The following is a 56,383-nucleotide window of genomic DNA, read 5'->3' on the forward strand; positions in this document are numbered from 1 at the left end:
TCTCCGATCCGGTCATGCGCCGCATCGCGCAGGGCCTTTCGACACTGTCGGACGAGGACAAGCAGGCGATGTACGCCTTCCTCGCCGACCGCGAGGTGAAGGTGACGCCGGTCGAGACCAGCACCGCGCCCGTCTGCAGCGAGGCGACCGCCGAAAGCGCGCTTTCGGCCGGTGGCGGCAGCGCGGAATTCGCGTCTGCGGCCGATGCCTTCATCGGCAAATATTGCCGCAACTGCCATGGTCCGGGAGAAAGCTCGCAAGGCTCGTTCCCGTCTGGCGATCTCGCTTCGATTGCCGCCAACCCGGCTTTCGTAACACCAGGCGATGCCTCCAAGTCGCTGCTCTATACCAGCGTCACCAGCGGCCGCATGCCGCTCGGCAAGCGTCCCGATGATGCCGAAGTGCAGGGCCTTGCCAACTGGATCAACTCGCTCAGCCAGTCGGCCATTCCGACGGCGGTGTCGGCGACCCAGGTCAAGCGCTCGCGGCCGATGCTGAAATATCTCGATTTCGTCGATCTTGCGTTGCAAGACATCTCAAAGGTCGATGAACACGACCAGCCCTTCATGCGCTATTTCAGCTATCGCGACCAATATAACGGCATGATGAGCTGCGAGACGCATGACACCTTCCTGAAGCGTATGAAGGTTCTGGCCGGCGGCTTCAAGAAGCTCATCAACTCGCTGTCCTACGGCCCGGAACTCGTGCTTCCCGAGGAAGTCGAGGGTTCGGATGGCCTGCTCGTCCGCGTCGATCTGCGCGACCTCGAGTGGAGCCAGGAAGACTATGACTTCCTGATCAACGAGTATTTCTACGGCGTTGATCCGGCGAGCAACGCAACGCTGCACGCCCTTGCCAAGGCGACGCAGACGACGCTGCCAATCATGCGTGTCGACTGGTTCATGAGCAACGGCGCCCGGCCGAAGGTCTATAACCGCCTCATGAAGCTGCCGACCAATATCAGCGAGCTCGAACATCGCTTCGGGGTCAACGTCAACCAGAACATCGAACGCCGCCGCATCGTGCGCGCCGGTTTTGCCGATGGTTCCTCCGGCGTGTCCGACCACAACCGCATGCTGGAACGGCACGACATGCCCTTCGGCGGTTATTATTGGAAGTCCTACGACTTTGCCGGCGATCTCGGCCGCCAGGTGCTGAAACGCTTCCCGGCGGGTCCGGACGGCGTGCAGCTGAAAGCCGGTCTGCTGCCCTTCGAGCATGATGGCGGCGAGATGATCTTCTCTCTCCCCAACGGCCTGCAGGGCTACTATCTCTCGACCAACAAGGGCGACCAGCTCAATGTCGGCCCGACGACGATCGTCTCCTTCCGCAAGCGGCCGATCGGCAAGGGTGTCGAGATCATCAATGCCCGCTCGTGCTTCGACTGTCACTTCGACGGCATCCTGTCCAAGCGCGACCAGCTGCGCGAGCATATCGAGACCTCCACGCTGTTCTCCAAGGACCAGCAGGATGAGCTGCTCGCCATCTATGTGCCGCAGGAGGAGCTGAACGAGGTCTACAAGCGCGACACCGACCGCTTCGTCAGCGCGCTCGATCGCCTCGGCATTACCGAGCCGACCTCCGGTGGCGGCAAAACGGGTCTGAAGGCGCCTGGTGGTGCGGAGATCTTTACCTACTTCGCCGACCAGTACGAAGACGAGCTGAACTTCGAGCAGCTGGCGGCCGAGTTCGACATGACGCCGGAACAGTTCTCCTCCGACATCCGTCGCCTGACCGACGTCGATGCCCTGCGCATCGGTCTCGACTGGGTGGCGACGCTGGAGGCCGGCGCCACGATCCCGCGCAACGAGGTCGAGGAACAATATGCCTTCATGCTGCAGCCGCTCCTCCAGCTCGACCCGCTCAAGCGCGGTGTCAATCCGGAAGAGGGGGCCGCGAACACGACGAACAACACCCAGTATCAGCAGCCGCAATCGACCGAAGGGCAGGTGGCCAACACCGATCAATATGCCACCCAGACCAACACGACCTATGTCGCTCCCGCCTACAAGCAGGATGACAAGGCGCAGGAGGAGAAGGTGAAACTGGCGCTCAAGGTGCCCAGCACCTCCGCTAAGGTCGGCGATTATCTCAGCTTCGAGCTCAGCACCAACTATAGCTGCGAGCTCCAGGTGATGTATGTCGAGGATACCGGCAATGTCGAAATCATCCCCGACGTGATGATCGGCAACACGACGCTGAATGCCGGTGAAAGCCGTCTTATTCCGCAGCCGGGTTCTGGTAACCTGACTTTCGATTCGCCGTCGCCCGGCGAGACGATGATTGCTTTCTGCCGCATCGGCGGGCTTGGCGACCAGCGAATGACGGCGGAGAAGGCCAAGCAGCTGGCGGCCGCCTCCAAGCTGCCGACGACTAAGGGTATCGCCGTCAATCTGGCCAAGCAGGCCGAGCAGGACAACGGCGCGAGCGGTCTCCAGATGGTGACGTTCGAAATCAAGTGATGACAGGGGCAGGGGCCTTCCGGGCCCCTGTCTGTTCGTTTCAAGAGGACATGAGGACTGAACTGAAAATGCTGATGCGATCTCTGGCAGCGACACTCTTCGTACTGGCTGGTGCTGCTCCGGCCGCAGCGGCCTGCGATGCCTTTACCGGTGTCATCGAGGCGTTCAATGCCGGCGACGAGCAGAAGGCCGAGTCGATTGCCGAGACCGCCGGCACCGCCAATTGCAGCGCCAACGAGCGCACGCTCGTCGGCCGCGTCGCAGCCCTGACGTCATTCAATCGCATTGCCAGGGACGTCGGAAACGGCGGGCGGCTGGACGATCATCGTGGGGACCTGGAGGCGCTCCAGAAGAAGTATGGCGGCCCCTGGCAGGTGTTCGATGCGCTAGGCGATCTCGCCCGTGAGCGCAAGGACTACGAGGAGGCGGCCAAGCTCTATCAAATCGCGTTGGAAGACGGTTCCAACACGACGCTGACGCCCGACTGGATGGCGCCCGACGAGGACTATATTCGCCGCCTCGACCGGCTCGCCGGCGAAATGCGCCTTGCCGCGCCGCGCCCGGTGAAGCTTGCCATGCGCGGCGGCTGCAAGGTCTCCTTCCGCGGCGTGACGATCAAGAAGAAATCGACCCCGGTGCGCTATGTCTTCGGCACCGCCGATTTCACGCCCGAGGGCATCGAGGCCGCAAAGGATGTCGCGGAATGTCTGAAGGCCGTCAAGCCCGCCGCGATCCAGCTGATCGGCCATACCGACCCGGTCGGCTCGGCGGAGGCGAACTACAAGCTTTCGCTCGCCCGCGCCGATGCGCTGAAGACCTACCTCTACGATGCCGGCTATGCCGGCACGATCACCACGGTCGGCAAGGGCGAGGACGAGCCCTTCAAGCCTGACGATGCCAGCGCCTATGATACGGAGACGCTGAACCAGTTGAACCGCCGCGTGGAAGTGGATGTGCAATGAAAAGGCTGCTGCCCCGTCTGCTGGCGCTTTCCCTGACGGCGGCCCTGCCGCTGCCGGCTTTCGCGGCGCAAACCTATGCGCTCGTCGTCGGCGTCGACGAATATCCCTATGAGGTCAGCCTCGACGGCGCGGTGCGCGATGCGGAGGACGTCTATGCATCGATGAGCGCCGCCGGCTTCACCGTGAAGAAATTCACCAATGCCGAAGCGCGCAAGGACGATATCCGCAAGGCCTGGACCGACATGGTGGCCGAGGCGGCGGCGGGCGATACGATCATCTTCACCTATGCCGGCCACGGCGCGCAGATGCCGGAACTGATCCCCGGCGACGAGGCCGACGGGCTCGACGAATTCCTCCAGCTGCCGGGTTTCGACCGCAACCGTTTCCAGGAGACCTTCAAGGAAATCATCGTCGATAACGAAATGAACGAATGGTTCGGGGAAGCCGAAACCAAGGGCGTGCATGTGCTCTTCGTCTCCGACAGTTGCTTTTCCGGCGGCATGAGCCGTTCGATCAAGGGCAAGACGCGTCTCGCGCCGGCTGTGACCGTCAAGCTCGCGCCGCCATCGCAGGAGGCGATTGCCGGTGCGAACCTCAAGGAGGTCAATTTCAAGCAGGTGACGGTACTGGCCGCCTCGCTGGAAAGCCAGCCGACACCGGAGGTCATCATCGACGGCGAACCGCGCGGCGCGCTGAGCTGGAGCTTTGCCCGCGCCGTGGAAGGCAGTGCCGACCGTGACGGCAATGGGGTCATCACGCGCATTGAACTGGAAGACTACATCTTTAGCAATGTGAAGAACCGCTCCGAAGCCTTGCAGGTGCCGAACTTCATGCCGCAGGTCGCCCGCTCGGAGAACGAGGTCGTCGTGACGTTGACGCGTGGCATTCCCGTCGCCACGGCCGATACCACGACAACGACTGGTGATAGCGGTTCAACCCCGAAAACCATCAAGAGCGTCAAGGATCTGGGCTGGACGGGCAATATCGCGCTCCAGATCGATGGCGATGCCGAAAAGCCCAAGGGGGCTGACGGCACGGGCACGCCCTTCCGCTGGGATGTAGCAAGCGGTACTTTCTACACGCCGAACGGCGACGTCGCGGGTGAAAATGTCGGCGCGGACCGCATCCAGTCGGTGGTCGACAAATATATCCTGCTCGACTTTCTCAAGGCCATGGCGAGCCAGAACCCCGGCACGGTCTCGCTGACGCCGGTCAAGGACATCTATGCCGCCGGCCAGCGCCTGCGCTTCGACGCGCCTCCCGGCCGCTATCCGAATATGCTGGTCTTCAACCTCGCCAATACGGGCGAGGTGCAGTTCCTCGACATGCAGACGGCGGGCACCAACAGTTCCGAGTTCAAGCTGACGGATGTCGAGGTCGTCAAACCCTTCGGCGCCGATCACCTGATCACCATCTGGACCGCCGAACCGGTCGATGCCATCGGCGCGGTGCTGTCCGACAAGAACGTCACCGCCGCCGCCCTGTTGCAGGCGCTCCTGACGCGTCTCGACGGCAAGGAGGCAAGCGTGGCCATCCAACCTCTCTATACGCGGGAAACGCTCTGATGCTCCGTTACGCCGCAGCGCTCCTTCTTTCGCTCTGCCTGTTCTCTTCGGCGCAGGCTGCCGACCGCGCGCTTCTCGTCGGCATCGGGACCTATGCCTCGCTGCCGGAAAAGATGTTTCTGGAAGGGCCGAAGAACGACGTGCCGCTGATCGAGAAGCTCCTGAAAGAGAAGCAGGGCTATTCGGCCGATTCGATCCGCGTCCTGCTCGATAAGGATGCAAGCCGCGCCTCGATCCTCGCCAGTATCGACGAATGGCTGATCAAGGGCACGCAGCCGGGCGACCGCGTCTATTTCTATTTTTCCGGCCATGGTCTGCAGGTGAAGGATGTCAGCGGCGACGAGGAGGATGGGCTCGACGAAGCGCTCTCGACCTATGACATTGCCGCTGGCGACGGCGACTGGACGAATGTGATCCTCGACGACGAAATCGACGCAATGCTGGAAAAGCTGAAGGATCGCGCCGTCTCGATCGTCATCGACGCCTGCCATTCCGGCACGATTTCGCGTTCGCTCTCGACGCAGGTTTCCGACGTGATGGAAAGCGCGCGCTTCCTGCCGCGCCCGTTCGCCAAGCCGGTGGAGGCGGTGAAGACCCGCGGCCTGCGCATCGATGTCGCCGTGGTCGACAAGCCGGATATCGTCAAGCAGAACGGCGTGGAGGCCTGGAGCGCGGCCTCCTCCTATCAGGTGGCCTGGGACGACACGCGCCTGCCGCCGGAAGAGCGGCACGGCGTCTTCACGCTCTCCTATGTCAATGGCCACGAGACAGCCGCCGCCGACAGCAATGGTAATGGCATTGTCTCCAACGCCGAGCTTCTCGAATATGTGAAGAAGCAGTCGCAGGCCTATTGCGCAAGCCAGACCCAATGCCAGGGCCTCGACCCGCAGCTCGAGGTCAACTACGCGCTGCTGGGCGCGGCCGCGGTGACCCCGGCTGGCGGCGAAACGGCGGGCCAACAGACCCAGCAATATGAACAGCCGCAGACCGGCGGCGAGACGCAGCAGCAGACGACGGACTATTCGCAGCAACAGCAGAGTGCGGATTACGCCAAGGTCGAGCCGGTGAAGGTCGAGAACACCCAGCAGACGGCCTATGTCGCCGCAGATCCGGTCGATGCCGTCAGCGACATCCTCGGCAAACCGCCGGCCGGCGACGTTCAGCTCTCGCTGTCCTCAGACCACTTGAACACCGGCGATCCCTTCCGCATCACCGTGACGAGCAGCACCGGCGGCCATCTCATTCTCTACGACGTAGACAAGGACGGCAAGGCGACGCAGATCTTCCCGAACGAAGCCGCCAAGAAGATCACGCCGCTCACGCCTCACGCGCCGCTGACCATCCCGGACGACTATTACGGTTTCGATTTCGAGGCCGATGGCCCGAGCGAAAACGTTCTGGTCGCGATCGTGGTGGCCGACGATGTCGATCTCACCGCGGTCGCGCCGAACGATTACGGTCTGCAAAAGGAACTCGATGCCCGCACGACAATTGCCGACATCGCCGGGACGCTTCAGCAGACCTGGACGCGCGACACAGAAAACCGCAGCGTGAACTGGTCGCTTGGACTACTGAAATATAGGGTGTATTGACTCCGCATCGCACGCCCGGTTCCGCTGACTGCGGATCTAAATCCGCGGGCATTTCTACGCGGTGTCTCAGGAGCGCTGCTTCTCACCCGCGCTCTTGCCGTCCGAACTCTTTGAGCGCTCCTCGAAACGATCGGCGCCCTTTGCCAGCTCCGACCCTTTTTCGGCCTCGATCTTGCGCTCTTCGGCCCGCGTTGCCTTGTGCAATCCCCGGCCGCCTTGCTTGCCGGTTTCCGTAGGCGCGTTCTCAATCGCCATGATCTGTCCTCCATCGACTCATTGTAAACGGAGACGGGACCGATTGGTTCCCAGTTGGGACGCAGGCAATTACGCCACACTCTCGTTCTTCAGATATACGGCGGTTCAAACTGGAGAGATCGGCGAGCCAATGACTGGGTCGAGCACAGAGTCGAATACTTGCTGCTGACGAGTGGTGGTGAGCGCGCAGGGATTCGAACCCTGGACCTACTGATTAAAAGTCAGTTGCTCTACCGGCTGAGCTACGCGCTCCCGAGGGGGCATAAGGTGCCCCGCAGAAGTGCGCGGAACATAGGCAGGAGGGTTTGCCGGGTCAACCCGGAAAATGCGGCAGAAAACAGGTTTTGCTGCATTTCGCCGCGTTCTCCAAAAGGTGATTGGCAGGTGGGGGGCGGGAGGGCTATCAGGGGGCACTCGCGGCGGTGCGGGCGGGCGGGGTTTTCGCCTTGTCTCCCGTCCGCCTGATGTCTCGGAGCAGCCTCTTGTCGATTGCCGATATTTCCCTGTGGAGCGCGCTTCTGGCCGGAGCGCTGTCGTTCCTGTCGCCCTGCGTGCTGCCGCTCGTGCCGCCTTATCTCTGTTATATGGCGGGCATTTCCGTCGATCAGTTCCGTGGTGGCGAAGCGGCTGCGGTGCGGCGTGATACGCGGGGCGCGGTGCTGCTCGCGGCATTTTTCTTCACGCTGGGCTTTGCAACTGTTTTCGTTTCGCTTGGGGCAGGGGCTTCGACCATCGGCATGGTGCTCAGGCGCCATCTCGACCTGCTCGCGCAGATCGGCGGCGTCGTCATCATCCTGATGGGCCTGCATTTTCTCGGGCTGCTGCGCATCGGGCTTTTTGCCCGCGAGGCGCGATTCCAGGGCGGCGGCAAGCCCGCCACGGCGTCGGGCGCCTATATCATGGGGCTAGCCTTCGCCTTCGGCTGGACGCCCTGCATCGGGCCGGTGCTGGGGGCCATTCTCGGTATTGCAGCGGCGCGCGAGACCGTCGGCGATGGGGCGACGCTGCTGGCGGTTTACTCGCTCGGCCTTGCCATTCCATTCTGGATCGCGGCCGGCTTTTCCGGTGCCTTCATGCGCTTCCTCGCGCGCTTCCGCCGTCATCTTGGCACGGTGGAGAAGATCATGGGCGTGCTGCTGGTCCTGACCGGCCTTGCCTTCATCTTCGGTTATGTCAGCGCCGTCGCGATCTGGTTCCAGCAAACGTTTCCCATTCTCTCGCAAATCGGCTAGTCCGGAATACGGTCTTAGGAAGACAGCGGGAGCAGGCTTCGGCCCATGGCTGACATCATCGGATTGGTCCTGCCGTTTTTCGGCATGATCCTCTTGGGCTATGTGGTCGCAAAGATCACGAAGCAGCCGGTCGAGGCGCTCGGCTGGCTCAACACGTTCATCATCTACATCGCGCTGCCGGCGCTGTTCTACAAATTGGTGGCGAAGACGCCGATCGAACAGCTGACGCGCGTCGATTTCATCGTTGCCAATATCAGCGCCACATATCTGGTCTTCGCGCTGATTTTCGCAATCGGGCTGTTTCTGCGCCGGGCGACGGTCGGTGAGGCTACGATCCAGGGGCTGGCGGCGGCCTATGGCAATATCGGCTATATGGGGCCGGGTCTGGCGCTGCTCGCCTTCGGCGAGCCGGCGGCGGTGCCAGTGGCACTGGTCTTCTGCTTCGAAAACATGCTGCATTTCATGGTCGCGCCCGCGCTGATGGCGCTGGGCGGCGGGGAAAAGCAGGCGCCATTTCAGATCGTCGCCGGCGTCGTGAAGAAGATCGTCACGCATCCGTTTATCATCGCGACGGCGGCGGGTTTCGTCGCAGCCTTTGCCGGCTTCGAGGCGCCGACGCCCTTGCAGCGGCTGATCGATTATCTGGCACAGGCGGCGGCACCGTGTGCGCTCTTCGCTATGGGCGTGACGCTGGCGCTGCGTCCGTTGAAACGGGTGCCGGTCGAGATCGGCTATATCGTGCCGGCAAAGCTGCTGCTGCTGCCGGTGACGATGTATCTGGTGCTGGGGCTTGCCGGCAATTTCGATCCGGTCTGGGTGTTCACTGCCGTGCTGCTCGCCGCTCTGCCGACCGCGACCAATGTGTTCGTCATCGGCCAGCAATATGGCGTCTGGCAGGAGCGGGCCTCGGCGACCATCCTCATCACCACGGTTTTGTCCGTCGCGACGGTGACGATCCTGCTTTATCTGATCAAATCAGGCCTGCTTGCGGGCGACCCGTTCCCGTAGCGTGTCGCGAAATGCCTTGAGGGAGCCACCCGGCTCGATCCCTTCGCGCATGACGATGCTGCGCAGCGGGCCGAGCGCCGAGAGGAGATGCAGGCCGGCCGAGCGCAGGAACTGCACGGGCAGGAAATCCGACAGAAGTGAGCGGTTAAGCAGGTCGACGCTGACAGTGCGCGAGCGCACATCCGCCTGGCGCTTGCGGTCGAAACGTTCGCCGATGCCGTCATAGGCGGCGGGCTCGCTCGCCTGAACAAGCTCCTTCAAGGCCATGATGTCGCGCAGGCTGAGATTGAGGCCCTGCGCGCCGATGGGTGGGAAGGCATGTGCGGCCTCCCCGACGAGCGCGACGCGGCCCTTGCCGCAGCGATCCGCCGTCATGCCCGAGAGCGGGAAGCTCTGCGCGCCACCCTCGACGGTGACTTTGCCGAGCATGGACTGCATGCGCGCTTCGACGGCCTGGCTGAGCGCTGCGTCCGAGAGATCGCGAAGCCGCGCCGCTTCCTTCGGCGGCAGCACCCAGACGAGGCTGGAGCGACGGCCGGGCAGGGGAACCTGCGTGAAGGGGCCGCTCTCCGTGTGGAACTCGGTGGAGACGTTGCCATGCGGGCGGTCATGCGAAAAATTCAGCACGAGGGCAGCCTGCGGATAGGACCAACTGCGAACATCGATGCCGGCGCTCTCGCGGATCTTTGACTTGCGGCCATCGGCGCCGACAACGAGGCGGGCCAGCACGCGTTCGCCATCGTCGAGCGCCAGTTCCACGCCGTTTTCGAAGGCGGTGGCAGCGGTGACGCCATTCGGCAGGCGCACAATATTGCCATTCGCCGCAACGCGGGCGTTCAGCACGTCGATGAAGGGCGCATTCGGAATGTTGTAGCCGAAGGCGGCGAGGCCGACCTCGCCGGAGCGGAAGGCGACCGGCGGCGCGCGCAGCAGCCGTACAGTGCCGTCGAGAATCTGCATGGTCTCAAGGGCGGCAGCATGCGGCGCGATATCGTCCCACAGGCCGAGCACCTTCAGGAAGGCGATAGACTGGTCCATCAGCGCCGTCGTGCGACCGTCGCTGGCGCGGGCGGGTGGGGCGATCAGAGCGACGCTGCGGCCCGAATCGGAAAGCGCCAGTGCCGCAAGGCTGCCGGCGAGGCCTGCACCGACGATCGCAATATCGAATTCCTTCATGACCGACCTCCGAAGGGGCACGCGTTACCCACAGATTTGCAAGCGCTTCTACTCCACTGAAACTAGGCCGGCAAAGGGGCAATTTCCATGGGATGAATCCGCGCAGGCCACCGAAGCGCTTGACCGGCAACCGATTTTTGCTGGTGATACCGGGCAATCAATGCATATTACCGTCAAGAGGGCGTTTTCGGCGGATCGCGGCCGAGATCAAAGCCCGAAATGAAGCCCACAAGGGATGGACAGCGAACGGCAATGAAGTTCTTCAACTACAAGCGCGTGCCCTACGCGGAAATCCGCGCCTTTTCCGTGCATATCCTGACGGCATCCGGCTCGTTCCTCGCCTTTCTCGGCGTCGTGGCGGCGGCCGAGCATCGTTTCGTCGATATGTTCTGGTGGCTGGGCCTTGCGCTTCTGGTCGATGGTATCGACGGCCCGATCGCGCGAAAAGTGCGCGTCAAGGAAGTGCTGCCGAACTGGTCCGGCGATACGCTGGATAACGTCATCGATTATGTGACCTATGTGCTTCTGCCGGCCTTTGCGCTCTATCAGAGCGGCATGATCGGCGAACCCTGGTCCTTCGTCGCCGCTGGCGCCATCGTGGTGTCGAGCGCCATCTATTATGCCGATATGGGCATGAAGACGGACGAGTATTTCTTCTCCGGCTTCCCCGTCGTCTGGAACATGGTGGTGTTCACGCTCTTCGTTATCAAGGCGAGCGAACTGACGGCTTCGATCATCGTCTTCGTCTCGGTCTTCCTGACTTTCATGCCGATCAACTTCCTGCATCCGGTCCGCGTACAGCGGTTGCGGCCGCTCAATCTGCTGGTCTTCCTGCTCTGGGCGATCCTCAGCGGCTGCGCGTTACTTTGGCATTTCGATTCGCCGGACTGGGTGGTCTGGGGCGTGGTGGCGACCGGGCTCTATCTCTATTGCATCGGTGCCGTGCTGCAGGCCTTTCCAAGGCTCGGCCGGTAACACAGTCTCGGGAGGACCGACATGACCAAGGCGATCGTTATCCGCAATCTCGGCGGACCTGAAGTGCTGAAGCTCGAGGATGTCGCGCTCGCCGCGCCCGGTCCCGGCGAGGTGCAGATCAGGCAGGCGGCCATTGGCCTCAACTTCATCGACGTCTATTTCCGCACCGGCCTCTACAAGGCCGAGCCGCCGTTCATTCCGGGTAAGGAAGGTGCGGGGACGATCACCGCGCTCGGCGAAGGCGTCACAGATTTTTCCGTTGGCGACCGCGTTGCCTATGCCTCGGCGGACGGCGCCTATGCGGCCGAGCGCAATGTCGCGACGAAACATCTGGTGAAGGTGCCGGACGGCATTTCGCTGGAAACGGCGGCGGCTATGATGCTGAAAGGCATGACGGCGCAATATCTGCTGCTCCAGACCTATCCGGTGAAGCCGGGCAGCGTGATCCTGTTCCATGCCGCGGCCGGCGGCGTCGGCCTTATCGCTGGCCAGTGGGCGAAGGCGCTGGGCGCCACCGTCATCGGTACAGCGGGCTCGCAGGCGAAAATCGACCTCGCGCTGGCGCATGGCTATGACCATGTCATCGACTACGGGAAGGACGATTTCGTCGCGCGGGTGCGTGAACTGACCAACGGGGCGGGTGTCGATGTCGTTTATGACTCCGTCGGCAAGGACACGTTCCCGCAGTCACTGGATTGCCTCAAACCCCGCGGCCTGTTCGTCAGCTTCGGCAATTCCTCCGGCCCGGTCGATGCGTTCAACATGGGCCTGCTCGCGCAAAAGGGCTCGCTCTACGCCACCCGCCCGACGCTCTTCGCCTATATCGCCACACGCGCTGCGCTGGATGCATGTGCAAACTCGCTCTTTGATGTTGTGCAGAGCAACAAAGTGCGTATCAATATAAATCAGACTTATTCGTTGGCGGACGCTGGGCAGGCGCACACGGATCTGGAAGCAAGAAAAACAAGTGGAACGACATTGCTCATTCCCTGACAACGACCCGAACGGGCGCAGGGGATCGGGATCGCAGGAAAGAGGGGAAGCGTGTCAGCCGTTGGAGCATCCGAGGGCAGCCCGTTGCTGGCTGTCCGCAGCCTGACAAAACTGTTCGGGTCTTTCGCCGCCTGCAACGGCATCGATCTCGACATCAAATCCGGTGAAATCCACGCCCTGCTGGGTGAAAATGGCGCCGGCAAATCCACGCTCGTCAAGATGCTCTTCGGCGTTCTCGCGCCGAGCAGCGGCCAGATCCTGTGGAAGGGTGAACCGGTCCGCATCACGAGCCCCGGTGCCGCACGCCGCATCGGCATCGGCATGGTGTTCCAGCACTTTTCGCTCTTCGAGGCGCTGACGGTGGCGGAAAACATCGCGCTGTCACTCAGCCCCGGCATCTCGCTTTCCAAGGTCGCCGAAGAAGCCTCGCGCCTTTCCCATCTCTACGGCCTGCCGCTCGACCCGAACGCCCATGTCGCCGATCTCTCGGTCGGCGAGCGCCAGCGCATCGAGATCGTTCGCGCGCTGTTGCAGAACCCGGAACTCATCATCCTTGATGAGCCGACCTCGGTGCTGACGCCGCAGGAGGCCGATCGGCTGTTCGAGACGCTCGCCAAGCTGAAGGCGGAGGGCCGCTCGGTGCTCTATATCAGCCACCGGCTGGAGGAAGTGCAGCGCATCTGCGACCGCGCCACAGTTCTGCGGCATGGCAAGGTCACGGGCGCCTGCAATCCGCGACAGGAAACGCCGGCCTCGCTGGCGCGCATGATGGTCGGCCGCGACGTCGCCTCGGTGAGTGCGGCGGGCACCAACACCAAGGGCGATGTGCTGCTTGAGGCCAAGCATCTGACCGTGCCGTCGCGCACACCCTTTGCCGTCGCGCTGAAGAATGTTTGTCTCAAGGTGCGCAGCGGCGAGGTTCTCGCGATTGCGGGCGTGGCCGGCAATGGCCAGGGTGAGCTTTTCGATGCGCTTTCGGGCGAATATCCGGTCACGGACCCGGCGGCGGTTTCCATCCGCGGCAAGGCGGCCGGCAATCTCGGCATCACCGCGCGCCGCCTGATGGGCGCTGGTTTCGTACCGGAAGAGCGCCATGGCCACGCCGCCGTGACGACGCTGCCGCTCTCCGACAATCTGGTGCTCGCGCGCAGCCAGTCCGACCGCAAAACCTTTCTGGCCGGCGGCCTGCTGGGCATCATCCGGCAGGCCGTGGTGCGCATCGCCTCGAAGCGCATTTCCGAGACGATGGACGTGCGCAAGAGCGGCGAAAACCCGGCGGCCGGCTCGCTCTCCGGCGGCAATCTGCAGAAATACATCGTCGGTCGCGAGCTCGATCGCCAGCCGGCCGTGCTGATCGTCAACCAGCCGACCTGGGGCGTCGATGCGGGGGCGGCAAGCCGCATCCGCCAGGCGCTCGTCGATCTCGCGAAATCCGGCTCGGCGGTGTTGGTCATCAGCCAAGATCTCGATGAGATATTCGAGGTCGCCACGGAAATCGCCGTCATCAGTGAGGGGCGGCTGTCGGATGCCTATCCGGCGCATGACCTGACGCGGGAGAAGATCGGCCTTCTGATGGGCGGCATGTACGGCAAGACGGAAGGCGAGGTGGCCGATGCGCATTGAACTCGAAAAACGCGCCAATCCATCGACGCTCTATTCCATCCTGTCGCCGTTCCTCGCACTCGCGCTGACGGTCGTCGCCGGCGGCATCATGTTCGCGCTGCTTGGCAAGGATCCGGGCTCGGCGCTCTACAGCTTCTTCATCGAGCCGCTACTGGACGTCTGGTCGCTGCATGAAGTCGCGATCAAGGCTGCGCCGCTAATCCTGATCGGCGCGGGCCTGTCGGTCTGCTACCGCTCGAACAACTGGAATATCGGCGCCGAGGGCCAGTTCATCGCGGGCGCCATTGCCGGTGCCATCGTGCCTGTCGTCTTCCATGACTGGCATTCCCCGCTCGTCCTGCCGCTGATGTTGATTTTCGGCATGATCGGCGGCGCGCTTTATGCTGCCGTGCCCGCCTTTCTCAAGGCGCATATGAACACCAATGAGATTCTGACGAGCCTGATGCTGGTCTATATCGCGCAGCTCTTCCTCGACTGGCTGGTGCGCGGCCCCTGGCGCAGTCCGGATGCCTATAATTTCCCGGTCACCCGTGATTTCGCGCCGGAAGCGATCCTGCCGGAGCTGGTCTCGTCGGGGCGCGCCAATCTCGGTTTCGCGCTCGCCATCATCGCGGCCGTCGGCCTGTGGCTCATGCTGCGCTACACGCTCAAAGGTTTCGAGATAACCGTGCTCGGCCAGTCGGAGCGGGCAGGGCGCTTTGCCGGCTTCTCGTCGAAGCGCATGATCTGGTTCTCGATGCTGCTGTCCGGGGCGCTCGCCGGCCTTGCCGGCATTTCCGAGGTAAGCGGCACCATCGGCAAGCTGCAGCCGATCATCTCGCCCGGCTATGGCTTCACCGCCATCATCGTCGCCTTCCTTGGGCGCCTCAATCCGCTTGGCGTCATCGCCGCCGGCCTGTTTCTCGCGCTGACGTATGTCGGCGGCGAGGCCGTACAGCTGACGCTGAGCGTCTCCGACAAGGTCACGCGCGTTTTTCAGGGGCTGCTGCTGTTCTTCGTGCTCTCCTGCGACACGCTCATCCAATACAAGATCCGGCTGGTCTTCTCCCGCCTTGGCCAATCCACTGAGGGGGGAGCGCACTGATGGGCATGATCGAAGCAATCCTTCTCACCGTCATCACCGCGGCGACGCCGCTTGTGCTCGCCTCCATCGGCGAACTGGTGACCGAGCGCACCGGTGTGCTCAACCTCGGCGTCGAGGGCATGATGGTAATGGGCGCGGCCATCGCCTTCGCCGTCACGCAAATGACAGGCTCGCCTTACATCGGCATTCTCGCGGGCATTGCCGGTGGCGCGCTGTTTTCGCTACTCTTCGGCTTCCTGACGCTTACGCTCGTCGCCAACCAGGTTGCGACGGGCTTGGCGCTCACCATTCTCGGCCTCGGTATCTCCGGCCAGATCGGCGAGCCTTATGTCGGTATGTCAGGCACAAAGCTACAGCCGATCGTCATTCCGCTGCTGTCGGACATCCCGTTCCTCGGGCCGCTGCTCTTCAAACAGGACATCATTTTCTATGTGTCCATCGCGCTCGTTCTCGGCGTCAACTGGTTCCTGTTCAAGAGCCGCGCCGGCCTGAAAATCCGCGCCATCGGTGACAATCATGGCTCGGCGCATGCGCTCGGCATCCACGTCATCCGCACACGCTATCTCGCCGTGATGTTCGGTGGCGCCTGCGCGGGCCTTGCCGGCGCGCAACTCTCGCTGGTCTATACGCCGCAATGGGTGGAAAACATGTCGGCGGGACGCGGCTGGATCGCGCTGGCACTCGTCGTGTTCGCCTCCTGGCGCCCCTGGCGTTTGTTGGCCGGCGGCTATCTCTTCGGCGCCGTGTCGATCAGCCAGCTTCACGCGCAAGCCGCCGGCATTCATATCCCGTCGCAATTCCTGTCGGCTCTTCCCTACATCGCCACTGTTGTCGTACTCATTCTGATCTCGCACAACAGGCGCATGACGCAGATCAACACACCGGCCTGCCTCGGCAAGCCCTTCGTGCCGGATCGGTGAGAAGAACAAGAAGACGGGAAACAACCACTCCAACCTCAGAGGATAAAATGAAGAAAATCATTATCGCGCTCACAACCTCGGCCGCCATGCTTGGCTTTGCTACGGCCGCCAGCGCCCAGGACAAGACGAAGATCTGCTTCATCTATGTCGGCTCCAAGACGGACGGCGGCTGGACCCAGGCGCATGATATCGGCCGCCAGGCGCTGCAGGCCGAATTCGGCGACAAGATCGAAACGCCGTTCCTGGAAAGCGTACCGGAAGGCCCGGATGCCGAGCGTGCAATCGAGCGCATGGCCCGTTCCGGCTGCGCGCTGGTCTTCACCACGTCGTTCGGCTTCATGGATGCCACGATCAAGGTTGCCGCAAAATTCCCGGACGTGAAGTTTGAGCACGCCACCGGCTTCAAGACGGCCCCGAATGTCGCGACCTACAATTCGCGCTTCTATGAAGGCCGCTACATCCAGGGCATCATCGCTGCCAAGATGTCCCAGAAGGGCCTTGCCGGCTACATCGCCTCCTTCCCGATCCCGGAAGTCGTGATGGGTATCAATTCCTTTGTACACGGCGCGCAGTCGGTAAACCCTGATTTCAAGGTGAAGGTCATCTGGGCCAACACCTGGTTCGACCCCGGCAAGGAGGCCGATGCGGCCAAAGCGCTGATCGACCAGGGCGTTGATATCCTGACCCAGCACACGGATACGACCGCGCCGATGCAGGTCGCTGCCGAACGCGGCATCAAGGCCTTCGGCCAGGCATCCGACATGATCAAGGCTGGCCCGGAAACGCAGCTGACCGCGATCGTCGACACCTGGGGTGCCTACTACATCAAGCGCACCAAGGCCGTTCTCGACGGTACTTGGAAGTCCGAGCAGGTCTGGGACGGCCTGAAGGACGGCATTTTGACTATGGCGCCCTACACCAACATGCCTGACGACGTGAAGAAGCTGGCCGAAGAAACCGAAGCGAAAATCCGCTCTGGCGAGCTGCATCCCTTCACCGGCCCGATCAAGAAGCAGGACGGTTCCGACTGGCTGGCTGACGGTGCCGTCTCCGACGATGGCACGCTGCTCGGCATGAACTTTTACATCGCGGGCGTTGACGACCAGCTGCCGAAGTAAGCGGAAACGCACTAAAACAGGAAAGGCGCCCCAGAACGGGCGCCTTTTTCGTTTGCGAAGGGTGTGTGACGCGTTCAGGCTTTGCGGAATCGGCGCAGCGCTCTATACCTGCCAAGATGGCCCGGAACAGAAGGGGTGGTCCGGTGCCGAGGAGGGGAATTTTTGCGCAAAGGTTTGCTTGAAACGGTCATCAGCGGGATGAACACGCGCACCAGTCATGCGCAGGTTGTCAATGCGCTGGGCCGGTCGATCATCGCCGGCGATTATGCCGTTGGATCGACGCTGCCGGGCGATGCGGAACTGGCTGCCCGTTTCAAGGTGTCGCGCACGGTGCTGCGCGAGGCGATGAAGACGCTGGCCGCCAAGGGCCTCATTGTTCCGCGCGCCCGCATCGGCACCCGCGTGACGCCCAACACGCAGTGGAACCTCTTCGACAGCGATATTCTCACCTGGTATTTCGCCGTTGGCGTCAACGAGGATTTTTTGCTGCATCTCTCCGAAGTGCGCCTCGCCTTCGAGCCGCATGCGGCGTCCCTTGCCGCGCGCTATGCCTCGGAAGCCGATATCAGCCAGATGATGCGTCTTGCCGTCGCGATGGGCGACCCCGAGCACACGGCCGAAACGCTTGCCCTGGCGGACCTGAAATTCCATCTCTCGGTGCTGGAAGCCTCGCGCAATCCCTTTCTGCGCACCGTCGGCAGCCTGATCGAGGCCGGCCTTGTCGGTGCCTTCAAGCTGAGCTCGCCCGCCGCCGATCGCGGCAAGATAGGGGACGTCGCGGCAAGCCACATCCGTATTGTCGAGGAGATCGACAAGCGGGATGAGGAGGGCGCGCGCCGCGCCATGGAGAATGTCATCAAGGTTGGTCGCGAACGCGTCGTGCAGGCTTTGCGCGACGGAAAATAACCTCACAACGCATTATAGAACGCTCGACCTACAGGACGACGTAAGTGATTGCTTCGTTGTGGATCGCGGAGGATCAGCCGTCGTTGCTGGCGTTTAAGTCTTCCGGGCGTGTGCCCTCGTCGAGGCTGTGCCTCGCAACCTGGGCTGCGCCCATAGATTGGTAGAGATTGAACAACGCTTCACTTGCCTTCGCGGCCAGCCGAAACCATTCGGCATTGCCGGCGATTGCCGGGTGATGGAGCAATTGGTCGTCGACGAGATCGAGCACGATGGAGGTCGTGTGCACGGCCTCATGGAAGCCGAAGGAGCCGGAGGCATACTGAGCGAGCAGGTCCGACGGTGTCATGGAGCGCTCGGCGGCGAGAATATCGAGCTGCTTCAGCCGTTCGTCTTCGAGTTCGATATCGGTGCTTTCAAGCATGTTCGCCTCCGTTGCAATGCCTACTCCAGACCTATCCGATTCGGACACGACGGTGGATCGCAGATGCTGTCCTGGACGACATATTTGAAAAAGCCGGACGACAAGGGCCGTCCGGCCTTTAAAAGTCAGCCCTGTGGTGTCAGGGTAACGGAAGTGCCCGTAGCGGCAATATTCAAGCCGATCTGGCCGCTGACGCTGACCGTCTGCAACTGGATAGAGCCGGAGGTCCCGCCAACCAAAACGTTCGCACCGAGGCCGACACCGACGGTGGCTTCCGCCGTGGCGCCCTGGTAAAGGCCTCCGAGCGAGCCGTGATGATAGCCGGCCGTAGGTGCGAAGACTGCCCAGACGATTCGACCCTGCGTGGTGAAGCCCACATCGACGCCCATCTTGCGGATCACACCGCTATAGACGTCCTGCTGGCCGCGGGTCGACTTGAAGACGCAATCGACGGATTTTGCCGAACCGAGCACATAACCGATGCCGCCGCCCACCTCGCAGGTGAGCATGCCGATCTTGACACCGTCACGATCGCCGTCGCGCTCGACGTAAACCGGCGCCTGATCGCGGATGACCATGTCGGCTGCGCTGGCCGTCGATGCCAGCGCTTGCGCCAGGGTAAGGGCGAGGACCGCTCCAAGCTTCTTGTTCATCGTTGTTCTCCTTCTAGCTGGCACGATAATGGCGAATCCGGTGAATTGGTTCCCGGTCGCCAGCCATCTCATGGCGAAGATCATGGCGGAGTAGGGGCAGCCGGTGCCACGCCTAGAGGAAGGAGACGCATCGTCGTTTTACGGTCACACCCGGTTGATCGTAGGCAGATGCGTGATCACCTCGTTGCGGCGTGCGGCATCGAGAGAGGCGATGTTTTCATTCCAGAACGCTTCCGCCTCGGGCGTCTCATGTTTCCACTGCCGGGTATCGACCTTGTTGTCATCAATTTCGGCAAGCCGCCCGCCGCCAAGGCGGAGATAGTCAGCAGCAAGCTTTGCGGTCGGTGTCTGTTCCATGGTGAGCCTCCTTGAAATAGAAGGCGAAACCGCAGGGCATGCGCGATTGTTCCGGGCAGCAGGGAAACGCAGGCAACAAAAAAGGCCGGGGCGAAAACGCACCGACCTTCCTCATCATCACCTATTCACCAGTGCCAGTACATCCGTGGTCAAGGTCATCAGGTGATGGCGGCCATCGCGAGCGGCAGAAGCCTTCCAGCGCTCTCAAGCGATTACCGATGACCGTGATATAGGAGGCGATTGTGGTGAAATCAAGTTCACGGTGTTTTATTTTGTTTCGGCTAAGGAGGTGGCTTTTGTTGCGTAAAAGCCGGGGCGGATTTTGGAATGGACACGGAGGTCACGGAACTTCCCCGACTGGATTTCAAGCTGGCAGGGCCGAGTTACTTCCTCGGAACATTCACGCTGGGAATTTTGCTCGCAGGCGTCTTGTCCAAGGTGATCCATGCCCTCATGCCGGGTTACCCTTCAATAGGAATGGTTCTCGGCCTCGTCGCGGCGATCATCATCTTGCCTATATCCGTCTTCTGGGGGCTGAAATCCATCTCGAAGATCGACTTAGATAAACCGGCTCTCAGCATTGATCGTGATGGAATTCATATCCATGACGTCAGAGTGCTTGATGTTCCGAGAAAGACCGTCGCCTTTATCGCCTGGGAGGAGATATCAAAGATACAATACCAAGTCAGTGGTCGCTTCAATGAAACCAAACACATCATCATTGAAAGCCAGACCGTCGGCCCGAATGGTCTATGGATCGCCGCAAACAAGCTGACATCCGTCAATCCGCGCGATCTATTCGAAACAATGCGGCATTATCGCCGCACAATCACACCACCGCCAGCGGACGATCCGCGCCTGAAAGTCTATGATTCCTTATCCTGGACGGGTCTCGATGATGAGGGCTGAAAGGCATTAGGAACAATGGGGATTTGGCGGAAGAGGTGGGATTCGAACCCACGGTAGACTTTCGCCTACGCCGGTTTTCAAGACCGGTTCCTTAAACCACTCGGACACTCTTCCATCATTCGAGAACGGTCTTCTTTTCCCGGTTTTGGAAAAGCGTACAACCGCTGTTGTGGCTATCTCTCGACGTTGCGGCTTTTAGCAGCTTTGATTGCATCGTCAACGCAAGAGATGCTGCACCGGAGGCGATGTCGATGCCGTGGTACAACTTTTCCCGACTTGTTGCTGACGTATTGTACTCGTAGATTCACGAAGCACCCGAAAGCAATGTTGCCGGATGGATGCGAACAGGGGAGGCAGCAATGATGGAAGTGCTTCGAGACCCTACGCATATCGGCATGTTCGAACCTCAGGATCTCGATATTCTGCAAGGTGTTTTCGCGCGGTTGACCTCCGTCCAGACCTTCAAGCTCGACGAGACGCGGGCGCGGTCTCTGGCGCGGTCGATCATCACGTTGTATCGCCACGGCGTGCGTGACCCGGACCAGTTGGTCGATGTGCTGCAAGTGCGCACACCATGACGGGATTGTCGGGAGGCGCGCCGACGTCGCCTCCCAGCACACGCGTTAACCAAGTAGAAACCATAACTTACCGAAGCTGTCCTTCTACCACCGACTCACCCGCAATTTTGCCATCTTATTGGCATGATTAACACACTGTTATTTACTGAGTGGCATTGACAGCCAACTTGCAGGGGCAAGGCAATTGGCTGGCGCACCGTCGGGGACAATAGCGGCGTGGGACACAACACTATCTCGAAAAATGCGACCCGGTTCGGTTTGAGCTTGAGGTTGCTGACGATACCGCTGGTCTGTGCCGGGCTTGCCGCCTGCGCCACGACGACCGCGGCCCCGAAGAAGAAAGTCCGCAGCAAGGAATTCTTTGCTGAATCCGAATATGGCGTGAAGGCAAGCCCGCGCGTCGTGGAAGAGGGCCAGCCCGTGCCGAAGGGCGGTGGCCGCTATCAGCTCGGAAAAGCCTATCAGGTCCGTGGCAAGTGGTATCAGCCGAAAGAGGAGCCGGGCTATAACAAGACCGGCCTTGCCTCCTGGTATGGTTCCGCCTTCCATGGCCGCCGCACCGCCAACGGCGAGGTCTACGACCGCTATCATCTATCCGCCGCGCATCCGACCTTTCCGCTGCCGAGCTATGCGCGTGTCACCAATCTGGAAAACGGCACCTCGGTCATCGTGCGCGTCAATGATCGCGGTCCCTATCACGAAGGCCGCGTGATCGACGTCTCCTCCAAGACCGCTGACCTGCTTGACATGAAGCGCACGGGCACTGCGAAGGTGCGCGTGCAATATGTCGGCAAGGCGCCGCTGGAGGGCAACGACATGCCCTATCTGATGGCCTCCTATGTTACCAAGGGCTCGCGCGTTCCCGCCGTCGATCCGGGCGGCCAGATCGCGACCGGCGTGATGGTTGCATCCGCCGACAGCCGGTCCTTGCCCTCCGAGGAGGCGAACGTACTGCGCGTACCCGACCAGAGCACCATGACGGCGCTCATCAACAAGACCGAGGCGACGTCCGACGCTTTCCAGGCGATGGAACAGCAATTCGTATTGCTGCCGGAAATCGGCCCGATGCCGATGGAGCGGCCCAATTACGTGCCGCAGCTTTCGCCGAGCTATGCGGCAGCCTATGCCGACGAGCGCGTGCGTGATGCCGCCGGTGCCTTTGATGCCATCCTGACGCTGGACGGCCAGCTGACGCCGCTCTCCGCGCTTGCCGACAACGCGGGCTGATCGTCCGCGTCTCGCTTCGCGACAAGGTCCTCGCGGACTTTTGCGGGGATTGCGTCAAAGCCGTTTGCGTGGTGCGCGCGGCTGTGGGAGTGTGGTGGCATCCGGAGTCATCATGCATCGCCGTCTTTCTGCTTTTCTCCTTTTTTCGCTGATGTTGCTGGGCTTGGCCCACGCCCAGTCTGCCGCGCCGCAGGCGGGCTTCGACGTAAAGGCTAAGCAGGTCTATCTCATCGAGGCGGAGACCGGCACGGTGCTGTTTGCCCGTGCGGAGAACGAGCTAGTGCCGGCTGCCTCGCTTGCCAAGCTGATGACCATGGCGACGGTCTTCAAGGCGCTCTCGGCCGGTGAAATCACGCTGGAAACGCAATACCCTGTCACCGAATATGCCTGGCGCACCGGCGGAGCGCCCTCGCGTACCTCCACAATGTTTGCCGCGCTGAAATCCAACGTGCGAGTGGAAGACCTCGTGCGCGGCGTCACCGTGCAGTTCGCCAACGATGCCTGCATCATTCTCGCCGAGGGCATGGCGGGTTCGGAGGCCGCCTTCGTCACCCGCATGAACAAGGAGGCGCGCGACCTCGGCCTCGAAAAATCCACCTTCGCCAATGCGACAGGCCTACCCAACCCGGACAACAAGGTGACGATGCGCGAGATGGTCGATCTCGCCCGACACCTCGAGACGACCTATCCCGAGCGCATGGCCTATTATCTCGAGCCGGAATTCGAGTGGAACAAGATCAAGCAGCGCAACCGCAATCCGCTCTTGGCGCTCAATATCGGCGTGACCGGCTTCGTCACCGGTTTCTCGGAGGACGGCGGTTATTCCATCGTGGCGGCCGTCAACCGTGACGGAAAACATCTGGTGCTGGCAATGGGCGGCCTGGAGAGCGACAAGGTTCGCATCGAGGAATCGCGCCGTATCATCGAGTGGGCGCTGTCCTCCTTCGAGCGGCGCACACTGTTCAAGCAGGGCGAGGCGATTGCCGATGCCTCCGTCTATGGCGGCGATGCTTCGACAGTGCCGCTCGTCGCGGGGGAGCAGGTGGATGTGTTCCTGCCGAAGGACAATTCCCAGAAGCTGGTCGCCCGTGTCGTTTATACCTGGCCGGTTCGCGCACCTGTCCAGCCGGGCCAAGCCGTCGGCACGCTGAAAATCTGGAACGACAAGCAACTCCTGCGCGAGGTGCCGGTGAAAACGGCAGGCACGGTGGGCGAGGGGACCTTGCGCATGCGGGCGCTGGATGCGCTGATCGAGCTGTTCTTCTTCTGGATCTGAGACGGGATGGAGCGGGCAGGGGCGAAAAGCGTTTCGCCGGCCGGAAACATCGGTTAGTAGTGGTCCGACTCGTCTCCGCCCTTGGCGGATTTGTCGGAAGGGCTGAAGACGCAGCCACTGGAACGGAAACAGGATTTGTCGGCCGCACCCGGTTTGTTTGTTACGTTTGAAGGCGGCGAAGGCGCCGGAAAGTCGACGCAGATCCGGCTTCTGGCAGAGGCGTTGCGTGCACGCGGGCTGACCGTGCTGATGACGCGCGAGCCCGGCGGCTCGAGAGGGGCGGAAGCCGTGCGCCATGTGCTGCTCTCCGGTTCGGCGGAGCCCTACGGCGTGCGCATGGAGGCGATCCTCTTTGCCGCTGCTCGTAGTGATCATGTCGAGCAGGTCATCCGCCCGGCGCTTGAGGCTGGCACCGTCGTGCTCTGCGATCGCTTCATGGATTCCTCCCGCGTCTATCAAGGCATCACCGGCAATCTGGAGCAGCCCTTCATCGAGGCGCTGGAGCGTGTGGCGATCAACGGCGTGGTGCCGGACTGTACCATCATCTTCGATCTTCCCGCCGCAACGGGCCTGGAACGCGCGCGAAAGCGCAGCGCCGGCTCCGGCGAGAGCGGCGAGCCGGACCGTTTCGAGAAAGAAGAACTGGAGACCCACGAGAAGCGCCGCGAGGCCTTCCTCGACATCGCCGAGCGAGAACCGCTGCGCTGCCGCGTGGTGGACGCGACATTGACGCCGGAGGCGATTGCCGCGCAGGTGCTGGCCATCGTCGAGCCTCTGTTGCCGATCAACGCGCACGGCCATTCCGATCCGGAGCATGTTTCGTGAGCGAAGATCGTCCCGGCATTCTCGACGGCGCGGTGCATCCGGCCGAGCAGACGAAATTGTTCGGCCATACCGAGGCGCAGGATTTTCTGGCGCGGTCCTATCGCTCCGGCAAGGGGCACCATGCGATCCTGATCGAAGGGCCTGAAGGCATCGGCAAGGCGACACTCGCTTTCCGATTCGCCAATCACGTGCTGCATCATCCCGAGCCCGCAGAGGCGCCGGATGCTCTTGCCGATCCGTCACCGGCTTCGCCCATCACCCGCCAGCTCGCCGCCGGTGCCTCGCACAACCTCCTGCATCTGACGCGGCCGGTGGACGAAAAGAGCGGCAAGGTGAAGTCGGCCATCACGGTGGACGAGGTGCGCAAGGCCGGAAAATTCCTGGCGCAGACATCCGGCACGGGCAACTGGCGCATCGTCATAATCGACCCGGCCGACGATCTCAACCGCAACGCCGCCAATGCCATCCTGAAGATCCTTGAGGAGCCGCCGAAGCGCTCGCTGTTCCTCGTGCTCACCCACGCGCCGGGCAAACTGCTGCCGACCATCCGCTCGCGCTGCCTGCCGCTTGCGCTGTCGCCGCTCTCGGAACGTGACCTTGCGGCGGCGCTCGACAGCCTCGGCGCAACGCCGACCGGCCCGCGAGCCGGGGAGGTCATCGCCGCCGCCCATGGCAGCGTTGCCGAAGCCCTCAAGCTCACCAAATACGGCGGCTTCGACATCGTGGAGGCCTTCCGCACCATCGTCACGGCCCCTGCCGAACCACCGCGCCGTGACGTGCACAAGCTCGCCGATGTGCTCTCGGCCAAGGATAGCGACACCGTCTTCTCATTCTTCTGCCAGCACGCCACCGATTTCGTGACCGACGCCGCTCGCACCGCCGCCCTTGCCGGCGACATCTCCCGCGCCGATCGCCTCGCGCATCTGTCCTCGCAGCTCGGCGAGCGCATCGCCATCGCACAGGGCTACAATCTCGATCGCAAGCAGACGATCATCACTGTGCTCGACGACATCCGGGCGTCGCTTTAAATCAACTTGCTGTTTCCCTCTGCGCCCGCATGGTCTAATACCTTGCGGCATTGCACAACCGAAGACAGAACGCACCGCTCATGACCGACACGAACCGCTTCTACATCACGACCGCCATTTCCTATCCGAACGGCAAGCCGCATATCGGCCATGCCTATGAGCTGATCGCGACGGATGCCATGGCGCGTTACCAGCGGCTCGACGGGAAGGACGTGTTCTTCCTGACCGGCACGGACGAGCATGGCCAGAAGATGCAGCAGACGGCGCGCAAGGAAGGTATCACGCCGCGCGAGCTTGCGGACAGAAATTCTGCCGAATTCAAGCAGATGGCCGTTCTTCTTAATGCGTCGAACGATGATTTCATCCGCACGACGGAAGAGCGCCACTACGAGGCCTGCGCCGAAATCTGGCGCCGCATGGAAGCCAATGGCGATATCTACAAGGGCGGCTATGCCGGCTGGTATTCGGTGCGCGACGAGGCCTATTATCAGGAAAGCGAGACGGAGAAGCGCGACGATGGCGTGCGCTACGGTCCGCAGGGCACACCCGTCGAATGGGTGGAGGAGGAGAGCTATTTCTTCAAGCTCTCGGCCTATCAGGACAAGCTCCTGAAGCACTACGAGGACAACCCGGATTTCATCGGCCCGGCCGAGCGCCGCAACGAGGTGATCTCCTTCGTCAAGTCGGGCCTGAAGGACCTGTCGGTCTCGCGCACGACCTTCGACTGGGGCATTCCGGTTCCAGGCGATCCCGCTCACGTTATGTATGTCTGGGTCGACGCGCTGACCAACTATGTCACCGCGACCGGCTACCTTACCGACCCCGAGGGAGCGCGTGCAAAATACTGGCCGGCGAATATCCATATCATCGGCAAGGACATCATCCGCTTCCACGCCGTTTACTGGCCGGCCTTCCTGATGTCGGCGGGCGTGCCGCTGCCGCAGCGCGTGTTCGCGCACGGCTTCCTGCTCAACAAGGGCGAGAAGATGTCGAAGTCGCTCGGCAACGTGGTCGATCCGGTCAATCTGGTGAACCATTTTGGCCTCGACCCCATCCGCTACTTCTTCCTGCGAGAAGTCTCCTTCGGCCAGGATGGCAGCTATAGCGAAGAGGGCATCGCGACCCGCATCAACTCCGACCTTGCCAACGGCATCGGCAACCTTGCCAGCCGCTCGCTGTCGATGATCGTCAAGAACTGCGACGGCCAGGTGCCGGAATGCGGTGAACTGTCGGACGCCGACCACGCCATGCTCGCCTCCGTCGATGCGCTGCATGCGATCACCCGCGAGGAAATGGGCAAGCAGCAGATCCACAAGGCGCTGGCTGCCATCATCGCCGTCGTCTCGGAGGCCGACCGCTACTTCGCCGGCGAGGCACCCTGGGCGCTGAAGAAGACCGATCCGGTCCGCATGGGCACCGTGCTCTATGTGACGGCGGAAGTGGTGCGCCAGATCGCAATCCTGCTGCAGCCCTTCATGCCGCAATCGAGCCGCAAGCTGCTGGACCTCGTGGCTGCTCCGGTCGAAAAGCGCGACTTCTCGGCATTGGGCGAGGCGGGTCGTCTCGTCGCCGGCACGCCGCTGGAAGCACCGAGCCCGGTCTTCCCGCGTTACGTCGCGCCCGAGGCGTGAGGCCGACATGCTGATCGATACCCATTGCCATCTGGATTTTCCGGATTTCGCTGCGGAGCGCGACGATATCGTCGCGCGGGCGCATGCGGCCGGCGTCAAGCAGATGATCACCATCTCGACGCGGGTGAAGAAATTCCCGGATATCCTGGCGATCGCAGAAGCCTATCCGTCTGTGTTCTGCTCGGTTGGCACGCATCCGCACAATGCGGATGAGGAACTGGACGTCACCATCGAGGAACTTGTCGCGCTGTCGCGGCATCCGCGCGTCGTGGCGATCGGCGAGGCGGGTCTCGATTACTTCTACGACAACGCGCCGCGCGAGGCGCAGGCCATTGGCCTCGTCAACCACATCGCGGCCGCCCGCGAGACTGGCCTGCCGCTTGTCATCCACAGCCGTTCGGCGGATGAGGACATGGCGGCGATCCTGACCGAGGAGACGGGGAAGGGCGCCTTCCCCTTCCTGCTGCACTGTTTTTCGTCCGGCCCGGAGCTTGCCCGTATCGGCGTCGAACTCGGCGGCTACGTTTCCTTCTCCGGCATTCTGACCTTCCCGAAATCGGAAGAGCTGCGGGAGATCGCCAAAACCGTGCCGCTGGAGCGCATGCTGGTGGAAACCGACGCGCCCTATCTCGCGCCAAAGCCGTTCCGCGGAAAGCGCAACGAACCGGCCTATGTGGCGCACACCGCCGCCGTTCTGGCCGAAACCGTCGGGGTCAGCGTGGATGAGATCGCCCGCATCACCACGGAAAACGCCCTCCGTATCTTCTCGAAGATGCCGCGGGTGTAGCCGTGGCCTACCGGCGGCGCTTCACCATTCTCGGCTGCGGCTCTTCGCCGGGTGTTCCGCGCATCACGGGCGATTGGGGCGCCTGTGATCCGACCAACCCGAGGAACCGCCGCACCCGCGCGGCCTTTCTCGTCGAGCAGTTCGGCCCGGAAGGCGTGACGACCGTCGTCATCGATACCGGCCCGGATTTTCGCGCGCAGATGATCGCGGCCGGCGTCGAGAGCATCGATGCGGTGCTCTACACGCATCCGCATGCCGATCACATCCACGGTATCGACGATATCAGGGGCTTCGTGCTGCACAACCATCGGCAGGTGCCGATCTGGGCCGACGAGCCGACGATGGAGCGCATCCGCGAAGGTTTCGGCTATTGCCTGAAGACGCCTGCCGGCAGCATGTATCCGCCGATCGTGACGGAAAACCTGATCGAGCCGCGGGACGCGCCGGTGACGATCCATGGGCGAGGGGGTTCCATAACCTTCCGGCCGCATCTCCAGATCCACGGCTCCATCCACTCGCTGGGCTTCCGCATTGGCGATATCGCCTATTGCCCTGACGTCAGCGATTTCCCGGAAGAGACCGTGCCGCGTCTCGCAAGCCTCGACGTGCTGATCATCGATGCGCTGCAATACCGCTATCATTCCAGCCACCTGTCTCTCAGCCAGGCGCTGGAGTGGATCGATCGGCTGAAGCCGAAGCGCGCCATCCTGACCCACATGCATGTGCCGCTCGACTACGACACGGTGCAAAAGGAAACGCCGGATCACGTGGAACCGGCGTTTGATGGTCTTCGTTTCGAGATCGACGTTTCGGACGATCAGGCGAAATAGGGTTTCAGGTTTTTCCGGATGCGTTCCAGCACCGTCGCGCCCGAAAGGTCGGGCGCAAACGTCTTGCCGGTGATCTGCTCATAGGCCTGGATATAGACCTTGGAGGTCTGCTCGACGAGATCGCGCGGGATTTCCGGAATCGGGTCCTTGTAGGGGTCGCAGCGTTCGGTGACCCAGGCGCGCACGAAATCCTTGTCGAAGCTCGCCGGCCGGCCGCCTTCGGCAAAGCTCTTCTCGTAGCTCTCGGCAATCCAGTAGCGGCTCGAATCCGGCGTATGGATTTCGTCGGCCAGCACGATGCGGCCGTCCTTGTCCGTCCCGAATTCATATTTGGTGTCGACGAGGATCAGGCCGCGTTCGGCCGCACGGGCCTGGCCGCGCGCAAACAGCGCCAGCGCGTAGCGCGACACCGTTTCCCATTGCTCGGCCGTCAGCAGGCCTTGCTCGAGGATTTCCTCGCCGGACAGCGGCTCGTCATGGCCGCCGTCGAAGGCCTTGCTGGTCGGCGTGATGATCGGCTCGGGTAGCTTCTCGTTGTCGCGCAGACCATCCGGCAACGTGATGCCATACATCTGGCGCTCGCCTTTGCGGTACTTGGTGAGGATCGACGTGCTCGTGGTGCCGGCCAGATAGCCGCGCACGACGATTTCGACCGGCAGGATATCGAGCCGCGTGCCGATCGCGACATTCGGGTCCGGATAGGACCGGACATGGTTAGGGCAGATATCGGCGGTTTCCTCGAACCAGTAGCGCGCCGTCTGCGTTAGCACTTCGCCTTTGAAGGGAATGGCCGTCAGGATGACGTCGAAGGCGCTGAGGCGGTCGGTGGCGATGATGATGCGGTTGCCATCGGGCAGATCGTAATTCTCGCGGACCTTGCCATTGTAGCGGTTGGGCAGTTCCGGGATATGGGCGTCGGAGAGAATGCGCAGATCGCTCATCGTGGCTGGCTTTCGCTGTTGGTTCCGTCTGCCGTTTCGCTTACGGCTGCGGGCGGTTGCGGGTCAAGGCACAAACCGGCTTTCCAAGGCTTTTCCGGCCTCTTGGCAAATTCATTAGTTCCATAATCTATCTTATGTGATATCTATATATAGACGGGTGGGTTCAAGTTAGAATGCCCTGTTTCTGCAAAATTGGAAGGTCGCGCTTCCCAACCCGGTGTCGACTATGGCCGACAAATCATAGTAGCTTGCCCCTCCCACCGCATCCCGCGTCTCAGACAGCGATACCGATATGACCGACATTCCCGTGCTCGAAACCAGCCGCCTTGTCCTGCGTGGCTTTCAACCGGGCGATCTCGACGCCATGACCGCCATGTGGGCTCTGCCCGATATCGTGCGCTACATCGGCGGCGTGCCGCTGACGCGTGAGCAATCCTGGACGCGGCTGTTGCGCCATGTCGGCATGTGGCAGGTCATGGGCTTCGGCTTCTGGGTCATTACCGACAAGTCCACGGGCCGTCTCATCGGTGAAGCCGGTTTTCATGAAATGCGCCGGGCGATGGTGCCGGATATCGAGAATACGCTCGAGGCCGGCTGGGGCCTGCTGCCTGACATGCATGGCAGGGGTCTCGCCAGTGAAGCGCTTGAGGCCATGTGGGCCTGGGCTGCGGAACACCGTCCCGACATGCCGATCACCTGCATCATCGATCCGCAGAATACGGCGTCGCTGACCCTTGCGACCCGACACGGCTTTTTGGAAACCGCGCGTGCGATCTATCAGGGGGCCGACGTTGTGATCCTTCGAAGGAGTAAAACATGACACAGGTTGCGGGCGCCCTGCTCCGCCAATTCGGTTTAATTTATCGATCCATCATTTTGTTTATAAATAATTTTATTTAGAAGAATTCACTTTAAGATTTTGACGCCACCCCAGGAGCGCTCGGCGTCTTTCCATGTTATGCTGCCGTCATTGAAACGGGAGTGTGCGTCATGAGATTGCCGGTCGCCATGTTTCTTTGCATTTTCCTGCCCCTGTTTGCGCATGCGGAAGAGCCCGTCGATACCGCACAGGGCATCATCCAGAACCAGATCGCCGCCTTCCTGAACGACGATGCGAAGACGGCTTATTCCTTCGCGTCGCCCACCATCCGTGGAAAATTCCCGAATGAGACCGCATTCTTCGACATGGTCAAGAAGGGCTATGCGCCGGTCTATCGTCCCGGCAATTTCGCCTTCGGCCGGTCCAAGGTGGACGGCGACATGGTGGTGCAGGAGGTGCTGATTTCAGGCCCAGACGGCAAGGACTGGACGGCGCTCTACCAGCTCCTGAAGCAGCCGGATGGCAGCTACAAGATCAACGGCGTGCACATGGTGCACGCCGCGCCCGGCCCGGAAATCTGATCCTCAAAGAGGGGCGAGATCGCCCCTCGCCCATTCTTCCTGCGTCTCCGCCATGAAGTCGGCGAAGCGGCCTTCCTCGATCGCCTTGCGGATGCCGGCCATCAGGTCCTGGTAGTAGGACAGGTTGTTCCAGGTCAAAAGCATGCCGCCGAGGGATTCATTGGCGCGGATGAGGTGGTGCAGGTAGGCGCGCGAATAGTCGCGGGCGGCCGGGCAGTTCGATTCTTCGTCAAGCGGGCGCATGTCTTCCGCATGACGGGCATTGCGCAGGTTGATACGGCCGCGCCGCGTGAAGGCAAGGCCATGGCGGCCGGAGCGGGTCGGCATCACGCAGTCGAACATGTCGACACCGCGCGCGACGGATTTCAGCATGTCGTCGGGCGTCCCGACCCCCATCAGGTAGCGCGGCTTTTCGAAGGGCATGTGCGGGATGACCGTGTCGATCATTTCGAGCATGACCTCTTGCGGCTCGCCAACGGCCAAGCCGCCGATGGCATAGCCCTTGAGGTCCATCCCGGCGAGCGCCTGTGCCGAGCGTACGCGCAGATCCGGGATATCGCCCCCCTGCACGATGCCGAACATCGCCTTGCCCGGCTGGTCGCCGAAGGCCACCTTGCAGCGCTCGGCCCAGCGCAGCGACATTTCCATGGCGCGCTCGATTTCCTTGGGCGAGGCCGGCAGCGCCACGCATTCGTCGAGCTGCATCTGGATATCGCTGTCGAGCAGGCCCTGGATCTCGATCGAGCGCTCCGGCGACATGTGGTGCAGCGCGCCGTCGACATGGCTCTTGAAGGTCACGCCCTGCTCGTCGAGCTTGCGCAGGCCGGACAGCGACATGACCTGGAAGCCACCAGAATCGGTGAGGATCGGATGCGGCCAGCGGATCAGCTCGTGCAGGCCGCCCAAGCGGGCGACGCGCTCCGGGCCGGGGCGCAGCATCAGGTGATAGGTGTTGCCGAGGATGATGTCGGCGCCAAGCTCACGCACCTGATCGAGATACATCGCCTTGACTGTACCGACCGTGCCGACGGGCATGAAGGCCGGCGTGCGGATCGTGCCACGCGGCATGGAGACCTCGCCGCGGCGGGCCTTGCAATCGGTGGCGAGAAGCTTGAACTGAAAGGTTTCGGTCATCGGTGGTCCCGGAAAAGCAGGCTGGAGTCGCCGTAGGAATAGAAGCGGTAGCCGGTCGCGATGGCATGGGCATAGGCGCCGCGCATCGTCTCGAGACCGGAAAAGGCCGAGACGAGCATGAAGAGCGTCGATTTCGGCAGGTGGAAATTGGTCATCAGGATATCGGCGGTGCGGAAGCGGTAGCCGGGCGTGATAAAGATGCCCGTCGCACCCGACCACGGCTTGATCGTGCCGTCCTCTTCGGCCGCACTTTCGAGCAGGCGCAGCGAGGTCGTGCCGACGGAGACGATGCGCCCGCCCCTCGCCTTGACGGCATTGAGTGCGGCGGCGGTCTCCTCGGAGACGTAGCCGATCTCCTCGTGCATGACATGTTCGGTCGTGTCATCGGCCTTTACCGGCAGGAAGGTGCCGGCGCCGACATGCAGCGTCACGAAATGGCGCTCGACGCCGAGCGCATCGAGTTTTTCGAACAACGCATCCGTAAAATGCAGACCAGCCGTGGGGGCCGCCACGGCGCCCTCTTCTCGGGCATAGATCGTCTGGTAGTCCTTGCGGTCCAGTTCGTCTTCCGCGCGCTTGGAGGCGATATAGGGTGGCAGCGGGATATGGCCGACCGTGGCGATAGCGCGGTCGAGTTCCGGTCCGGAGGCATCGAAATGCAGGGTGACTTCGCCGCCCTCGCCTTTCTGCTCGACGGTTGCCGAAAGGTCGTCGCCGAAGGTGATGCGGTCGCCGAGCTTGATGCGTTTTCCGGGCTTGGCAAAGGCCTTCCAGCGGTCGCCGGCAATGCGCATATGAAGCGTCGCCGACACTTTCTGGCCGCCCGCGCCGTCGCGATGGCGGATACCTTCGAGCTGGGCAGGAATCACGCGCGTGTCGTTGAAGACGAGCGCGTCGCCTGCCCTGAGCAACGACGGCAGGTCGCCGACGGTGTGATCTTCATAGAGCACGGCATTGCCCGGCTGCACGACGAGGAGCTTTGCGGCTTCGCGCGGCGTTACCGGGCGAAGCGCGATGTTTTCTTCCGGCAGATCGAAATCGAAGAGGTCGACACGCATCGCAGACCTCAGAGAAAGCGGATCATCAGCGCGCCGGCGACGAGCAGGATGGCGCCGCCGATGCGGCCGACGGAGATTTCGCGCACGGCCATGCCGAGGAACCCGATACGATCCAGCAGGATGCCGGCCAGCAACTGGCCGGAGACGGCAAAGGCCATGACGGCGGCCGCACCGATGCGCGGCGTCAGGAAAATGGCCGTGGTGACATAAACCGTGCCGAGCGCGCCGCCGGCGATGTAGAGCCAGAGATCCGGCCCGCGCCAATCCGGCGAACGACCTTCAATGGTCGAGGTGGCCGCTACGACCAGGGCCAGGATGATAGCGCCCGACAGGAACGATACGCAGGCCGCCGCCACCGGCATGCTGAGGCCGCGGCCGAGCATGGCATTGATGGGAGCCTGAATTGCGATGCACGCGCCGGCCGCGATGGCGAGCAGCGCCCAGAAGAAAGCAGCCATAGTGCCGGTCCTTGAAAAGCGCACAAAGAAAAACCGCGCCCGCCGAAACGGACGCGGTCGAAATCGACGGCGTTCTATCAGGCCGCTACGTCGGCGGCAACCTTGAACGACATGATGGTGTCGGGATCGCGCACCGGCTCGCCGCGCTTGATCTTGTCGATGTTTTCCATGCCTTCGATGACCTGGCCCCAGACGGAGTACTGCTTGTTCAGCCACGGCGCATCGGTAAAGCAGATGAAGAACTGCGAGTTAGCGGAGTTCGGCATCTGGCTGCGGGCCATCGAGCAGGTCCCGCGCACATGGCTCATGTTGGAGAATTCGGCCTTCAGGTCCGGCTTATCGGAGCCGCCCATGCCAGCGCGGGCCGGGTTGAAGTCCTTGCCGCCGGTCTTGCCGTACTGCACGTCGCCCGTCTGGGCCATGAAGTCCTCGATGACGCGGTGAAAGACGACGCCGTCATAGGCACCTTCGCGTGCCAGTTCCTTGATGCGCGCGACGTGGCCCGGTGCGAGGTCCGGAAGCAGCTGGATGACCACCTTGCCCTTGGTGGTTTCCATGATGACGGTGTTTTCCGGATCCTTGATCTCGGCCATGGTGTCTCTCCTTTGAGATGTGATGCAAAAGGTGTGTCGCCGTTCTGCGATTACAACGGGCGGCACACCAAAAAGTGGATTATTTGCCGACGGTGACCTTCACCATGCGGTCCGGGTCCGTCACAGAGCCGTTATTGTCATCGTCGCCGAGCTTGATCTTGTCGACATTCTCCATGCCGGAAACGACCTTGCCGACGACCGTGTACTGGCCGTTCAGGAAGTCGCCGGGGGCGAACATAATGAAGAACTGCGAGTTTGCCGAGTTCGGGTCCTGGGCGCGGGCCATGCCGACCGTGCCGCGCTCGAACGGAATGTCGGAAAATTCCGCCGGCAGATCGGGCTGGCTGGAACCGCCCGTGCCGGCCGCCTGCGGCTGATAGCCATCGGCCATGTCGCCATACTGCACGTCGCCGGTTTGGGCCATGAAGCCCTTGATCACGCGATGGAAGGCGACGTTATCGTATTCGCCGGCAGCGGCCAGCGCCTTGATGCGCTCGGCATGCTTCGGCGCCTTGTCGTTCAGCTCGATAACGACGGGGCCGTCCTTCAGCTGGATCGTGATGAAATCGGCAGCCTGGGCGACGAAGGCGCTCGTGGTGGTTGCCAGGAACAGGGCTCCTGCAAAGGCGGTACGGAGGATGTTCATGATAGCTCCCTTGAGGGGTTCAGGATGATTGGGCTTCAGCCCTTCTTGCGGGCCTTGAGAGCCGCGAAGACGGGCGCCGGCACGAAAGCGCTGACATCGCCGCCCATGGCCGCGATCTGGCGGACCAATGTGGCGGTAATGGGCCGCGAGGCCACACCGGCCGGCAGAAACACCGTCTGCACGTCGGGCGCCATCTGGCGGTTCATGCCGGCCATCTGCATTTCATAGTCGAGATCCGTGCCGTCGCGCAGACCCCGGATGAGGAGGCTCGCCGTGTGGCTACGTGCCGCATCGACCACCAGATTGGAGAAGGAGACGACGCTGACGTCCCCTGCCCGCTCCGGCAAGGCCTCGGCGATGGAAAGGCGGATCAGCTCGGCGCGTTCTTCGAAGGAAAACAGTGGTGTCTTGCCGGGATGAATGCCGATCGCGACAATCACCTTGGGTGCAACGTTCAGCGCCTGCACCAGCACATCGATATGGCCGTTGGTGATCGGATCGAAAGAGCCAGGATAAAAGGCGACTGTCATCGGCAAGGTCCCGTTTGCCGCCTTGTGTCATGGACCGCCGCGATCCGCAAGGGTCCCGCCGGTCGCATCCCGAACTGTCCCCTGCCAAGAGGATGAACGCGGCATGAACGGGTCGTTCAAGAGCATTTCAGCTGCATCATGCATAAATTCCAGCATCGAGATCGGGAACAAAGGTCGCAATCGCGCATTTCCCCGACCGAACACAACGGAATAAGTAACGCGTTTCCTTAGGCTGGAAGGAATACGAAAATGGCACTCGCTCTACTCTGCATGACCATGTTCATTGCCCTTAGTGTCGCGACAATCCATGCGCTTCGGGAAGAGGATCGTCCGGCCGCCTCTAAGTTTGCGGCACGCGGCAAGTGGCTGCGTTGAGCGAGTAAACAATGATGGTCGGGCTCACTATTCTTTTCGTAGTCTTCATCAGCGTGGTCTTCACCTTCGACTTCACGCGCACGATCCTTGATCTGAAGCGGGATCGCGCGGTGTTAAAAGCCACCAAGCTGAAAACAGAAGCAGGCGGCTTCGGCGTCTAGAGCGCCCCCTTGCCGCCGACACTGCGGGTAGTCTTTCCTCCAGGCTACCCGCACTAAATGAAAAGCCGGACGGTCGTTCCCTGCCCGTCCGGCTTTTCCGTATCTTGAGGATGCGAGGCTGTTACGCCTCGCCCTCGCCTGCATCGCCGGCTTCGACTTCACTGTCCGCCACTGCGCCGTCCGTCTCGACCTCGGCCTCGGCCTCGTCATCGCCTTCCGGCTCACTGATGCGCTCGACCGAAACCACCTTCTCGTCCTTGGCTGTCGAGAAGATCGTGACACCCTTCGTGGCGCGGCTGGCGATGCGGATGCCATCGACCGGCACGCGGATGAGCTGTCCTCCATCGGAGACCAGCATCAACTGGTCTTTGTCCTCAACCGGGAAGGCGGCGACGAGTTCGCCGATTTCACTGGTCTTGGAGGTGTCGGTGGCGCGGATGCCCTTGCCGCCGCGGCCGGAGGTGCGGAAGTCGTAGGACGACGAGCGCTTGCCGAAACCCTTTTGAGAGACGGTCAGAACGAACTGTTCGCGGGCCTTGAGCTCCTGATAGCGCTCCTCGGAGAGATCACCGATCTCACCGACCTCTTCGCCGACCAATGCGATATCCTCCTCGTCGACACCGCTGGCGCGGCGTTCGGTAGCGGAGCGCTTGAGATAGGCGGCACGTTCCCACGGCTCGGCATCGACGTGGCTTACGATTGTCATCGAGATGATGCGGTCGCCGGTTCCCAGATTGATGCCGCGCACGCCGACCGAGTTGCGGCCGGCAAAGACGCGCACGTCATCGACAGGGAAGCGGATGCACTGGCCGAGCGCCGTCGTGAGCAGGACGTCGTCCTGTTCCGTGCAGGTCTCGACATTGAGGATCTCGTCGCCCTCTTCCTCGAGCTTCATCGCGATCTTGCCGTTGCGGTTGACCTGGACGAAATCGCTGAGCTTGTTGCGGCGCACCGTGCCGCGGGTCGTCGAGAACATGACGTCGAGGTTTTCCCACGTCGTCTCGTCCTCGGGCAGCGGCATGATGGTGGTGATGCGTTCGCCGGGCTCGATCGGCAGCATGTTGATGAGCGCCTTGCCCTTGGACTGCGGCGTACCGATCGGCAGGCGCCAGACCTTTTCCTTGTAGACGATGCCGCGGGAGGAGAAGAACAGAACCGGCGTATGTGTATTGGCGACGAAGAGACGCGTTGCGAAATCCTCGTCCTTCATGGCCATGCCCGAGCGGCCCTTGCCCCCGCGACGCTGCGCGCGATAGGTCGCGAGCGGCACGCGCTTGACGTAGCCGGCATGCGAAACCGTAACGACCATGTCCTCGCGGGCGATGAGATCTTCGTCGTCCATGTCGGGACCGCCCTCGGCGATCTCGGTGCGGCGCGGCGTGCCGAACTCGTCGCGCACGGCGGCAAGCTCGTCCTTGACGATGGTCATGATGCGCAGGCGCGAGGACAGGATGTCGAGATAGTCCTTGATCTCCTCGCCGATCTTGTTGAGCTCGTCGTCGATTTCGTCACGGCCGAGCGCCGTGAGGCGGGCGAGACGCAGTTCGAGGATCGCGCGGGCCTGCTCTTCCGAGAGGTTGTAGGTCAGGTCCTCGTTGATGCGGTGGCGCGGATCGTCGATGAGCTTGATCAGCACGTCGACGTCCTTGGCCGGCCAGCGGCGCTCCATCAGCTGCTCGCGCGCCGTCTGCGGATCGGGTGCGCGGCGGATGAGGTTGATCACCTCGTCGATATTGGCGACAGCGATCGCGAGACCCACCAAGACGTGGGCGCGATCGCGCGCCTTGCGCAGCAGGTATTTCGTGCGGCGGCTGACGACTTCCTCGCGGAACGAGACGAAGGCGCGCAGCATGTCGAGCAGCGTCATCAGCTCCGGCTTGCCGCCGTTCAACGCCACCATGTTGCAGCCGAAGGAGGTCTGCAGCGGCGTGTAGCGGTAAAGCTGATTCAGGATAACATCGGCATTGGCATCGCGCTTCAGCTCGATGACGACGCGGTAGCCGTCGCGGTCGGATTCGTCGCGCAGATCGGAAATGCCCTCGATACGCTTGTCGCGCACCAGCTCGGCCATTTTCTCGATCATCGTCGCCTTGTTCACCTGGAAGGGAACTTCGGTGATGATGATCTGCTCGCGGTCGCCGCGCATCGGCTCGATGGTGGCGCGGCCGCGCATGACGACGGAGCCGCGGCCTGTCTCATAGGCCTGGCGGATGCCGGCACGGCCGAGGATCAGCGCGCCCGTCGGGAAGTCCGGACCTGGAATATGCTGCATCAGGTCGAGCAACTCGATCGCCGGATTGTCGATCAGCGCGATACAGCCGTTGATGACTTCGGCGAGATTGTGCGGCGGAATGTTGGTCGCCATGCCGACGGCAATGCCGCCCGCCCCGTTGACCAGCAGGTTCGGGAATTTTGCCGGAACGACGACCGGCTCGCTCATCGTGCCGTCGTAGTTATCGCGGAAATTGACCGTCTCCTTGTCGAGGTCGTCGAGCAGTGAGTGCGCAGCCTTCTCGAGGCGGCATTCCGTGTAACGCTGGGCCGCCGGCGGATCGCCGTCGATGGAGCCGAAATTGCCCTGGCCGTCGATCAGCGGCAGGCGGAGCGACCAGTCCTGTGCCATGCGCGCCAAGGCGTCATAGATCGCCGAGTCGCCGTGCGGATGGTATTTACCCATCACGTCACCGGTCACGCGGGCTGACTTCACGTATTTCTTGTTCCAGTCGACGCCCATCTCGCTCATCGAGTAGAGGATGCGCCGGTGCACGGGCTTCAGGCCGTCGCGCACATCAGGCAGCGCGCGTGACACGATCACGCTCATCGCGTAATCGAGATAGGACCGCTGCATTTCCTCGATGATGGAAATCGGCTCAATGCCGGGAGTCTTGCCGCCGGGTGTCGATTGTTCTGTCAATTTCGGTCACGATCGTTGTTCAGAATCAGATGCAATTTTATAGCCTACCGAGGCTGGAAGCGCCAATTTCACGAGGGGTTGTGAACAGGCTTTTCCCAGGAAATCCGCCAATTTGCGCATTTTCATGGTCAGTTTCCGGCCACCCTTCCCTTCCCTGCCACGCTCGCCTAACAATGGAGCGGCAAGGCCGGCAAAAACGGCCGCTCAACGGCGAGGGGAACGCCTGACATGCTCAATATCGATCTCGTGGTCAACGCGATCACGACGCTGCTTGTGACCATCGATCCGCCTGGCCTCGCGCCGATCTTCCTCGGCCTGACGGTGGGCATGACGCGGCCGCAGCGCAAGCAGGTGGCGCTACGCGGCTCCATCATCGCCTTCTGCATCCTCGCCGTCTTCGCGCTGACGGGCGCAGGCGTGCTGTCGATGCTCGGCATTTCCATCGGTGCCTTCCGCATCGCCGGCGGCTTGCTGCTCTTCTGGATCGCCTTTGAGATGATTTTCGAGCGTCGCAACGAGCGCAAGGAGAAGACCAGCGAGGTGGCGATCACCCGAGATCACATCCACAACATCGCCGTCTTCCCGCTCGCTCTGCCGCTGATCGCCGGCCCCGGCGCGATCTCCGCGACGATCCTGCTTTCTGGTTCCTTCCCGTCCGCGCTGGAGCGCACTGCCCTCATCGGCGTGCTCGCGCTCTGCATCGGCATCCTGTTCTTGTCGCTGGTCATCGCCGACCGCATCGACCGCTTCCTCGGCAATACCGGCCGCGCTATCCTGACGCGACTCCTCGGCGTCATCCTGGCAGCACTGGCGGCGCAATTCGTCGTGGATGGGGTGAAGTCGGCCTTCGCGCTCTGAGGTAAACGGATTGAGCTACAGCCGCGGCTGGAGCCGTCTATGACCTGACGCGCACGTCTGCAGACGTGCCGAACAAGCGCATGCGGTCCGCAAAGCATTTGACGATGGCAAGCATGTTCTTCTTTAAACCGCCGGCGGGAGCACGTTGAGAAATCCGGCACGCTCGTGCGTCCGGTTGTCGAGATCGTGCATCACGGTTACCGGAATGCGCACGAAACTGCCTGCCGGCGCCTCCAGCCGTCCTTGCCAGCCGCGCCTGTGAGCACGTAAAAAGCTCGAAATTTTCCTCGTGGGAATGGGCGCCCGGTCCCGATGTCCTCGGCTCCAGCCACACTCGGAAAAGCAGTAGGCACTGTCCGTCTCGCCGTGGTCGGCCTTGAAAGCCGCGTTCATGCATCCGAGTGGACAAATCCGCCCCTTGCCCTGCCGGAGGAAAGCACGTTCTTTTGGGTCTTCTCCAGGCCCAGCCGCGCCTCCCGCGCAATCGACGGTACCAAAGAAAAAGGCCGGCACTTGGCCAGCCTTTCGTCCCGTTCTCAGAACGGAATGTCATCATCCATATCGCGCGACAGCGATCCGCCGCCGCTCGAGCGGTTGCCACCGCCACTGCTGGTGCCACCACTCGAAGGCGGACGCGAGCCGTAATCGTCGTAGCTCGGCGCACCGCCGAAGTCGTTGCCGCCCCGGCCTGCACCACCGCCTTCGCCGCGGCCATCCAGCATGGTCAGGGTCGAATTGAAGCCCTGCAGCACGATTTCCGTCGAATAACGGTCGTTGCCGTTCTGGTCCTGCCATTTACGGGTCTGCAGCGCGCCCTCGATATAGAGCTTGGCGCCCTTCTTCACATATTGCTCGACGACCTTGCACAGGCCTTCGTTGAAGACGACGACGGTGTGCCATTCTGTCTTTTCGCGGCGCTCGCCGCTGTTACGGTCGCGCCAGGTTTCCGACGTTGCGATGCGCAGGTTGGCGATGGGCGTGCCGGATTGCGTGCGCCGGATTTCCGGGTCCGCACCCACGTTCCCGATCAAGATCACCTTGTTGACGCTTCCAGCCATACCCGTACTTCCCGTTATCGCGCCGGGCTCATGATGCCCGACATCATTTCACTACATGAATGCGGCATCTTATCGGCTGCCGCGCCGCCGCGCCGCCCCGCAAAAGGGATAATCCACAGATCAATTGCGAAATTTCGTTCTTTTTTTGTTCTAATAATTTCCCTACACTCTTGTCAACCGAATCGGAAACGGGCACGGAATCTTCTGACCGCGCGATGGACAGGTCCCGATCAATCCCTACATAGGGGGCCTACCCCTTTAAGAATGCGCAACGACTTTCTGACGCTGGACACCATGAGCGAACTCAAGACTATTTCCATTCGCGGCGCACGCGAACACAATCTCAAGGGCATCGATCTCGATCTGCCCCGCAACAAGCTGATCGTGATGACCGGGCTTTCGGGCTCCGGCAAATCGTCGCTGGCCTTCGACACGATCTATGCCGAGGGCCAGCGCCGCTATGTCGAGAGCCTTTCGGCCTACGCGCGCCAGTTCCTCGAGATGATGCAGAAGCCTGACGTCGACCAGATCGACGGCCTGTCGCCGGCCATCTCCATCGAGCAGAAGACGACCTCGAAGAACCCGCGCTCGACCGTCGGCACGGTCACCGAGATCTACGACTACATGCGCCTGCTCTTCGCGCGCGTCGGCGTGCCCTATTCGCCGGCGACGGGCCTGCCGATCGAGAGCCAGACGGTCAGCCAGATGGTCGACCGCATCATCGATTTCGGCGAGGGCACGCGCCTCTATATCCTCGCGCCCATCGTGCGCGGGCGCAAGGGCGAGTACAAGAAGGAACTCGCCGAGCTGATGAAGAAGGGCTTTCAGCGTGTCAAGGTCGACGGCCAGTTCTACGAGATCGCCGACGTGCCCGCGCTCGACAAGAAGTACAAGCATGATATCGACGTGGTGGTCGATCGCGTCGTCGTGCGCGCCGATCTTTCCTCTCGCCTCGCCGACAGTATCGAGACCTGCCTGAAGCTCGCCGATGGCCTCGCCATCGCCGAATTCGCCGACAAGCCGCTTCCGCCTGAGGAAACCGCCGCCGGCGGCTCGGCCAACAAGTCGCTGAACGAGACGCACGAGCGCGTCATGTTCTCGGAAAAATTCGCCTGCCCCGTCTCTGGCTTCACCATCCCGGAAATCGAGCCGCGGCTGTTCTCGTTCAACAACCCCTTCGGCGCCTGCCCGACCTGCGATGGTCTCGGCAGCCAGCAGAAGATCGATCCGGATCTGATCGTACCGGAAACCGAGCGCACGTTGCGCGACGGCGCGATCGCTCCGTGGGCGAAGTCCTCCTCGCCCTATTACAACCAGACGCTTGAAGCGCTCGGCGCCGCCTACGGCTTCAAGCTGTCCAACCGCTGGTCGGAACTGTCGGAAAAGGCGCAGAACGCCATCCTGCACGGCACAGACGAGAAGATCGAATTCAACTACAAGGACGGCGCACGTTCCTACAAGACGGTGAAGACCTTCGAGGGCATCGTGCCCAACCTCGAACGCCGCTGGAAGGAAACAGACAGTGCCTGGTCGCGGGAGGAAATCGAACGCTACATGTCGGCCGCCCCCTGCCCGGCCTGCAACGGCTTTCGGCTGAAGCCGGAGGCGCTGGCGGTCAAGATCAACAAGCTGCATATCGGCGAGACGACGGCCATGTCGATCCGCGTGGCGCGCGACTGGTTCGAGGCGCTGCCAGAACACCTCAATGCCAAGCAGAACGAGATCGCGGTGCGCATCCTCAAGGAAATCCGCGAGCGCCTGCGCTTCCTCAACGATGTCGGCCTGGAATATCTCTCGCTGTCGCGCAATTCCGGCACGCTGTCGGGTGGCGAAAGCCAGCGCATCCGACTGGCCTCGCAGATCGGCTCCGGCCTGACGGGCGTGCTCTATGTGCTGGACGAACCTTCGATCGGCCTGCACCAGCGCGACAATGCCCGCCTGCTCGATACGCTCCGGCACCTGCGCGACATCGGCAACACTGTCATCGTCGTAGAGCATGACGAGGATGCGATCCTGACGGCGGACTATGTCGTCGATATCGGCCCGGCCGCCGGCATCCACGGCGGCCAGGTGATCGCGCAGGGCACGCCGGGCGAGGTCATCGCCAACCCGGCCTCGCTGACGGGTAAATATCTCTCCGGCGAACTCTCCGTCGCGGTGCCGGCCGAGCGCCGCAAGCCGAAGAAAAAGAAGGAAATCAAGGTCGTCGGCGCCAAGGCCAACAACCTGAAGAACGTCACGGCCTCCATTCCACTCGGCGTTTTCACGGCGGTGACCGGTGTGTCCGGCGGCGGCAAGTCAACCTTCCTCATCGAGACGCTCTACAAGTCGGCCGCCCGCCGCATAATGGGTGCCCGCGAAATCCCCGCCGAGCACGAGCGCATCGACGGCTTCGAATATATCGACAAGGTCATCGATATCGACCAGTCGCCGATCGGCCGCACGCCGCGCTCCAACCCGGCGACCTATACCGGGGCGTTCACGCCGATCCGCGACTGGTTCGCCGGCCTGCCGGAGGCCAAGGCGCGTGGTTATCAGCCGGGCCGCTTCTCGTTCAACGTGAAGGGCGGCCGCTGCGAGGCCTGCCAGGGCGATGGCGTCATCAAGATCGAGATGCACTTCCTGCCCGACGTCTATGTCACCTGCGACGTCTGCCACGGTAAGCGCTATAACCGCGAGACGCTCGATGTCACCTTCAAGGGCAAGTCCATCGCTGATGTGCTCGACATGACGGTGGAGGAAGGTGTCGAGTTCTTCGCCGCCGTTCCGGCGGTGCGCGACAAGCTTGTGACTCTCAACCAGGTCGGTCTCGGCTACATCAAGGTCGGCCAGCAGGCGAACACGCTGTCGGGCGGTGAAGCGCAGCGCGTGAAGCTCGCAAAGGAACTGTCGAAGCGCTCGACCGGCCGCACGCTCTACATCCTCGACGAGCCGACGACCGGCCTGCATTTCCATGACGTGGCCAAGCTCCTGGAGGTGCTGCACGAACTGGTCAACCAGGGCAATTCCGTCGTGGTCATCGAACACAATCTGGAGGTCATCAAGACCGCCGACTGGATCATCGACTTCGGCCCCGAGGGCGGCGATGGCGGTGGCGAAGTGATCGCCGAGGGTACGCCGGAGGACGTCGTGAAGGTCGAGCGCTCCTATACCGGCCAGTTCCTGAAGGAACTCCTGGAGCGCCGTCCGATCAAGAAGATTGCGGCGGAATAGGCATGCCGAGGGAAACCTTTCATTTTTACTCGGACGATCCACGGTCCATTCACGATTTCCTCCACCGGAACGTTCGATCTGCGATCGTGCGTTTCGACGGAAGGAAAGCCGGGCGGCTGCCAGTGTATAAAATGACGGTTGTTCTGGATGAAATCGAGGCGGCGGGTCGGTTTGAGGACTGGCTTGAGCGCAGGTCATGCAACGTTCGCTTGGCGCAGATGGGATTCAAATCGGAGTCTCACACACTCCATCGGTTTCACCGATCGGCATTCTTGGAACGTTTTTATTGGCGACTATTGCGGCTCTTCGGAGCCAATCGACATGCAATTGCGGAGTAGCCGATGATCCTGATTGGCCAGTATGATTCGTCCTATGTGCGCCGCGTCGGGATCGCGCTCAGGCTCTATGATATCCCGTTCGAACATCGGCCCTGGTCGGTGTTCGGCGAGGGCGAGAAGGTGCAGGCGGTCAATCCACTGATGCGGGTGCCGACGCTCGTGCTCGACGGCGGCGATGTGGTTGCCGACAGCAATTCCATCCTCGATTATCTCGACGGCCTTGTGCCAGCGGAAAGGCGGCTCTTGCCGCAGGCCGAGCCGGAGCGGCGGCAGGTGCTGAAAGTCATGACCTTCGCCACAGGCTTTGCCGATAAGGGCGTCAGCCTGTTCTATGAACGCTACCTGCATAAAACACCCTCGACCTATTTCGTCGAGCGCTGTCGTTCGCAGATTCTGACGGTTCTGGCTACGCTGGAGGACGAGCGCGCAATGCGGTCGGGACAATTCTGGTTCGGGCGGTTCACCCATGCTGATATCGCTGTCGCTTGCGCCTGGCGGCATATGCGCGAGGCGCATCCGGGTCTGATCGATCCGGACGCCTATCCCGCGCTTGCAAGCCATTGCGCCGGCATGGAGGCCTTGCCGGTGTTCCAGGAGATTTCCCAACCTTTCGTCGCGCCCGCCTGATCGGCGCGCGGGCATCCGTCTGTCGAGGAGAACTAACATGAGCACTTCAGGCACGATCAGAACCGGCATCGGCGGTTGGACCTTCGATCCGTGGGAAGGTACCTTCTACCCGGAAAAGCTGCCGAAGAAGCGCCAACTGGAATTCGCCAGCCGTGAACTCACGGCCATCGAGGTCAACGGCACCTATTACGGCTCTCAGAAACCGGAGACCTTTGCCAAATGGGCCTCCGAAGTGCCCGACGGTTTCATCTTCTCGCTGAAGGCCAGCCGCTTCACGACCAATCGTAAGGTTCTGGCGGATGGTGGCGAATCCGTCGAAAAATTCCTCACGCAGGGCCTGACCGAGCTCGGTGAGCATCTCGGCCCGATCCTCTGGCAATTCCCGCCGACGAAGAAATTCGAACCCGACGACTTCGAAGGCTTTCTGAAGCTGCTGCCGGAAAAGCTCGACGGCCTGACGCTGAAACATGCGCTCGAAGTGCGCAACGAGACGTTCATGACGCCGGAATTCGCCGCCCTGGCGCGCAGATATAACGCGGCTGTGGTCTATGCACAGCACGAGGAATACCCTGAGATCGCCGATGTTACGGCCGATTTTGTCTATGCGCGCCTGCAAAAGGGCTCGGACGACATCAAGACGTGCTACCCCGAAAAGGCCCTCGATGAATGGGCCGTGCGGATCAAGGAATGGGCTGCCGGCGGCGAGCCCTCGGACCTGCCGAAGATCGATCCCGATGCAAAGCCGGTCAGGAAGGCCCGCGACGTCTTCGCCTTTTTCATCACGTCAGGCAAAGTGAACGCGCCGAACGGTGCGCGGGAACTGCAGAAGCGCACGCAGCCGAAAGGCTGATCGCGAGGCCTATGTGGCCTGTACCTGCCGGCGGGCGACAAGGCGCGGACCAAGCACGGTGAAGATAAGACCGCATACGACGAGGGCGGCGCCGGCAAGCCGCGATGGGCCGAACGTCTCGCCGAGCGCGAGGGCCGAAAAACTCATGCCGAAGATCGGCACGAGCAGCGAGAAAGGCGCGACGGTGGCGACGCCGTACTTGCGGATCATCGCGCCCCAGACGGCGAAGCTGAAGATGGTGGCGGCATAGGCGATGTAGGCGACGGCGCCGATACCCTCCCAGCTGAGCGCCTGAAGCGTGGCTATGTCGCGCTCGGCCCCTTCAGTGACAAGCGAGATGATGGCGAGCGGGATCGGTGGCACGAGGCTGGCCCAGACCATCAGCGCGAGCATATCGACATTGCCCGCCTTCTTCGTCAGCATGTTGGAGAAGGCCCAGGCAAGGCCGGCCGCGAGCACCAGTCCCAGGCCAGTATAAGTGAAGCTGCTGTCGACCGTCGCTGCAATGAGCGCCATTCCGCCAAAGGCTAGAACGATGCCGGCGATCTGTACGGGCTGCGGCCGGTTCCCGTAGAACACGGCGGCAAGGGCAATCGTGAAAAAGACCTGCGACTGCATGAGCAGCGAGGCGAGGCCGGCGGAAACGCCGACGGCCATACCGATGAAGAGCAGGCTGAACTTCACAACGCCAAGCACCAGCCCGATGCCGACGACGATGCGCCAGGAAACGGCGGGTCGCGGCAGGAAGAAGACGAGCGGCAGGGCAGCGAACAGAAAGCGCAGGGCGGAAAACAGGATCGGCGGAAAATTGGCGATGCCGACCTTGATGACGACGAAGTTGAAGCCCCAGACGACGGCGACAAGCACGAGCAGCGCGATATCAACAAGCCCCATGACGGCCGAATCCTCTTTTGTGACGGCTCACAATCCTTATCGGGCACGTTAAGCCGGCCAAAGTCATTTCATTTGATCGAAGCCATCAAACGCGCTGATGAGACTTTCGGCCGTCAGCCCCTCGCCCGCCTTCCGCCCAGCCGCGCCATGACGCCACACGGCGCTGGCGGCGGCTTCGAAAGCGGGCATGCCCTGCGCGAGATGGGCGCCTACGATGCCGGCAAGGACATCGCCGGAGCCGGCCGTCGCCAGCCATGGCGGGGCGTTGTCGTTGACGAGTACGCGGCCGTCGGGAGCGGCGATGACGCTATCGGCCCCCTTGAGGATGACGACGCCGTTGCTGCGGGTGGCAGCCCTGCGTGCGCGGTCGATCTTCGAGAGTGCGGCGTCGCTGGCAAGATCGGAAAACAGCCGGGCGAACTCTCCGTCATGCGGAGTGAGGACGAGCCGCGGGCTTCCTGTGGCAAAGAGAGAAAACAGCGCTTGCGGATCGTCGCGGAAGGCGCTGATCCCATCGGCGTCCAGAACCAGGCGGCGATCCTTTTCTGCGAGCAGGCGAACATATCGTCTTGCCGTGTTAGGATCGCCGAAACCTGGGCCGAGAACGAATGTTTTCAACCGTTCGTCCTCCAGCAGCTTTGCCAGATCTTTTTCGCCGTCAACGACCTTCAGCATGACCGCGGTGAGATGCGTGGCATTGGCAGGCGCCGCCTCCCGAGATGACACCACGGTGACGAGGCCGGCGCCGGCGTGAAGTCCGGCTGCGGCGGAAAGCCTTGCCGCGCCGGTCGTCAAGGCGGGTCCGGAAAACACGGCGAGATGGCCGCGCAAATATTTGTGGGTCGCGCCGGTCTGCGCCGGTTGGGCCATACGCCAGATAGCTGGCCTGTTGACCCGGACATGGTCGCCATGCCGCACGAGAAGGCGCCCGGGAATGCCGATGTCGAAGACTTCCAGCGCGCCGGCAAGATCCCTGCCGGGCAGCAACACGTGGCCGGGCTTTCGACACATGAAGGTGACGGTCGCCTCGGCCGTGAAGGCGGCGCCCCTGATTTGCCCCGTGCGTCCATCGACCCCGGAGGGGAGATCGACGGCGAGCACCGCAACGGCGGCCTTGCGCACCGCATCGATGACGTCGGCCACCGCTTCGGGAACATCGCGCGACAGGCCGGCGCCGAACAGGGCGTCGACGATGACGTCGCCGATGCAGGGCGTATAGCCCGAAAGCGGTGCAACGCGGCCCTGGAAGGCGGCGAAGGCGCGTGCAGCGTCGCCGGTAAGCAAAGCCGGTTCGCCAAGGGCGTGGACAGTGACCGTTGCGCCCGCTTCCATCAGGGCACGCGCTGCGACATAGCCGTCGCCGCCATTGTTGCCCGGGCCGCAGAGCACCGCGAAACGCAGTGCGCCGGGATATCGGCGAAGCGCCGCGGCGGCGACGGCCTGCCCTGCCCGCTCCATCAGGCCATAGCTCGAAAGACCGGATTGCGCAGCGGCGCGGTCGATGTTGCCCATGTCCTCGGGCGTGACGATCAGCGTGTCAATTTCCTGGTGCATGCCCTACCATGCCCGCAAAGGACAGGATGAGACAAGTCCAGCGCAAATCTATGCATTTGATCATTTTTTCATCATATGCACAGTCTGTATGCTTAAATTTGCGGCGTCATGTTGGACTTGTGATCGAAGGCCTGCGGGTCGTTGCCTGCCGACGCAGAAAGTGACAATTTTTAGGCAGATTCCACTGGCCCTTTCCTACGGAAAGCCGCATCATCGCCACGTGATGACGAGCGGGATCAACAGAGACACGAAATTCGTCCGATCTGGCATGCAATCTGCTTCAAGTTGGCATGCTACGTGCATTTGGAGTTCGCAGCGGGCACAACCGCGCGCGAACGGGAGAAGCGGAGAGACATTTTCTCATGAAAAAGATCGAAGCGATCATCAAGCCCTTCAAGCTCGATGAGGTGAAAGAGGCGCTGCAGGAAGTCGGCCTGCAGGGTATCACCGTCACCGAGGCGAAGGGCTTTGGACGCCAGAAGGGACACACGGAACTCTACCGTGGTGCCGAATACGTTGTCGACTTTCTGCCCAAGGTGAAGGTCGAGGTCGTTCTGGCGGACGAAAACGCGGAGGCCGTCATCGAGGCCATCCGCAATGCGGCCCAGACCGGCCGTATCGGCGATGGCAAGATCTTTGTCTCCAACGTCGAAGAAGTCATCCGCATCCGCACCGGCGAGACCGGCGTCGACGCCATCTGATCCCGCCCGGCTGTCCGGCCGAGGCCATCCACTCGTCATTTCACACAGGGACCATACACATGACGACTGCCAACGAAATCCTCAAGCAAATCAAGGAAAACGACGTCAAGTTCGTCGACCTGCGCTTCACCGACCCGCGCGGTAAGCTGCATCACGTCACGATGGACGTCGGCGTCGTCGATGAAGACATGTTCGCCGATGGCGTTATGTTCGACGGTTCCTCGATCGGCGGCTGGAAGGCCATCAACGAGTCCGACATGGTGCTGATGCCCGATCCGGCAACGGTTCACGTCGACCCGTTCTTCGCGCAGTCGACCCTCGTCATCATGTGCGACATTCTCGACCCGGTTTCGGGCGAAGCCTATAACCGAGACCCGCGCGGCACGGCCAAGAAGGCCGAAGCCTACCTCAAGGCCTCTGGTATCGGCGACACGGTCTATGCCGGCCCGGAACCGGAATTCTTCGTGTTCGACGACGTCAAGTACAAGGCCGACCCGTACAACACCGGCTTCAAGCTCGACTCGTCGGAACTGCCGTCCAACGATGACACCGACTACGAGACCGGCAACCTCGGCCACCGTCCGCGCGTCAAGGGCGGCTACTTCCCGGTTCCCCCGGTCGATTCGTGCCAGGACATGCGTTCGGAAATGCTCACGGTTCTGACCGAGATGGGTGTCACCGTCGAAAAGCAGCACCATGAAGTGGCAGCCGCCCAGCACGAGCTCGGCGTAAAGTTCGACACGCTCGTTCGCAGCGCCGACAAGGTGCAGATCTACAAATACGTCGTGCACCAAGTCGCCAATGCCTATGGCAAGACGGCCACCTTCATGCCGAAGCCGATCTTCGGCGACAACGGCTCGGGCATGCACGTCCACCTGTCGATCTGGAAGGATTCGAAGCCCCAGTTCGCCGGCGACGAATATGCCGGTCTGTCGGAAAGCTGCCTCTACTTCATCGGTGGCATCATCAAGCATGCCAAGTCGATCAACGCTTTCACCAACCCGACGACGAACTCCTACAAGCGTCTCGTTCCGGGCTATGAAGCGCCGGTTCTGCTCGCCTACTCGGCCCGCAACCGCTCGGCCTCCTGCCGCATTCCGTTCGGCACGGGTCCGAAGTCCAAGCGCGTCGAAATCCGCTTCCCCGACCCGCTCGGCAACCCGTACCTCGGCTTCGCCGCCATGCTGATGGCCGGCCTCGACGGCATCAAGAACAAGATCCATCCCGGCAAGGCCATGGACAAGGACCTGTACGACTTGCCGCCGAAGGAGCTGAAGAAGATCCCGACGGTTTGCGGCTCGCTGCGCGAAGCGCTGGAAAGCCTCGACAAGGACCGCAAGTATCTGACGGCCGGCGGCGTGTTCGACGACGACCAGATCGACAGCTACATCGAGCTGAAGATGGTCGAAGTGATGCGCTTCGAAATGACCCCGCACCCGGTCGAATTCGACATGTATTATTCGGCCTGATCGGCCGGTATCCCTCCCGCTGCAAGGCGGGAGGGTTTCACAAGACGAAAAACCCGGCCATTGGCCGGGTTTTTTGTTGGTCGGCGAAATGTCGCCGGCGTTACTGCTGGAGCCTCTTCTTCAAAAGGTCGAGATACTCCTCGTTTGAACCGTCCGCACCGCCGGATGCAGCACTAGCGGCCGGTTTGCAGCTCGGCTTGTAGTCCATTGCCATGCCGGCCTTCACGCAGACGCCGACCTGCCAGCCGGGCGGCAGTGCGGAAAGGTCCACGGTCTTCCATTTCGGGTGTCCCGTCGTCTTCAGCTTGTCGAGGCCGGTGATAATGAGGTTGGAGAAGTCGGCGACCGTCTTGCAGCTGTCGCGGTGATAGGCGTTGCGCTTGATGTCGTAGTCATAGGTCATCATCACGGCTTTGACCGCGATGAGATCGACAGGCTGGTCCTGGAAGGAATAGGTGCCGGCCTCGATGCGCGACGGCGTGTAGGTCGCAAGCAGCGGCGCTTCTGTGATCGGCAGGAGATGGAATTTCGCCTTGTCGATCGTGGTGCTGGTAAAGAGCGATGCGGGCGCGCCGGCGACGTAGAAGAACGCGTCGATCTCGCCGGAGAGCAGTTTCGGCAGTGCCTCGTCCGGGTTAATGTCGAGCCGCTCGCCGGCCTTCACCCGCAGGATATCCATGATCAGGGTCGCCGTCAGGAAGGTGCCCGAATCCTTCTTGCCGACCGCGATCTTCTTGCCGGCGAGGTCCTTCATGCCGGCAATGTCCTTGCGCGCCAGTACATGAATCTCTTCGTTGTAGAGCGGGAACATGATGCGCACGCCCTTGACCGCCTTCTGAACCTCCGGATCGTTCGCCTCGAACGTCTTCAGATATTCCAGCACGTCGCTCTGCACGATGCCAAATTGCGTGTTGCGCCGATTGCGCACACCGACGAAGTTTTCGAGCGAGCCGGCGCTCTCCACCACATTGAGGTTCAGGCCGCATTCAGCGCCGAGGGCTGCGATATCGCGGCCGATCTTGATATAGGTACCCTGCGGGCCGCCCGTCATGATGTTGCGCTCGAAACTCTCAGCGGATGCGCCGCCGACGGAAAGCGCAAGGCCGAGCGCGGCTGCCAGAACAGATCGCTTCATCGAAATCTCCTTCCAGAACCGGCAAGCGCCGGCGTGATTAACAGCCGCTGTCGAGATCGCGCATCAGGTTGCGCATCGCCAGCGCCGGTATGTGTTTGAAGACGCCGCCAAGCGCGGTGGTAACGCATTCGCCCGATACCAGTGTGCGCTCGAGCTGGTCGCGCTGGTCGCCGGTCAGCCGGTCGAGGCCAGGCATGACCCGGACTGCTGCGGCCACCAGCGCCGCGTTGCGCGGGCTGCGGCCGTCTGTTGCAGGTTTTGCGTTGTCGAGCGCCGGCTTGGTGCCGCCGTCCTTCTGGCCATCAGGCTTCGCGGCGGCCGCCGCGGCCTCCAGCGCCTCGATCCGCGCCGTAAGCGCCTGATTGCGCGCATTCAGCGTGGCGACCTCGCGTTCCTTGGTGGCGATGCCTTCCTGCAGGATCGGAATTTCCTTCGCGCGCAGCTGTTCTTCCGCATTCTGTGCTTCCTTGAGTTCGCGGCGCAGCGTATCGGCCTCGGCCTCCAGACGCTCCGTTTCGGCGCTTTGCGTCGTGTTTCGGGTGTCGCGGGCCTGATCCAGCGCCTTTTCCAGCCGCGCGATCTGGTCGGCCTGCAGCGAAAGCCGGCGCTCGCGGTCGAGCACGGCCTCATCGGCACGTTTCTTCAGGGCTTCGGCATCGGCGACGCGCTGCGCGGCCAGCTCAAGGTCGTTTTCAAGCTTGGGGATGACTTCACGGGTTAATCGGGCGTTTTCGGCAACTGCAAGCGCACCATCGGAAGCGCTCGTGTTGCTTTTCAGAGAATCGAGCTGGCGCTTGAGCGTGCCGTTCTCCTCGGTCAGCGCCTGTGCTTTCTGGCTGTTTTCCTCAACCTGAGCCGAGCGGGCATCGAGTTCCTTGGCCAGGTCGGCGATGCGCTGATCGCGCGCTTCGATCTCGCCCGCGGGTGCTGCACCGTCCATGATGCGGAAAGCCCCATAGCCACCGGCCCCACCGAGCGCCAGACTGACCACGACGGCGAACAGGATGGCGCCGATGCCTCCGCCACCCGAGGTCTGTCCGTTGCCGCTCCTGCCCCACTGATTATTCATGCCGCCCGATCCGCCTGAGATGCTATTCTTCGAGGTACGCTGAAACCGCTGGAGGCGCAAGCGCAACACGCCCTGTATGAAAGACGTGTGACAGCGGTGGAACTATTGATGTTTCTGCGCAATTACCCAAATATAAGGGGAAAGGTAGGTACGCCATGAAGATGCGTAACGCAAAATTTGCCATCGGCGACATCGTCCGCCATCGGGTCTTTCCCTTCCGTGGCGTGATCTTTGATGTCGACCCGGAATTCGCCAATACGGAGGAATGGTGGAATGCCATTCCGGCCGAAATCCGGCCCTCAAAGGATCAGCCCTTCTATCACCTGTTCGCCGAGAATGCGGACAGCGAGTATGTCGCCTATGTCTCGGAGCAGAACCTCGTGCCCGACGACAGCGGCCAGCCCATCCGCCACCCGCAGGTGCGTGCGCTGATGGACGTGGACCAGGGACATTACCGCTGGAAGGAAGAAACCGGCGTTTTCCACTGACCGTTTCGCCTCTACGTTTCAGGCAACAAAAAACCCGGCCGACGGCCGGGTTTTTCATATCTGGAATAAACGTGACGCTTACTGGCTCTTGGCAGCCTTCTGGGCGTCTTCAAGCTTCTTGCGGGCTTCTTCCGCCTTCTTCTGCATTTCGTCCTGCAGCAGGCGCTGGCGCTCTTCGAGCTTTGACTGTTCGATCGGCTCGCCGTCGAACACGCCGGTGAAGCCTTCGAGCGACATCTTGATCGGGTTCGGCGCGCGCTGGAAGTTGATCGAGGTCAGGACCAGTTCGCCACCCTTCTTGAGGCTTGCGATCATCTGGTCCGTGAGCAGCACTTCAGCAACGCACTTGTCGGGCATGCAGATGGCGTAGTCGAGCTTCAGGCCCTTGCCGCCGTCGATCTGCATCTGGATGCCCGGCGGGATGAGGCGTGCGCTCGGAACAGAGACCTGCATGATCTTGCGGTTGGTCTTGCCGGTGACGGTGATAAGGCCGACAGCCGTGATGAGCTGGCCGCTGCTTGCGGTCAGCAGGTTCTGCACGATGCAGACGTCGTTGTCTTCCTGCTTGGTGCAGACCTTGAACCAGCCTTTCGGCGGTGCGGCCTGCTGAGCCTGAGATACGGAGGGAGCCGCCGCCAGGGCAACCGACGCGGCGAAAGCGGAAAGCACGGTCCGCTTGATGAGGTTCGATGTGAAGATCATACGAGTTCGGTCTCCTGAAAATCCGGTGCCGGAGCAACGACGCTCCTCCAAGCCCCTCTGGCGTGGGTCAGTCGTGCGCTCTCCTGTCGGCGAATTGAGGCATTTGCATGACCCGCTTCGGCGACACCTGTTACAATGGGCCGCGCCGGATATCCAGCCTTTCCTTGCGAAATTCGCCTATAGGACTGATTTCCCGCACCCGCCGCACTATTGTGTCTATTGCGCGCAGTATAAACACAGGAATCACACGGAATCGACGAGGAGAGCCCCTTTGCGCCCCATCCTGACGGCCCTCGCGGCCTGCATGTTCGGCCTGCCCGTTTCGCTCGGCCAAGCCGCCCCCCTGCACGGGATCGCGATGCATGGCGAACCGGCGCTGCCGGCGGACTACAAGCACTTCTCCTACGTCAATCCGGATGTGAAGAAGGGCGGACGCATCGCCTATGGCGTCGTCGGCACTTTCGACAGCCTGAACCCCTTCATCCTGAAAAGCATGCGCACCACCGCGCGCGGCATGTGGGACCCGGAATTCGGCAATCTCGTCTACGAATCACTCATGGTGCGCTCGCGCGACGAGGCCTTCAGCATGTATGGCCTGCTCGCCCAAAGCGTTGAGTGGGACGACGACCGCAGCTTCATCGAGTTTCATCTTAATCCGAAGGCACATTGGGCAGATGGCAAGCCGGTGACGCCGGAAGACGTTATCTTTTCCTTCGAGCTGCTCCGCGACAAGGGCCGCGCACCGTTCAGCACCCGCCTGAACGTCGTCGAGAAACTCGAGAAGACCGGTGAGCACAGCGTTCGCTTCACTTTCAACGACAAAAGCGACCGTGAAGCCCCTCTCCTCATCGCCTTCTCGCCAATCCTGCCCAAGCACGCGATTGATCCGGAAACCTTCGACCGGTCGTCACTCGCCTTGCCACTCGGCTCCGGCCCCTACAGGGTCAAGGCGGTAAAACCCGGCGAGCGGATCGTCTACGAGCGCGATCCGAACTACTGGGGCAAGGACATTCCCTCCAAGGTCGGCTTCGATAATTACGACGAAATCTCCGTCGAATATTTCCTCCAGGACAACTCGCTGTTCGAGGCCTTCAAGAAGGGCGTGATCGATATCTATCAGGAAGGCAATCCGACGAAATGGACGCGCAACTATGATTTCCCCGCAGTCACGTCGGGCACCGTCATCAAGGACGCAGTGAAGTCGAAACTGCCACCAGTCATGTTCGGCTTCGTCTTCAACACGCGCCGGCCGGTCTTCCAGAATGCGGAACTGCGCAAGGCGCTTTCGCTCGCTTTCGATTTCGAATGGGTCAACCGCACGCTGTTCGAAAACGCCTACACCCGCACGGAAAGTTTCTGGCAGAATTCCGAACTCTCCGCGCTGAATGCGCCGATCGATGCGCGGGAGCGCGAGATCATAGGCACGGCGATAAGCCGGATCGATCCCGCCGTGGCTGACGGCACTTTCCGTTTCCCGGTGACCGACGGTTCCGGTCGCGACCGCAGGGTTCTGCGCCAGGCGATGGATCACTTCGAGAAGGCAGGCTATGCGATCAAGGACGGCCGCATGGTCGACGGCGCCGGCAAGCCGCTCGCTTTCGAGATCATGACGCAGAATGCCGACCAAGAGAAGCTGGCGCTGGCCTATCAGCGCTTCCTCGCCGCGCTCGGCGTACGTGTGAGCCTCAGGACGGTCGATGATTCGCAGTACCAGAGCCGCAGCCAGACCTTCGACTACGATGTCATCATGAAGGCCTTCCTGTCGTCGCTGTCGCCCGGCCTGGAGCAGGTGAGGCGCTGGGGGTCGGACGCGCGCGGCCGTCAGGGCAGCGAGAATTTCGCCGGTGTCGCAGATCCCGATATCGATCGCGTCATGGCCGCCATTCTCGCCGCCCGCACCGCGGAGGATTTTCGTTCCGCCGTGCGCCTGCAGGACAGGATGCTCTTGTCGGGTAATTACATCGTCCCGCTCTATCATCTGGGCGAGCAGTGGATCGCTCGCAACAAGCATATCGGGCGGCCGGAGATCACTCCGCTCTGGGGTTTCCAGCTTCCCGCATGGTGGGACGAGCGCGCGCAATAAAGGGACTATCCCCAGAATTGCGGTTACCTTGAGGTAACCTGTTGAAAGCTGTGGCCGGTGGGCCTATCTCGGCGGTAAGTTTGAAGTGACGGCGTAAGGCCTGCACAGGACCGCGCCAAAGCCGGAAATATCCGGCCTCTCGAAAGGATACCCGGATGGAAGCCATTACGATCGACGTCGTCTCTGACGTCGTCTGCCCCTGGTGCTACCTCGGCAAGAAACGGCTGGAACAGGCAATTGAGAACGTGAAGAACGACCTTGCCGTCTCGGTGACGTTCCGCCCCTACCAACTGAACCCGGACATGCCGGCGGAGGGTGTCGACCATAAGAAGCACCTTGCTGAAAAGCTCGGCGGCAAGGAGGCCGTTGACCGCGCGCACGACATGCTGGCCAGCCTCGGCAAACAGGATGGCATCGCCTTCGATTTCCCGGCCGTGAAGATCAGCCCCAACACGCTCGATGCGCACCGCCTGCTGCGCTGGGCGATGATCGAAGGTCCCGAAGTCCAGAGCCGAGTCGCCGTCGCCCTGTTCAAGGCCTATTTCGAAGAGGGCCGTAATGTCGGCGACCGCGCCGTGCTGCTCGATGTGGCCGAAGCCGCCGGTATGGACCGCGCCGTCGTCACCGCCCTCTTCTCCGCCGGTGCGGATGTCGATTCGGTCAAGGAAGAGATCGGCATGGCCCGCGACATGGGCGTCACCGGCGTGCCCTGCTTCATCATCGACAACAAATACGCCGTG

Annotated in this window: 54 protein-coding genes and 2 tRNA genes (2 of these 56 running past the window's edge); 35 read left to right on the forward strand and 21 right to left on the reverse strand. The window is 62.0% G+C overall.

The features are described from left to right. The 4 genes from D0Y60_RS16615 to D0Y60_RS16630 form a co-directional block, all read left to right on the forward strand. Positions 1–2,462, forward strand: the 3' portion of a protein-coding gene (locus D0Y60_RS16615; RefSeq protein ID WP_117371082.1) for a c-type cytochrome. Its footprint begins 802 nt before the window's first position; 2,462 of the gene's 3,264 nt are visible here — the last part of the coding sequence; its start codon lies beyond the left edge, outside the window; the stop codon is at positions 2,460–2,462. Positions 2,463–2,536: 74 nt separating this feature from the next. Then, positions 2,537–3,424, forward strand: a complete 888-nt coding sequence (locus tag D0Y60_RS16620; RefSeq protein WP_158565501.1) for an OmpA family protein — start codon at positions 2,537–2,539, stop codon at positions 3,422–3,424. Beyond that, positions 3,421–4,989, forward strand: coding sequence for a caspase family protein (locus tag D0Y60_RS16625; RefSeq protein ID WP_117371084.1), 1,569 nt, complete (start codon positions 3,421–3,423; stop codon positions 4,987–4,989). The genes D0Y60_RS16620 and D0Y60_RS16625 overlap by 4 nt, the downstream gene beginning before the upstream one ends. After that, positions 4,989–6,581: a caspase family protein gene (locus D0Y60_RS16630; RefSeq protein WP_117371085.1), complete on the forward strand. Its 1,593-nt coding sequence runs from the start codon at positions 4,989–4,991 to the stop codon at positions 6,579–6,581. The genes D0Y60_RS16625 and D0Y60_RS16630 overlap by 1 nt, the downstream gene beginning before the upstream one ends. Before the next feature lie 66 nt (positions 6,582–6,647). Here the strand turns inward: D0Y60_RS16630 and D0Y60_RS16635 are convergent, their stop codons facing one another. Continuing rightward, the gene (locus D0Y60_RS16635) at positions 6,648–6,836 is read right to left on the reverse strand and encodes a hypothetical protein (protein WP_117371086.1); all 189 of its coding nucleotides are present in this window, start codon (positions 6,834–6,836) and stop codon (positions 6,648–6,650) included. Between the two features lie 176 nt (positions 6,837–7,012). Further along, a tRNA-Lys gene (locus D0Y60_RS16640) sits at positions 7,013–7,088 on the reverse strand. 230 nt (positions 7,089–7,318) lie between these two features. Between D0Y60_RS16640 and D0Y60_RS16645 the strand changes: the two genes are divergently transcribed. After that, positions 7,319–8,068, forward strand: a complete 750-nt coding sequence (locus D0Y60_RS16645) for a cytochrome c biogenesis CcdA family protein (protein WP_117371087.1) — start codon at positions 7,319–7,321, stop codon at positions 8,066–8,068. Between the two features lie 45 nt (positions 8,069–8,113). Then, entirely contained in the window at positions 8,114–9,076 is a 963-nt protein-coding gene (locus D0Y60_RS16650; protein WP_117371088.1) for an AEC family transporter, read from the forward strand. Here the strand turns inward: D0Y60_RS16650 and D0Y60_RS16655 are convergent. After that, positions 9,044–10,252 (reverse strand): UbiH/UbiF family hydroxylase, encoded by a 1,209-nt coding sequence (locus tag D0Y60_RS16655; RefSeq protein WP_117371089.1) that lies wholly within the window; start codon positions 10,250–10,252, stop codon positions 9,044–9,046. The genes D0Y60_RS16650 and D0Y60_RS16655 overlap by 33 nt on opposite strands. A 252-nt stretch (positions 10,253–10,504) precedes the next feature. Between D0Y60_RS16655 and pcsA the strand changes: the two genes are divergently transcribed. From pcsA to D0Y60_RS16690, 7 genes are all read left to right on the forward strand, one after another. Continuing rightward, positions 10,505–11,227 (forward strand): phosphatidylcholine synthase, encoded by a 723-nt coding sequence (gene pcsA / locus D0Y60_RS16660; protein ID WP_117371090.1) that lies wholly within the window; start codon positions 10,505–10,507, stop codon positions 11,225–11,227. Positions 11,228–11,248: 21 nt separating this feature from the next. Further along, entirely contained in the window at positions 11,249–12,220 is a 972-nt protein-coding gene (locus D0Y60_RS16665) for a quinone oxidoreductase (RefSeq protein WP_117371091.1), read from the forward strand. Positions 12,221–12,271: 51 nt separating this feature from the next. Continuing rightward, on the forward strand, positions 12,272–13,843 hold the full coding sequence (locus D0Y60_RS16670; RefSeq protein WP_117371092.1) for an ABC transporter ATP-binding protein: 1,572 nt from the start codon (positions 12,272–12,274) through the stop codon (positions 13,841–13,843). After that, positions 13,833–14,927, forward strand: coding sequence for an ABC transporter permease (locus tag D0Y60_RS16675; RefSeq protein ID WP_117371093.1), 1,095 nt, complete (start codon positions 13,833–13,835; stop codon positions 14,925–14,927). Before D0Y60_RS16670 ends, D0Y60_RS16675 begins: the two co-directional genes overlap by 11 nt. Further along, positions 14,927–15,847 (forward strand): ABC transporter permease, encoded by a 921-nt coding sequence (locus D0Y60_RS16680; protein WP_117371094.1) that lies wholly within the window; start codon positions 14,927–14,929, stop codon positions 15,845–15,847. The genes D0Y60_RS16675 and D0Y60_RS16680 overlap by 1 nt, the downstream gene beginning before the upstream one ends. Positions 15,848–15,894: 47 nt before the next feature. Beyond that, positions 15,895–16,965: a BMP family ABC transporter substrate-binding protein gene (locus tag D0Y60_RS16685; RefSeq protein ID WP_117371095.1), complete on the forward strand. Its 1,071-nt coding sequence runs from the start codon at positions 15,895–15,897 to the stop codon at positions 16,963–16,965. 198 nt (positions 16,966–17,163) lie between these two features. Continuing rightward, complete coding sequence (locus tag D0Y60_RS16690) at positions 17,164–17,871, forward strand: FadR/GntR family transcriptional regulator (protein ID WP_199564221.1); 708 nt, start codon at positions 17,164–17,166, stop codon at positions 17,869–17,871. A gap of 73 nt (positions 17,872–17,944) precedes the next feature. Here D0Y60_RS16690 and D0Y60_RS24880 read toward each other — a convergent pair whose 3' ends face one another. From D0Y60_RS24880 to D0Y60_RS16705, 3 genes are all read right to left on the reverse strand, one after another. Further along, positions 17,945–18,292 (reverse strand): hypothetical protein, encoded by a 348-nt coding sequence (locus D0Y60_RS24880; RefSeq protein ID WP_199564217.1) that lies wholly within the window; start codon positions 18,290–18,292, stop codon positions 17,945–17,947. A gap of 125 nt (positions 18,293–18,417) precedes the next feature. Next, the gene (locus D0Y60_RS16700; RefSeq protein WP_199564218.1) at positions 18,418–18,945 is read right to left on the reverse strand and encodes a DUF992 domain-containing protein; all 528 of its coding nucleotides are present in this window, start codon (positions 18,943–18,945) and stop codon (positions 18,418–18,420) included. Positions 18,946–19,089: 144 nt separating this feature from the next. Then, on the reverse strand, positions 19,090–19,302 hold the full coding sequence (locus D0Y60_RS16705; protein WP_117371097.1) for a hypothetical protein: 213 nt from the start codon (positions 19,300–19,302) through the stop codon (positions 19,090–19,092). 327 nt (positions 19,303–19,629) lie between these two features. Between D0Y60_RS16705 and D0Y60_RS16710 the strand changes: the two genes are divergently transcribed. Beyond that, positions 19,630–20,211 carry a hypothetical protein gene (locus D0Y60_RS16710; RefSeq protein WP_117371098.1) on the forward strand — a complete coding sequence of 194 codons (582 nt, stop codon included), beginning with the start codon at positions 19,630–19,632 and terminating at the stop codon, positions 20,209–20,211. 24 nt (positions 20,212–20,235) lie between these two features. Here D0Y60_RS16710 and D0Y60_RS16715 read toward each other — a convergent pair. Then, positions 20,236–20,325, reverse strand: a tRNA-Ser gene (locus D0Y60_RS16715). A 245-nt stretch (positions 20,326–20,570) separates the two neighbouring features. Here D0Y60_RS16715 and D0Y60_RS16720 point away from each other — a divergent pair. The 8 genes from D0Y60_RS16720 (at position 20,571) to D0Y60_RS16755 (ending at position 28,393) form a co-directional block, all read left to right on the forward strand. Continuing rightward, positions 20,571–20,789, forward strand: coding sequence for a hypothetical protein (locus tag D0Y60_RS16720; RefSeq protein WP_117371099.1), 219 nt, complete (start codon positions 20,571–20,573; stop codon positions 20,787–20,789). A gap of 264 nt (positions 20,790–21,053) precedes the next feature. Further along, positions 21,054–22,016 (forward strand): septal ring lytic transglycosylase RlpA family protein, encoded by a 963-nt coding sequence (locus tag D0Y60_RS25230; protein ID WP_281048156.1) that lies wholly within the window; start codon positions 21,054–21,056, stop codon positions 22,014–22,016. Between the two features lie 112 nt (positions 22,017–22,128). Then, on the forward strand, positions 22,129–23,292 hold the full coding sequence (locus D0Y60_RS16730; RefSeq protein WP_117371100.1) for a D-alanyl-D-alanine carboxypeptidase family protein: 1,164 nt from the start codon (positions 22,129–22,131) through the stop codon (positions 23,290–23,292). Between the two features lie 135 nt (positions 23,293–23,427). Beyond that, entirely contained in the window at positions 23,428–24,117 is a 690-nt protein-coding gene (gene tmk / locus D0Y60_RS16735) for a dTMP kinase (RefSeq protein ID WP_199564219.1), read from the forward strand. Then, the gene (locus tag D0Y60_RS16740) at positions 24,114–25,145 is read left to right on the forward strand and encodes a DNA polymerase III subunit delta' (protein WP_117371101.1); all 1,032 of its coding nucleotides are present in this window, start codon (positions 24,114–24,116) and stop codon (positions 25,143–25,145) included. Before tmk ends, D0Y60_RS16740 begins: the two co-directional genes overlap by 4 nt. A gap of 80 nt (positions 25,146–25,225) precedes the next feature. Next, a complete protein-coding gene (gene metG / locus D0Y60_RS16745) occupies positions 25,226–26,776 on the forward strand; it encodes a methionine--tRNA ligase (protein WP_117371102.1) in 1,551 nt (516 codons plus the stop codon). A 7-nt stretch (positions 26,777–26,783) separates the two neighbouring features. Then, positions 26,784–27,563 (forward strand): TatD family hydrolase, encoded by a 780-nt coding sequence (locus tag D0Y60_RS16750; protein WP_117371103.1) that lies wholly within the window; start codon positions 26,784–26,786, stop codon positions 27,561–27,563. Between the two features lie 2 nt (positions 27,564–27,565). Beyond that, on the forward strand, positions 27,566–28,393 hold the full coding sequence (locus D0Y60_RS16755; protein ID WP_117371104.1) for an MBL fold metallo-hydrolase: 828 nt from the start codon (positions 27,566–27,568) through the stop codon (positions 28,391–28,393). Here the strand turns inward: D0Y60_RS16755 and D0Y60_RS16760 are convergent. Then, on the reverse strand, positions 28,381–29,325 hold the full coding sequence (locus tag D0Y60_RS16760) for a phosphoribosylaminoimidazolesuccinocarboxamide synthase (protein WP_117371191.1): 945 nt from the start codon (positions 29,323–29,325) through the stop codon (positions 28,381–28,383). The two genes, D0Y60_RS16755 and D0Y60_RS16760, sit on opposite strands and share 13 nt — an antisense overlap. A 301-nt stretch (positions 29,326–29,626) precedes the next feature. Here D0Y60_RS16760 and D0Y60_RS16765 point away from each other — a divergent pair, with 301 nt between their 5' ends. After that, the gene (locus D0Y60_RS16765; RefSeq protein ID WP_117371105.1) at positions 29,627–30,154 is read left to right on the forward strand and encodes a GNAT family N-acetyltransferase; all 528 of its coding nucleotides are present in this window, start codon (positions 29,627–29,629) and stop codon (positions 30,152–30,154) included. 170 nt (positions 30,155–30,324) lie between these two features. After that, entirely contained in the window at positions 30,325–30,735 is a 411-nt protein-coding gene (locus tag D0Y60_RS16770; RefSeq protein ID WP_117371106.1) for a DUF4864 domain-containing protein, read from the forward strand. Positions 30,736–30,738: 3 nt separating this feature from the next. Here D0Y60_RS16770 and tgt read toward each other — a convergent pair whose 3' ends face one another. The 6 genes from tgt to coaD form a co-directional block, all read right to left on the reverse strand. Further along, on the reverse strand, positions 30,739–31,869 hold the full coding sequence (tgt, locus tag D0Y60_RS16775; protein ID WP_117371107.1) for a tRNA guanosine(34) transglycosylase Tgt: 1,131 nt from the start codon (positions 31,867–31,869) through the stop codon (positions 30,739–30,741). Further along, positions 31,866–32,927 (reverse strand): tRNA preQ1(34) S-adenosylmethionine ribosyltransferase-isomerase QueA, encoded by a 1,062-nt coding sequence (queA, locus tag D0Y60_RS16780; protein WP_117371108.1) that lies wholly within the window; start codon positions 32,925–32,927, stop codon positions 31,866–31,868. The genes tgt and queA overlap by 4 nt, the downstream gene beginning before the upstream one ends. A gap of 8 nt (positions 32,928–32,935) precedes the next feature. Continuing rightward, positions 32,936–33,385, reverse strand: coding sequence for a DMT family transporter (locus D0Y60_RS16785; protein ID WP_117371109.1), 450 nt, complete (start codon positions 33,383–33,385; stop codon positions 32,936–32,938). A 77-nt stretch (positions 33,386–33,462) separates the two neighbouring features. Further along, positions 33,463–33,978, reverse strand: coding sequence for a peptidylprolyl isomerase (locus D0Y60_RS16790; protein ID WP_117371110.1), 516 nt, complete (start codon positions 33,976–33,978; stop codon positions 33,463–33,465). Positions 33,979–34,057: 79 nt separating this feature from the next. Next, positions 34,058–34,624 carry a peptidylprolyl isomerase gene (locus D0Y60_RS16795; protein WP_117371111.1) on the reverse strand — a complete coding sequence of 189 codons (567 nt, stop codon included), beginning with the start codon at positions 34,622–34,624 and terminating at the stop codon, positions 34,058–34,060. A 35-nt stretch (positions 34,625–34,659) separates the two neighbouring features. Beyond that, a complete protein-coding gene (coaD, locus tag D0Y60_RS16800; RefSeq protein ID WP_117371112.1) occupies positions 34,660–35,154 on the reverse strand; it encodes a pantetheine-phosphate adenylyltransferase in 495 nt (164 codons plus the stop codon). Positions 35,155–35,403: 249 nt separating this feature from the next. On the opposite strand from coaD, the gene D0Y60_RS25235 reads away from it, so the two are divergent. Continuing rightward, a complete protein-coding gene (locus D0Y60_RS25235) occupies positions 35,404–35,529 on the forward strand; it encodes a hypothetical protein (protein WP_281048157.1) in 126 nt (41 codons plus the stop codon). Between the two features lie 11 nt (positions 35,530–35,540). Next, positions 35,541–35,690, forward strand: a complete 150-nt coding sequence (locus D0Y60_RS24770) for a hypothetical protein (RefSeq protein WP_158565503.1) — start codon at positions 35,541–35,543, stop codon at positions 35,688–35,690. A 121-nt stretch (positions 35,691–35,811) separates the two neighbouring features. Here D0Y60_RS24770 and gyrA read toward each other — a convergent pair whose 3' ends face one another. After that, positions 35,812–38,604, reverse strand: coding sequence for a DNA gyrase subunit A (gene gyrA / locus D0Y60_RS16805; protein ID WP_117371113.1), 2,793 nt, complete (start codon positions 38,602–38,604; stop codon positions 35,812–35,814). 228 nt (positions 38,605–38,832) lie between these two features. On the opposite strand from gyrA, the gene D0Y60_RS16810 reads away from it, so the two are divergent. After that, positions 38,833–39,462 (forward strand): MarC family protein, encoded by a 630-nt coding sequence (locus tag D0Y60_RS16810; protein ID WP_117371114.1) that lies wholly within the window; start codon positions 38,833–38,835, stop codon positions 39,460–39,462. A gap of 536 nt (positions 39,463–39,998) precedes the next feature. Here D0Y60_RS16810 and D0Y60_RS16820 read toward each other — a convergent pair. Further along, entirely contained in the window at positions 39,999–40,520 is a 522-nt protein-coding gene (locus D0Y60_RS16820; RefSeq protein ID WP_117371115.1) for a single-stranded DNA-binding protein, read from the reverse strand. Positions 40,521–40,814: 294 nt separating this feature from the next. Here D0Y60_RS16820 and uvrA point away from each other — a divergent pair, with 294 nt between their 5' ends. The 3 genes from uvrA to D0Y60_RS16840 all read left to right on the forward strand — a co-directional run bounded on the left by uvrA (position 40,815) and on the right by D0Y60_RS16840 (position 45,548). Beyond that, the gene (uvrA, locus tag D0Y60_RS16825; protein ID WP_117371192.1) at positions 40,815–43,733 is read left to right on the forward strand and encodes an excinuclease ABC subunit UvrA; all 2,919 of its coding nucleotides are present in this window, start codon (positions 40,815–40,817) and stop codon (positions 43,731–43,733) included. A gap of 341 nt (positions 43,734–44,074) precedes the next feature. After that, on the forward strand, positions 44,075–44,698 hold the full coding sequence (locus tag D0Y60_RS16835) for a glutathione S-transferase family protein (protein WP_117371117.1): 624 nt from the start codon (positions 44,075–44,077) through the stop codon (positions 44,696–44,698). 37 nt (positions 44,699–44,735) lie between these two features. After that, entirely contained in the window at positions 44,736–45,548 is an 813-nt protein-coding gene (locus tag D0Y60_RS16840; protein ID WP_117371118.1) for a DUF72 domain-containing protein, read from the forward strand. A gap of 9 nt (positions 45,549–45,557) precedes the next feature. Here the strand turns inward: D0Y60_RS16840 and D0Y60_RS16845 are convergent, their stop codons facing one another. Together D0Y60_RS16845 and D0Y60_RS16850 are read right to left on the reverse strand one after the other, a co-directional pair. Continuing rightward, positions 45,558–46,442, reverse strand: a complete 885-nt coding sequence (locus D0Y60_RS16845) for an EamA family transporter (RefSeq protein ID WP_117371119.1) — start codon at positions 46,440–46,442, stop codon at positions 45,558–45,560. 63 nt (positions 46,443–46,505) lie between these two features. Then, positions 46,506–47,996 (reverse strand): NAD(P)H-hydrate dehydratase, encoded by a 1,491-nt coding sequence (locus tag D0Y60_RS16850; protein WP_117371120.1) that lies wholly within the window; start codon positions 47,994–47,996, stop codon positions 46,506–46,508. Positions 47,997–48,358: 362 nt separating this feature from the next. Here D0Y60_RS16850 and D0Y60_RS16855 point away from each other — a divergent pair, with 362 nt between their 5' ends. After that, positions 48,359–48,697, forward strand: coding sequence for a P-II family nitrogen regulator (locus D0Y60_RS16855; RefSeq protein WP_003515720.1), 339 nt, complete (start codon positions 48,359–48,361; stop codon positions 48,695–48,697). A gap of 59 nt (positions 48,698–48,756) precedes the next feature. Next, the gene (glnA, locus tag D0Y60_RS16860; protein ID WP_117371121.1) at positions 48,757–50,166 is read left to right on the forward strand and encodes a type I glutamate--ammonia ligase; all 1,410 of its coding nucleotides are present in this window, start codon (positions 48,757–48,759) and stop codon (positions 50,164–50,166) included. 100 nt (positions 50,167–50,266) lie between these two features. On the opposite strand, the gene D0Y60_RS16865 is transcribed toward glnA, so the two are convergent. Continuing rightward, positions 50,267–51,301: a TAXI family TRAP transporter solute-binding subunit gene (locus D0Y60_RS16865; RefSeq protein ID WP_117371122.1), complete on the reverse strand. Its 1,035-nt coding sequence runs from the start codon at positions 51,299–51,301 to the stop codon at positions 50,267–50,269. 37 nt (positions 51,302–51,338) lie between these two features. Further along, complete coding sequence (locus tag D0Y60_RS16870) at positions 51,339–52,370, reverse strand: hypothetical protein (RefSeq protein WP_117371123.1); 1,032 nt, start codon at positions 52,368–52,370, stop codon at positions 51,339–51,341. Positions 52,371–52,525: 155 nt separating this feature from the next. Between D0Y60_RS16870 and hspQ the strand changes: the two genes are divergently transcribed. Further along, positions 52,526–52,858 carry a heat shock protein HspQ gene (gene hspQ / locus D0Y60_RS16875; RefSeq protein ID WP_117371124.1) on the forward strand — a complete coding sequence of 111 codons (333 nt, stop codon included), beginning with the start codon at positions 52,526–52,528 and terminating at the stop codon, positions 52,856–52,858. Positions 52,859–52,936: 78 nt separating this feature from the next. Here the strand turns inward: hspQ and D0Y60_RS16880 are convergent, their stop codons facing one another. Continuing rightward, positions 52,937–53,560, reverse strand: coding sequence for an invasion associated locus B family protein (locus D0Y60_RS16880; protein WP_117371125.1), 624 nt, complete (start codon positions 53,558–53,560; stop codon positions 52,937–52,939). Between the two features lie 304 nt (positions 53,561–53,864). Here D0Y60_RS16880 and D0Y60_RS16885 point away from each other — a divergent pair, with 304 nt between their 5' ends. Then, positions 53,865–55,643 carry an extracellular solute-binding protein gene (locus D0Y60_RS16885; protein WP_117371193.1) on the forward strand — a complete coding sequence of 593 codons (1,779 nt, stop codon included), beginning with the start codon at positions 53,865–53,867 and terminating at the stop codon, positions 55,641–55,643. 155 nt (positions 55,644–55,798) lie between these two features. After that, on the forward strand, positions 55,799–56,383 hold the 5' portion of the coding sequence (locus D0Y60_RS16890; protein WP_117371126.1) for a DsbA family oxidoreductase. 87 nt of this gene lie beyond the right edge of the window; only the first 585 of its 672 coding nucleotides appear in the window; the start codon lies at positions 55,799–55,801; its stop codon lies off the right edge, out of view.

Origin of the sequence: Shinella sp. WSJ-2 (genome assembly GCF_003432075.1) — a bacterium.
In the GTDB taxonomy this organism is placed as follows: domain Bacteria; phylum Pseudomonadota; class Alphaproteobacteria; order Rhizobiales; family Rhizobiaceae; genus Shinella.

Bases quoted from the DNA above. Each gene is read 5' to 3' on its own strand.
- D0Y60_RS16620 (WP_158565501.1), top strand. From the start codon at position 2,537: ATGCGATCTCTGGCAGCGACACTCTTCGTACTGGCTGGTGCTGCTCCG.
- D0Y60_RS16625 (WP_117371084.1), top strand. From the start codon at position 3,421: ATGAAAAGGCTGCTGCCCCGTCTGCTGGCGCTTTCCCTGACGGCGGCC.
- D0Y60_RS16630 (WP_117371085.1), top strand. From the start codon at position 4,989: ATGCTCCGTTACGCCGCAGCGCTCCTTCTTTCGCTCTGCCTGTTCTCT.
- D0Y60_RS16635 (WP_117371086.1), bottom strand. From the start codon at position 6,836: ATGGCGATTGAGAACGCGCCTACGGAAACCGGCAAGCAAGGCGGCCGG.
- D0Y60_RS16650 (WP_117371088.1), top strand. From the start codon at position 8,114: ATGGCTGACATCATCGGATTGGTCCTGCCGTTTTTCGGCATGATCCTC.
- D0Y60_RS16655 (WP_117371089.1), bottom strand. From the start codon at position 10,252: ATGAAGGAATTCGATATTGCGATCGTCGGTGCAGGCCTCGCCGGCAGC.
- pcsA (WP_117371090.1), top strand. From the start codon at position 10,505: ATGAAGTTCTTCAACTACAAGCGCGTGCCCTACGCGGAAATCCGCGCC.
- D0Y60_RS16665 (WP_117371091.1), top strand. From the start codon at position 11,249: ATGACCAAGGCGATCGTTATCCGCAATCTCGGCGGACCTGAAGTGCTG.
- D0Y60_RS16675 (WP_117371093.1), top strand. From the start codon at position 13,833: ATGCGCATTGAACTCGAAAAACGCGCCAATCCATCGACGCTCTATTCC.
- D0Y60_RS16680 (WP_117371094.1), top strand. From the start codon at position 14,927: ATGGGCATGATCGAAGCAATCCTTCTCACCGTCATCACCGCGGCGACG.
- D0Y60_RS16685 (WP_117371095.1), top strand. From the start codon at position 15,895: ATGAAGAAAATCATTATCGCGCTCACAACCTCGGCCGCCATGCTTGGC.
- D0Y60_RS16690 (WP_199564221.1), top strand. From the start codon at position 17,164: ATGAACACGCGCACCAGTCATGCGCAGGTTGTCAATGCGCTGGGCCGG.
- D0Y60_RS24880 (WP_199564217.1), bottom strand. From the start codon at position 18,292: ATGCTTGAAAGCACCGATATCGAACTCGAAGACGAACGGCTGAAGCAG.
- D0Y60_RS16700 (WP_199564218.1), bottom strand. From the start codon at position 18,945: ATGAACAAGAAGCTTGGAGCGGTCCTCGCCCTTACCCTGGCGCAAGCG.
- D0Y60_RS16705 (WP_117371097.1), bottom strand. From the start codon at position 19,302: ATGGAACAGACACCGACCGCAAAGCTTGCTGCTGACTATCTCCGCCTT.
- D0Y60_RS16710 (WP_117371098.1), top strand. From the start codon at position 19,630: ATGGACACGGAGGTCACGGAACTTCCCCGACTGGATTTCAAGCTGGCA.
- D0Y60_RS16720 (WP_117371099.1), top strand. From the start codon at position 20,571: ATGATGGAAGTGCTTCGAGACCCTACGCATATCGGCATGTTCGAACCT.
- D0Y60_RS16730 (WP_117371100.1), top strand. From the start codon at position 22,129: ATGCATCGCCGTCTTTCTGCTTTTCTCCTTTTTTCGCTGATGTTGCTG.
- metG (WP_117371102.1), top strand. From the start codon at position 25,226: ATGACCGACACGAACCGCTTCTACATCACGACCGCCATTTCCTATCCG.
- D0Y60_RS16750 (WP_117371103.1), top strand. From the start codon at position 26,784: ATGCTGATCGATACCCATTGCCATCTGGATTTTCCGGATTTCGCTGCG.
- D0Y60_RS16765 (WP_117371105.1), top strand. From the start codon at position 29,627: ATGACCGACATTCCCGTGCTCGAAACCAGCCGCCTTGTCCTGCGTGGC.
- D0Y60_RS16770 (WP_117371106.1), top strand. From the start codon at position 30,325: ATGAGATTGCCGGTCGCCATGTTTCTTTGCATTTTCCTGCCCCTGTTT.
- tgt (WP_117371107.1), bottom strand. From the start codon at position 31,869: ATGACCGAAACCTTTCAGTTCAAGCTTCTCGCCACCGATTGCAAGGCC.
- queA (WP_117371108.1), bottom strand. From the start codon at position 32,927: ATGCGTGTCGACCTCTTCGATTTCGATCTGCCGGAAGAAAACATCGCG.
- D0Y60_RS16785 (WP_117371109.1), bottom strand. From the start codon at position 33,385: ATGGCTGCTTTCTTCTGGGCGCTGCTCGCCATCGCGGCCGGCGCGTGC.
- D0Y60_RS16790 (WP_117371110.1), bottom strand. From the start codon at position 33,978: ATGGCCGAGATCAAGGATCCGGAAAACACCGTCATCATGGAAACCACC.
- D0Y60_RS16795 (WP_117371111.1), bottom strand. From the start codon at position 34,624: ATGAACATCCTCCGTACCGCCTTTGCAGGAGCCCTGTTCCTGGCAACC.
- coaD (WP_117371112.1), bottom strand. From the start codon at position 35,154: ATGACAGTCGCCTTTTATCCTGGCTCTTTCGATCCGATCACCAACGGC.
- D0Y60_RS25235 (WP_281048157.1), top strand. From the start codon at position 35,404: ATGGCACTCGCTCTACTCTGCATGACCATGTTCATTGCCCTTAGTGTC.
- D0Y60_RS24770 (WP_158565503.1), top strand. From the start codon at position 35,541: ATGATGGTCGGGCTCACTATTCTTTTCGTAGTCTTCATCAGCGTGGTC.
- D0Y60_RS16810 (WP_117371114.1), top strand. From the start codon at position 38,833: ATGCTCAATATCGATCTCGTGGTCAACGCGATCACGACGCTGCTTGTG.
- D0Y60_RS16820 (WP_117371115.1), bottom strand. From the start codon at position 40,520: ATGGCTGGAAGCGTCAACAAGGTGATCTTGATCGGGAACGTGGGTGCG.
- uvrA (WP_117371192.1), top strand. From the start codon at position 40,815: ATGAGCGAACTCAAGACTATTTCCATTCGCGGCGCACGCGAACACAAT.
- D0Y60_RS16835 (WP_117371117.1), top strand. From the start codon at position 44,075: ATGATCCTGATTGGCCAGTATGATTCGTCCTATGTGCGCCGCGTCGGG.
- D0Y60_RS16840 (WP_117371118.1), top strand. From the start codon at position 44,736: ATGAGCACTTCAGGCACGATCAGAACCGGCATCGGCGGTTGGACCTTC.
- D0Y60_RS16845 (WP_117371119.1), bottom strand. From the start codon at position 46,442: ATGGGGCTTGTTGATATCGCGCTGCTCGTGCTTGTCGCCGTCGTCTGG.
- D0Y60_RS16850 (WP_117371120.1), bottom strand. From the start codon at position 47,996: ATGCACCAGGAAATTGACACGCTGATCGTCACGCCCGAGGACATGGGC.
- D0Y60_RS16855 (WP_003515720.1), top strand. From the start codon at position 48,359: ATGAAAAAGATCGAAGCGATCATCAAGCCCTTCAAGCTCGATGAGGTG.
- glnA (WP_117371121.1), top strand. From the start codon at position 48,757: ATGACGACTGCCAACGAAATCCTCAAGCAAATCAAGGAAAACGACGTC.
- D0Y60_RS16865 (WP_117371122.1), bottom strand. From the start codon at position 51,301: ATGAAGCGATCTGTTCTGGCAGCCGCGCTCGGCCTTGCGCTTTCCGTC.
- D0Y60_RS16870 (WP_117371123.1), bottom strand. From the start codon at position 52,370: ATGAATAATCAGTGGGGCAGGAGCGGCAACGGACAGACCTCGGGTGGC.
- hspQ (WP_117371124.1), top strand. From the start codon at position 52,526: ATGAAGATGCGTAACGCAAAATTTGCCATCGGCGACATCGTCCGCCAT.
- D0Y60_RS16880 (WP_117371125.1), bottom strand. From the start codon at position 53,560: ATGATCTTCACATCGAACCTCATCAAGCGGACCGTGCTTTCCGCTTTC.
- D0Y60_RS16885 (WP_117371193.1), top strand. From the start codon at position 53,865: ATGTTCGGCCTGCCCGTTTCGCTCGGCCAAGCCGCCCCCCTGCACGGG.